The sequence below is a fragment of the Pseudochrobactrum sp. B5 genome, from assembly GCF_001939785.1.
Classification (GTDB): Bacteria; Pseudomonadota; Alphaproteobacteria; order Rhizobiales; family Rhizobiaceae; genus Pseudochrobactrum; species Pseudochrobactrum saccharolyticum.
Genome location: NZ_MOYL01000001.1, coordinates 343,197 through 400,867, shown reverse-complemented (window position 1 = coordinate 400,867; position 57,671 = coordinate 343,197). Strand labels below are relative to the sequence as shown.

Below are 57,671 nucleotides of genomic sequence, written 5' to 3'. Positions count from 1 at the left end.
ATTTCGGCCCGCATGGTATCCGCGTCAATGCGATTGCACCGGGCGAAATTGAAACTTCCATCCTGTCACCGGGCACAGAAAAGCTGGTGGAGCAGATGCCGTTGCGCCGTCTTGGCCAGACATCGGAAGTGGCTGAGACCATCTATTTCCTCTGCACTGAAGCCTCATCCTACGTGACCGGCTCAGAAATCCACATCAATGGCGGTCAACACGTTTAAGGGTGAGAGCATGATCCTCTCCTGCGGAGAAGCGCTGATTGATATGCTGCCGCGCGAAACACAGGGCGGCGAGACCGGCTTTGTGCCGCATGCAGGCGGCTCCGTGTTCAATACAGCCATTGCCATTGGCAGGCTGGGTGCAAAGGCCGGATTTTTCTCCGGCCTATCATCGGATTTTCTCGGGCAAATCCTGCGCGATACGCTGGAGAAATCCCGCGTTGATACGCGGTTTTGTGCGATCTCGGATCAACCGACAACGCTTGCCTTTGTCCGGCTGAATAATGGTCAGGCGAGCTATAATTTCTACGATGAGAATACTGCCGGTCGTTTGCTCAGTGAGACACAACTGCCGGAACTGGATGCTGATATCAGCGCTCTGATGTTTGGCGGTATCAGCCTCATTCCCGAACCTTGCGGCAGCACCTATGAAGCGCTGATGCGGCGGGAAGCGCCGAACCGCGTGACAATGCTCGACCCGAATATCCGCCCGAATTTCATTCCTGACAAAGCCGCCCATCTGGCGCGGATCAAGCGGATGATTGCACTGGCTGATATTGTCAAAGTGTCAGATGAAGACCTGCTCTGGTTTGATGAAGGCACGGATCATGATGCGATTATCCGCAACTGGCTGGCTACAGAAGGACAGAACGGACCTAAAATCATCATCGTCACCAAAGGCGCGGATGGTGCAGTGGCCTATGCATCCTGCGGTAAAATCAGTGTCGGTGGCGAAAAAGTCACCGTGGCCGATACAGTCGGTGCCGGAGATACGGTCAATGCCGGTGTGCTGGTGAGCCTTGAAAAACAAGGCCTGCTGAATAAGCAATCCCTTGCGGCCATCTCGCAAGAACAGTTGACCAAAGCCATCGCCTTTGGCATCAAAGCCGCAGCGATTACCGTGTCGCGTGCCGGTGCCAATCCGCCATGGGATTATGAAATCACTTGATAAGGAAAAGGCGGCTTTCTTAAAAAGCCGCCTTTTGTATTTTAAACCCGCACTTCTTGAGTGACCCGATCTTCACCGCCGAAAAACTCGATATAGCGTTTGACCGCCTCCGGATCGCCGGTGGCTTTTGACGGATTGTCCGAGAGTTTCACCGCCGGGCGGCCATTGGCGTCAATCACCTTACAGACCAGCGAAATGGCTCCTAGTCCTGAAACGTGTTTCGGTGCGCAGCCGATAAAATCATTGGTGAGATTGGTGCCCCAACCAAAGCTCATCCGCACACGGCCTTCAAAGTGGCGGTAGGTCTCTTCAATCGTATCTACATCCAGTGCATCGGAGAAGATCAGCAATTTCTCACGCGGGTCTTTGCCCTTGGATTTCCACCATTCGATAATCCGCTCTCCGCCCTCAATAGGTGGAGAACTGTCGGGGCGGAAACCTGTCCAGTCGGCAACCCAGTCCGGCGCATCGCGCAGGAATGCTGTGGTGCCGAATGCATCAGGCAGTACGATCAAAAGATTGCCGCCATAATAACGGTTCCAGTCCTGCAACACGCGGTAAGGTGCCGAGCGCAGTTCTTCATCCGTATCGGCCATAGCTGCCAGCACCATCGGCAATTCATGGGCATTGGTACCGAGCGCTTCCAGATCAGTGTCCATCGCCAGAAGCACATTGCTGGTGCCGGTAAAGGCATCGCCGATGCCTTCTTTCAGCGCTTCCACACACCAGCGCTGCCAAAGAAATGAATGGCGGCGGCGGGTGCCGAAATCAGAGATTTTCAGATCCGGCAACTGGCGCAGACGATCAACCTTGCCCCACATTTTGGCTTTGGCACGGGCATAAAGCACATCCAGCGCGAAAGGCCCGAGGGACTTCATCGCTGCGCGGGAGCGCAATTCATTGATAATCGCCAGCGCCGGAATTTCCCACATTGTCGTATGCGTCCACGGTCCGTGGAAATGCAGCTCATATTGCCCGTCGCGGCGTGTCAGCTCATATTCCGGTAGCTGGAACGTGCTGAGCCATTGCAGGAATTCCGGTGCAAAAATCTGCTTGCGACCATAGAATGTATTACCGGCCAGCCAGATCATTTCCTTTTTGGTCATGCGCAATGAGCGGGCATGGTCAAGCTGCGCACGCAACTCACCTTCATCAATCTCATCGGCAAGCCGCACAGTTTTCGAGCGGTTAATCAGCGAGAAAGTCGCATCCACCTGCGGATACAGCCCCCAGATCATTTGCAGCATCAAAAGCTTATAAAAATCCGTATCCAGCAGACTGCGAACAATCGGATCCAGCTTCCACGTATGGTTATAAACGCGCTGCGCAATATCTGTTCTGGTCATGCCAGATGTCCTTATCTGATCCGATGAGATTTATTCTCATCCTGAGCATCATTCTTGTTGGACAGACCATAAGCAGAATTCAGCAAAAATAAAGGGCGATGATTGCTCACCGCCCTTTATTTAAAGTTTCTGTTTAGTCTGACTTATTTCAGTTCAAGCACAATCTCGTGCTGTCCCTGCGTTGTCAGTGCAATACCGGCATCGCGTTTTTTGACTGCTTTGCCGTCCACTTTCAGACTGTCCCGACCGGCTTTATTGCGCACTGTGATTTTATACAGTGCTTCACCATGACGGTAATCCAGTTCAAAACCATCCCAGTCAGACGGTAATACCGGATTGAGGAACAGCTCATTGCCGCGCTTGCTCAAGCCGAGAATACCCTCTGTTGCCACGCGGTAGAACCAGCCTGCAGAACCGGTATACCATGTCCAGCCGCCCTGACCGCGACGCGGCTCAACGGAGTAAATATCCGCTGCAATCACATAAGGCTCAACACGATAGGTCTCAGGATTTTCACCGTGATGCACCGGATTAATCAACGAGAACAGCTTATAAGCCTCATCACCACGACCGAGTTTGGTCAGCGCCATGATCGCCCATGTGGCACCATGGGTATATTGCCCGCCATTCTCACGCACACCGCGCGGATAGCCTTTAATATAACCCGGCTCATGTTCAGTCTTGTCAAATGGCGGAGTGAACAGGCGCAGCAAGCCGCCCTCTTCATCCAGCAAATGCTTTTCAAGTGAAGCCATCGCCTGATCTGCGCGTTCAGGATCAGCAACACCGGACAGCACAGCCCAGCTCTGTGCAATCGCATCAATCTGACATTCGTCACTCCGGTGAGAACCAAGCGGTGCGCCATCGTCAAAATAACCCCGACGATACCATTCACCATCCCAGCCATGGTCTTCCAGCGCCTTGTTCAGAGCATCCAGATGGTTCTGCATGGCTTCCGCACGCTTCTTATCGCCGCGTGCTGTCGCCAAAGGAATGAACTGCTGCAATGTATAGCTGAGGAACCAGCCAAGCCAGACGCTCTCGCCTTTGCCTTCAACACCGACAAGATTCATACCGTCATTCCAGTCGCCGCCAAGGATCAGCGGCAGACCGTGCTGGCCGGTGCGTTGCATGGCCAGTTCCAGCCCTTTCACGCAATGCTCATAGACCGTATCGGTTTTGTCGGAGACTTCCGGCTGGTAGAAAGCATCATGTTCGCCCTCTTCCAGCACGCGGCCCTGTAGATAAGCAACTTCCTCATCAAGCACCGCCAGATCGCCGGTCACCTGCGTATAGAGCGTTGCCGCATAGGACAGCCACACCACATCATCGGAGATCAGTGTGCGTACGCCTGCCCCCGTCACCGGCAGCCACCAATGCTGCACATCACCTTCAGCAAACTGACGACCAGCGACATTGAGCAATTGCTTGCGCGCCAAGAGCGGATCAAGCATCAGCAGTGACAGCGTGTCCTGCAACTGATCGCGGAAGCCATAGGCACCGCTGGCCTGATAGAACGCCGCACGTGCCAGAATACGCGAAGCCATGCTCTGATAAGGCAGCCAGCGATTGACCATCAGATCGAAAGAGCGATCCGGCGTTTTCACCTGCAATGGCGCAATGAAATCCTGCCATTGCTCAGAAGTACGCGCCAGCAGACCATCCATATCCAGACCACGGCTATAGGTAATCAGTCCCTGTGCCGTTTCTTCATCTTTAGCATTACCCAGAATGAAGAGAATATCTTTGGTCTGTCCTGCACTCAATTCCAGATCATAGCTCAGAGCCGCGCAAGGATCGCGTCCGGCCTCAACTGTGCCTGACAGGGATTTGCCCTGCATCACACAATCAGGTTCTGTCACGGAACCGGTGGCACCGATAAATTCCTGCCGGTCAGAAGTGACTGATGCCGGCAGAATATTGGCTGTCAGGAAAGCGACCTGCCCTGCCTTGTCCGTATGATAAGGATTGCGGGCAAAGAGTGCGCCCAGTTCCTCGTCAAAACGCGGGACAATATAAGCGGCGTTTTTAGCACGGACATTGCCCAGCACCCACTCCGCATAATTATACAACCGCAGACGTTTCATTGACTGGCCGCGATTAACAAGACGCAGACGCGTCAGGCGCACCGGCTTGTCCGGATCAACCGCCATTGTCAGCTCACAGAGCACATCACCATGTTTAGAGGTGAATGTGCTAAAGCCCTGACCATGACGCGCTTCATAGGTTACTTCCGCATCGCGAATGACATTGGCCGCAGGTGCGAAAACCTTACCGCTGTCACGATCCGCAATATAGAGCGCCTCGCCCGGCAGATTGGAAACCGGATCATTTGACCATGGGGTCAGCTGATAATCACGGCTGTTACCGCTCCATGTGAAAGCAGAGCCTTCCGCTGAAACATGGAAGCCGAATTCCGCATTGGCAATCACATTGATCCACGGATGCGGCGTTGTGCGGTCACCATTGAGACGCACAACATAATTGCCGTCTGTATCAAAACCGCCATAGCTGTTCCAGAATTCCAGCCCGTCACCGGAAACCGGTTTACTTGTTATAGACTGGCGCGGAGCCACACCCGGCAATTTGGCGATGGCTTTTACACCATCACCGCTTTGCTGTGCGGCATCAGCTTCTGCAGCCAGACGGCTGTCGCGGCGGTTCAGACGCGGATCAGCACTTTCCGGTTTGGTTTCTTTGCGATGTGCCAGATCAACCGAGAGCTCCTGAATACGCTTGAGCTGTTCAGCCAGAGAACCGTTCTGCGCATGCATCACAATGCGTGCAGCAGCAAGCAGCGTATTATAGGACGCCTCGCTCATCTGATCGCGGCGCACCGTGAAAATATGCTGTTTCTGACCCTGATGCTGTGAGCGGACACGGAAGCTTTCCGTCAGCCATTCAACTGCACGCTGGGTATCCTGCGCATAGGAGAAGGCCCGCTCATTGACCACCACCACATCGACGGTGAGGCCTTTTTCGCGCCAGTATTCCTGTGCTTTCAGCACACCGCGCAGCACTTCAAGATCGGCCTCATTATCAATCCGCAGCACGAAAATCGGATCATCGCCGGAAATCGACAATGGCCAGAGATCAGATTGTGCACCAAGACCGGCTGCAATCACTTCCGATGGCTGGCGCAAAGCGCGATCCGGATAGATTAGATAAGCAGCGGTTTTCTGGTAATCTGTCGCCTCAGCCGGTTTGATACCGACATGATGCAGACGCACTTGGCTACGTGTCCATGACAAAGTATATTCACGGGCAAAGGCCTCAGGATAACGCAGAACTGCCGCTTTTTCTTCCAGATAAGAGCGCGAACCGCCTGCCAGTGTCCAGAACACCAGCGACACTTTTTTATGCGCCGGAACACGGACACGGGTACGCAATGAGGCAACCGGATCAAGCACAGTGCCCTGACTGCCGGTAAACTTCATCTCCGGATCGAAAGCCGCCGGATTACGCAGCGTGCGGCCACGGCCGATAAAGACACGGCGGTCGGTTTCGGCTTCCGTTTCACGCACAGCGCCCGACAGATCGGTCACGAAATGCGCCACATGCACTTCTGTGTCTGATGGTGCGCGTTTGCGCCGTTTGGCATAGATTGTTGTGCCATCCGGTGCGATTTCCGTTTCCACAAACATCTTGGCAAAAGCCGGATGTGCATCATCCGTATCCGGATTATTCAGCACCAGTTCCGCATAGGATGTGACCTCGATCACACGGTCGCGCGAACTGGTATTGATAATATCAATCCGGCGTCCCTCACCATCGACATCGGTGGTGACAATGGTTTCCACCACAGTCTTGATATCGCCGGAGGTCTTGTAGAACTCGGCCTTATCTTCCGTGAACACCGTTTTGGTTTCGGTTTCCAGATGGCGCGACGGCTCACCGGTCGCCGACCACCAGCGTCCGCTTTCAATATCACGCAGGAACAGGAAGCTGCCCTGCATGCCTTCAGACGCGTCTGGCTGGAAGCGTGTGATCGCCAGATCATGCCAGCGGCTGTAACCATTGCCGGCAGCCGTCAGCATCAGCGAATACTGACCATTGGACATCAGATGCACACTGCGTGGTACCTTCAGCGGCTCTTCGATAATACGCATCGGCGCTTCATCAAAGGCACCGCTGTCCACACGCATCGGATTTTCCGTCTTGGCATAAACCATCGGAATTTCACGCGGCGCTTTTTCCTGCAACAGCAGTTCAGCCGCTTCGATCACCGGATCAGAATGGAAACGGCTGCGCATACGGCCGTCAAAAATCACGTTATTAACCGCAATAATCGACATGCCATGGTGATGCGCATAATAGTTTTTCACCACAGCGCATTTCTCACCTTCACGCACACGCGACGGCGTGAAATCCACGGAATCGTGGAAGCCGTAACGTCCCAAAGCGCCAAGCTTCTGCAAGGTCTTCAAATTAGAAACCGCATCAGCCGGGCGATATTGCGAGGCCAAAAGGCTTGCATAAGGCGCGATCACCGCATTACGCGACAGGCCGCGCTGAAGACCCAGTTTCGGCACACCGAAATTGGAATATTGGTAATTCATCTGCGGATCGCGGGCATTATAGGCTGCTTCCGAGATCCCCCAAGGCAGACCGCGGGAGGTCGCATATTCGATCTGTCGCTGCACGACCAGCTTGTTGGTCTGATCGAGAAGCGAGCCAAGCGGCTCATTCATCACCAATGGCGGCATCAGATATTCAAACATTGAGCCTGACCAGGACAGCAGAGCGCCCTTCCAGCCAACCGGTACCAGCAGACGGCCAAGTTTGAACCAATGTTCTACCGGCACGTCACCCTTGGCAATCGCAAACAAGCTGGCAAGGCGGGCTTCCGAAGCCAGAAGATCGTAGCAGCTCTCATCCAGTTCGTTTTCCTGCACGCGGAAACCGATCGACAACAAACGACGCTCTTTGCGCTCAAGGAAACCGAATTCCATATCGAAGGCCAGCTGACGGGCGCGGCTGGCAAGGCTCTGCAACTGCAGACGCAGCTCTTCAGCATTATGCTCACCGATCGCATCATCCGTATGGGCTTTACAGGTTTCAACCAGTGTACGCGCCCATTCCAGCGCTTCCTGCGACTGAGTGGTTTCCAGCTCGCCATCCAGTTCCAGCGCTAGTTTCTCAATATCCTTGGCGAAGAGCGAAATATTGATGGTGCGGAAGGATGCTGTTTCCGGCTCTCCGCGGAAAGACCGCACGGCACGGCGGAAATTGGCAATCCGTTCTTCCAAACGGCGACGCAACGGCCGCAGAATACGGCGATCATCCGGAATAGCGGCAATTGCCTCTTCCAGAATGTCATTAACATCGAGAATACCCTCAAAATCGCCCTGCAAATAGACGGACGGTGCCTGCGCCCATTCTTCCAGTGCTGAAGACAGCGTAACCAGATGACCGGCCAGATTGCCGCTATCCACCGCCGACACATAAAGCGGCTGCAATGGTTTCAGCGTATCAGTCTCATACCAGTTATAAAGATGGCCGCGGAATTTCTCCATCTTCTCCATCGTATCCAGCGTCAGGCCGATACGGGTCAACGTATCGTTGAAGCTGATCCAGCCGAAATCACGGGCAGAAATGATGGAAAGAAAATAGACACCGATATTGGTCGGGGACGTGCGCATTGCCACAATACCCACCGGATCTTCCTGATAATTATCCGGCGGCAGATGGTTGCCTTCCTCATTGGTGAAGGCTTCGAAATAGCGCCATGTACGGCGGGCATAGCGGCGCAGATCGCCTTTATCGCTGGAGCGGACTTCCAGCGTATCCTGCGGTTTGGCCGAGCGGCTTACCGCCCATGCAATCCATGGCGAAGCAATCCAGATCACGGCAAAAGGCACAGCAATCAGCACCGCTTTGCTGCCGAACAATACTGGAAGCAGGAATGCCAGTGCACCTATCAGCAGCGACGGCCACATCAGGCGCACATAGAAATCCAGCGTATCGGAAGACTTCATCTGCGCGGCCGCACGCCACGCCAAAAGATAACGGCGGGAGACAAACAGACGGTAGAAGGTGCGGACAATCGCATCGCCCATCAGCGTCGCGCTATGGGCAATGAAGCTCAGACGCAGCGCCATATCCGCAAAAGCCAGCGTCACATCGGTGAGAACCGACTGAGCATGGCCTTTCAGCGAATAATCCATATTCACTGGAATAAGATTGGTGACGATGCCGAAAATCATCGGCACGAACATCGCCAAAATCAGGAACAGCTGCCAGATGGTGGCAACGCCGAGCGGCAGCAAACACCAGCCCGCAAAAGACGCAATCACCCACATGATCGGGTTGAGAGAACGACGCAGGTTATCGGCCATTTTCCAGCGGGTGACATTGCTGACACCTTTGCCGGTTGAGAACAAGAATGGCAGCAACTGCCAGTCACCACGCGCCCAGCGGTGATGACGGGAAATATCAACATTATAGCCGGTCGGGTAATCTTCCACGACCTCGACATCACTGGCGAGCGCACAGCGGGCATAGCCGCCTTCGAGAAGATCGTGACTGAGGACTGTATTTTCCTCAATCTTGCCCTGCATCACCCGTTCAAAGGCATCAACATCATAAAGGCCTTTACCGGTAAAAGTGCCTTCGCCAAGCAGATCCTGATAAACGTCAGAAACTGCAAAAACATAAGGGTCGATACCACGATTGGCGGAGAAGACGCGCTGCAGGAAAGACGCATCATCGCCGGTGGTCAGCGACGGGGTCACGCGCGGCTGCAAAATACCGTAACCGCTGGTAATACGGCCGGTTTTCTCGTCAAAGACCGGATGATTGAGCGGATGTGACAGCTTACCGACCAGATTGGTCACCGATTGCGGTGTCAGGCGGGTGTCAGAATCCAGTGTCATCACATAGCGGATATCGCGCGGCAACGGCACATCCGACGGGAAGAAGCTGGTATCATGGTCGCCACGCAGCAGCAGGTTCAGCTCATGCAGCTTACCGCGCTTACGCTCCCAGCCCATCCAGCACCCCTGTGACGGATTGTAAAGACGGCGGCGATGCAGGAAGAAGAACCGCGCCTGACCATTGGTGGCATAATCCTCCCCGGCATAATGCGCATTAAGCCTTGCGACTTCCTCGCGGGCATAATCCAGCACTTCCATATCGGCAGGCGTGACTTCGACATTGCTGTCAGTCCAGTCACTGACAATCGCAAAATAGACCTCACCACGCGGATTGGTCAGATAATGCACTTCAAGATTGCGGATATGCTCATCCACACTGTCGCGCGAATTGATCAGCGTCGGTACGGCCACCAGCGTGCGGGCATCGGCAGGCAGACCGTCACGATATTCATAACCGACAAGACGGTTCGGCTGTACAAACCACGGCACCAGCGAATTAAACAGGCCAAGTGAGGCTTCATAGGCAGGGAACAGCGCGAGGATAGTGAAAAGCAGCTGTTCGCTCTCGCCAAAACCGATGCGACCCATGCCGGTATAAACCAGCACCAGCAGGCCGATAGTCATTGCCCAGACCGGTGCAGCAATCCCCCACAGGCCAAGCCCGCGATAGAGACGCAGCAGGCGCGATGACAAAGGCGGCGTATAACCGCAAATCTGTTCCAGCTCGGTGCGGGCATTGCCGCTCAGATAATAGGCAATCGCACCGCTTTGTTCACGCTCGGTGATTTTATGCTCACGCAGCGATTTTTCGCGCGCCAGCCGCAGAGCCGTATTGGTCACCTCAATTTCCGTCATACGGGAATTGCGGGCGATCTTTTCAATGGTCACGCGATAGCTGTTGCGTGAAGCGAAATCGAGATTTTCGAAATCGCTGTTCTCGCGCAGGATCGCATCCATAATGCTGACAGTCTCAACCCATGAGGTCCAGTCCACGTCATCAATGGTTTTGAGCGAGCGGATAATATTGCCCATGGTCATACCGCCGGTGGACTGGCGGGAATGTTCTTCGACAATAATCTCCTCAACATCGCGGCCGGTGGCTTCAAGCTGGGCTTCCAACCATTCAATCGCCGGTCCGGTAGCCGTGGATGCACTGCGCAAACGATAAAGCAGATGCGTGGCGAAAGTGCCGTCGCGTGCCGGTTCGCTATATTCTGTCAGGATGGATTGCAGCTCTTCCGGTGAAGAGGCGACCACAATCTTGTCCGCCACGCGATTGGCGAAATTGCGCATCGCACGGGCGCGCTCAACACGCAGCGCCAAGCGACGGGCATTTTCCACCAGCATGAAACGGATAACCGATGGCAGCGCCCATAATTCACCGATGCGCAGCGGCTCTACACTCTGGAAACCGTCAATCAGTGCTTTCAGGCTTTTGAGCGAGAAACCACTGTCGCTATGGGCAACATAGAGCCATGCCAGTGCGAAAACCCGCGGCAGGCCTTCGGTGCCCAGATTGGCCGATGCATCGGTGTTTTTTGATACCGCACCATCCGGATGGATATTGGCTGCCAGCGGCAGCTGGCGCAAAAACTTGTCCGGCAAATCGCGGCGTGCCTGCTGCATGCTTTTATCGACAACGTAATAATTGTCGAGCAGCCACTGGGCAGCCGGTGTAATCGTCTCGCCGTTGCGCGATGCCGCATCGGATGAGCGATAGGCATGCAGGATCAGACCGGCATTTTCCGCAAGCCGTTTGTTAAAATCGAATTTCTCATAATCGGGCAGGCGCACCGCTTCATTGCGGGCCAGCGCCGCAGCGAGCAGTTGTAATTCTTCTGGTGTTTTATAATGCCCCCTGATTGGCAAAGGCAGAACCGGCAAAAGGCGGTCAGCAACAGGGCGGGAAAACAACGATGAAAGAGAGAAAGACAAAGCCGGCATATGCCTTTTACAGCCTTTTATAAGATTTAAGTTCCGCTACGGATGGTCAGATTTGCCATATCCGCAAACACATGCTTCAGATCCCGTGAATTTCATGAAGATTCACGCATGATCGGTGGTGTTAAACAGTTATGACCAAATTACGTCCGCAAAGAATGCCATGGTCGAATTTGGTAAAATCGCAAAGCACAAATCATAGCTGATTTTAACTTTACGTTATAAAAATCAACAGGCTACCCTCTGCAATTTGCGTTCCGACAATGCGCAAGCCCTGACAAAGCTGGGGCAGCACGCTTTGATATAATGCCAGAGGGTGAGAAAAGTTGCCTGAGTGCACTTTAAACGGATTAAATTATTTTGAAAGTCCCCCTTTCTGATAAGAAAAACGCCGGATATCAGAGCCGAAATTCAGCCCTGTATCCGGCGTTTCAGAGAATCATTTTTCGAGCTGTATCTCTTCAATTTTGAGAGGCAAAGACCCGCCAGTATTTCGGGCGGAACGCCAGACGGCTGCCGGTAACCGCTTCATTCTCGGCCGGAATTTCAATCTCGACAATTTCGCGGTTACCGCCGACTTCCAGCTCAACACGGCGCTTGGCGCCCACCCGCCGTGTAGCAGTGACCACACCGGCAATGCAGCCGCCGCATCCCTCCACCAGTTCCACATCATGGGGGCGGAAATATAGCACGGCTTCTCCGTCTGCCTGATCGGTTTTCAGCCCCAGTGAGCGATCCGCCAACCAGAGTGCCCCCTGCTCCACACGCACATTCAGACGGCTGGATTCACCGATAAAACCATAGACGAAAGCAGAATTCGGGCTGTCATAAATCTCGTCCGGTGTACCCACCTGCTCGATACGCCCCTGACTCATCACCACAACACGGTCGGCGAGTTCCAGTGCCTCATCCTGATCGTGGGTTACAAAGACAGTCGTATGACCGGTGCTGTCATGAATCTCACGCAACCACTTGCGCAGTTCTTTTCGCACCTGCGCATCCAGTGCACCGAAAGGCTCGTCCAGCAACAATACATTCGGTTCAATCGCCATGGCACGTGCCAGAGCCACGCGCTGACGCTGACCACCGGAGAGCTGTGCCGGATAACGGTTTTCCAAGCCCTGCAATTGCACCAGATTGAGCAGATCGACCGCGCGCTTATGGATTTCTGCCTTGGACGGACGCGTAGAGCGCGGGCGTACTTTCAGGCCAAAACCGACATTCTGCGCCAATGTCATATGACGAAACAAAGCATAATGCTGGAATACAAACCCTACATTACGCTCTTGCACAGTCTTATTCGAGGCATCATCCTCACCAAAATAGACCGTGCCTTCTGTCGGGCTTTCCAGCCCTGCAATCAGACGCAATAAAGTGGTCTTACCCGAGCCGGAAGGGCCGAGCAAAGCAATCAGCTCGCCTGATCGAATATCAAGCGAAACGTTGTGCAGCGCCGGAAACTGCTCAAACTCCTTGCGCACCTCAACAACGCGTACTTCCATTCTCAATCCTTTCAGGCACCCTCATGCCAGTGCAATGCAATTCATATTGGAGCATTCAAAATGCTCTGTCTCTTTATTGTACGCGCATCCCGAAAACCGTTCACACTTTTCGGGATGCGCTATTCATGCGCAAAACGCATTACAAACTAAACCCCGTCATGCGAAAAACGCATTTCCAGTATGGTTTTCAAAACGAGTGTTATCAGCGCCAGTCCCGCCAGCAGTGATGCCACTGCAAATGCCGCCACGATATTCTCGCTATACATCATCTCCACATGCAACGGCATGGTCGTCGTCAGCCCGCGAATACGCCCCGACACCACGGCCACCGCACCGAACTCTCCCATTGCACGCGCATTACACAGCAACACGCCGTAAAGCAGCCCCCAGCGGATATTCGGCAAAGTCACATAGAGAAAGGTTTTCCAGCCGCTTGCCCCCAGCGATAAAGCGGCCTCTTCATCACCTGTTCCCTGCTCCTGCATCAGCGGGATCAGCTCACGGGCAACAAATGGAAAAGTGACAAAGATCGTTGCCAGAACAATACCGGGAACAGCAAACAATATCTGGATATTATGCGATTGAAACCATGATCCGAGCATACTGTTTCCGCCGAACAGCAGCACGAAAACCAGCCCTGAAATCACCGGCGACACCGAAAATGGCAGATCAATCAGCGTAATGAGAAAGGTCTTGCCGCGAAACTCGAATTTGGCAATCGCCCATGAAGCGGCAATTCCGAAGACCATATTCAAGGGTACTGCAATAGCCGCAATCAGCAAAGTCAGGCGGATAGCCGAGACTGCATCCGGATCGGTCAGTGCTTCCAGATAAGCACCGGTGCCTTTGCTGAAAGCCTGCGCGAAGATCACAATCAGCGGCAGCACAATGAACAAGGCCATAAACAGCAGCCCTGTCATTGTCAGAAACCAGCGCATAGCCGGTGTTTCTGTGACCGCTGAGCGGTTATGGGTCGTGTGATTATGTTTCAGACGACGCGAAAACAGTTTTCCGGCACTAGCTGCCATAGCCATATCTCCTGCGTGTCCGTGTCTGGATCAGATTGACGATGAGCAGCATCACAAAAGAAATCAGCATCATCACCGTGGCCAGCACTGTAGCTGCGGAATAATCGAATTCCTCAAGCTTGATGAAGATCAGCAAAGGCGCAATTTCAGTCGAATAAGGCCGGTTACCGGCGATAAAAATCACCGAGCCATATTCCCCGACCGCACGGGCAAAGGCCAGCGAAAAGCCGGTCAGAATAGCCGGTTGCAAACCGGGCAACAGCACACGGAACACAGTCTGAAAGCGACTGGCACCCAGCGTTGCCGCCGCCTCCTCCTGTTCACGGCTGATCTCTTCAATCACCGGCTGGATCGTGCGCACCACAAATGGCAGACCGATAAAAACCAGCGCCACCACAATACCGGCCTGTGTAAAAGCAATACGGATATCCAGCGGCATCAGCCATGCACCGATCCAGCCTTTCGGCGCATAAAGCGCTGTCAGCGCAATACCGGCAACCGCAGTGGGCAGAGCGAAAGGCAGATCGACCATCGCATCGACCAGCCTTCTGCCCGGAAAGCGGTAACGCACAAGCACCCATGCAACAATGCCGCCAAAAACCACATTAATCAGCGCGGCCAAGATCGCGCTGAAAAAACTGACCTGCAAGGCATGAACCAGTCGGGGATCAGTCGCCAGCTGCCAGAAACGTGCCGGCCCCACCCCGACGGCATGGAGCATCAGCACCATCAGCGGGATCAGGATCAGCAGGGACAGATAGGCCACGCTGAAGCCCAGTGTCAGGCCAAAGCCCGGCAGGATGGACGGCTTGCGCCATGCCTGCCAGAAGGGCGGTTTTTTCCCGCTTTTATGTGGCTGATCCGGTTTCCCGCCGCCCGTTTTTGTTGTGAGTTCTGCCATAGGTAACACCATGAAAGACGGAACTTATTTGACCGGTTTATAAATCTGATCGAATGTGCCGCCATCCCCGAAATGTGCAGGCTGCGCCTTAACCCAGCCACCGAATAACGGGTCATCAATCGTGATGAGCTTGACATCCGTCAGCCATTTACGGTCGGCCTCCGGCACTAATTCAGGCTTTGACGGCCGGTAGAAATGTTTGGCTGCAATCTTCTGCCCCTCTTCGGAATAGAGATAGGTCAGGAAGGCTTCCGCCTGTTTGCGTGTACCTTTGGCATCGACATTCTTGTCCACCACGGCAACCGGCGGCTCGGCGAGAATGGATTGCGGCGGCACGACAATATCAAAAGAATCCGCTCCGAATTCCGCAACTGACAGATAGGCTTCGTTTTCCCATGCCAGCAGCACATCGCCCAACTGGCGTTGCACAAAACTGGTGGTCGAGCCACGCGCACCGGTATCCAGCACCGGCACATGACGGAACAGCTCCGTCATATAGGCTTTGACCTTGGCTTCATCGCCGCCATATTCGCTATGCGCCCAGGCCCATGCGGCCAGATAATTCCAGCGGGCACCGCCAGAGGTTTTCGGGTTGGGTGTAATCACCTCCACCCCGTCCTTAATCAGATCACCCCAGTCTTTAATGCCCTTGGGATTGCCCTTGCGGGTCAGGAAGACGATGGTTGAGGTGTAAGGCGCGGAATTATTCGGAAATTTCTGCCGCCAGTCCGCATTGATCTTGCCGCTTTTCTCGACAATGGCATCAATATCGCTTTGCAAAGCAAGCGTCACAACATCTGCGGGGATACCGTCAATAACAGAACGTGCCTGCGCACCGGAGCCGCCATGCGATGTGCGCAGGGTTATCGTCTCACCGGTTTCGGCCTGCCAGTATTTGGCAAAGGCATCGTTAAATTCTTTATATAATTCCCGCGTCGGATCGTAAGAAACATTCAGCAGGGTCTGGGCAGCGGGTGCCTGCACAGGGATGGACACCGCAGATACAGCGATCAGCGCAGCAAAGGCGGAAAAAGTATTTCGCATCAGTATCATCAAGGCCTCCGTTTCATGTTCAAAAACAAACTAACAGAGCCGGAACGGAGAAGGATGCTACAGGAACCTCAATACTCCGCTCCCACGGAAATAATCTTCCTCAGATGAGCGCATTGTAAAATAAAAATTCGCCTTTGCCAAAGACAGTTCAGTATCCCGCATCAAAAAACCATACCCGAACCCATACGGGGACTGCGCAGGCTGCACTTATAGCGCACCTCATAATAAGGATCGACAACCAGTGTCACATCACGGGTTTCGCAGCGTTTTCCGGTGGATTTCAGATATTCTTCCGCCACATCGCGGAATACAACCGGCGGCGTGACACCAAGCCCTGTTCCGGTTGAGAAACCTTTGACAAAATTCTGCGTGGCTGTGCCCGCCAGCCCCGGCCCGATCAGCAGACGACTTTCGGTCTGGTTATCGACAATACGATAATTAACACCGCTTTTTCCGACGAATTCAACCGAAGGCAGCCCCTGATATTTGGCTTGTACATAATTCACACCGGCACAACCGGTGAGCACTGCGAGGGCAGCAAGCGCACTGATGCGCATACCCGCAGGGGTGAATATTTTGCGAAATGTCAAACCAGCCTGTATCACGCGCTATAATGCCTTTTCTGCTGAACTATGCTGTCTCTGCTTTTAAATATCTGACAAATAATCATATTAATGCCAGATACGGTTTTTATTGGACGATCAAAATAAGAATCTTATTTTAAATTCCGCAAACAGACCTGTTTTTCTGTCCGCAGGTTCCCTGCCTTCTCTGTAAGTGCTGTAAACGAAAAGGATAAACTGATGCTGAAAGCAATCATCCCATCACTCTCTGCCGGTCTTTTACTTTGCGGTTTTGCAGGCAGTGTTGCCGCGCAGGAAGCTGACGAGATGCAGGCGCTTACCAAAGTGACCTATATATGCGAGCGGAATGTTGAGCTGGATGTTGTCTATATCAACGGTCTGAAAAACGATGAATCAGCAGCTGTTCTTTACACGGAAGGCAAGCTGGTGCCGATGCGTATCTGGCCAGCGGCTTCAGGTGCACGTTATATCGCTCTTGATGAACAGGACAGCTATCGCTGGCATACAAAAGGCGATGAAGGCATTCTGTCTTTTCTTGAAGCCGATGACAGCGCCAAAGAGCAGACATTGTTCAGCAATTGTGTAAACAAGGATAAAGCTGCACAGTAAAATTGAGGCAGGATTTTTCGCTACCCTTAAAGCACACAGACTGCTATTTGTGCCGTCAGACAGCAGTCTTCCTGACCTGCTTTGAATTTTATATGATCCGTTCTCTTACAGGAAAGATGTGAGATGAAACCAGTATTCCTGCAAATCCAGTGCAAACCCGGCACAACCTATGATGTTGCCAAGACGCTCTATGAGCGTGAAATCGCCTCGGAACTTTATTCCACCAGCGGCGAATATGATCTTCTCGCAAAGATCTACATTCAGGAAGGTGATGATATCGGCAAATTCATCAATGATAATGTTCATGATATCCCGCATATCATCCGCTCACTGACAACGCTGACTTTCAAAGCATTCTGAGTTCAGTCACAGAAACGCCGGTAATATCGACGATGAAGCATTGCCCGTCTCAAACGGGCGATGCTTTTTTATTTTGCGCTGCTGCACGCGAAGAATTTTGCATGTGAGGCAATTTGTACTTTGCACCGTACGCTCGGGTACTGTAAGACATATCTGAAAAGATAACACTGCATTTCTGCAACTTCTGCAAACAGGAGTTTCGCAGCGCTGTTAATGCATAAGGGAATAAGATCATGCCAGCCTATCGCTCAAGAACTTCCACCCACGGCCGCAATATGGCGGGTGCGCGCGGCCTCTGGCGCGCCACAGGCATGAAAGACGGTGATTTCGGCAAGCCGATTATCGCTGTGGTCAATTCCTTTACCCAGTTTGTGCCGGGTCACGTGCATCTGAAAGATCTCGGCCAGATGGTCGCCCGCGAAATCGAAAAAGCAGGCGGCGTTGCCAAGGAATTCAACACCATTGCCGTTGATGACGGTATCGCCATGGGTCATGACGGCATGCTCTATTCGCTGCCATCACGCGAAATCATCGCCGACTCAGTTGAATATATGGTCAATGCCCATTGCGCCGATGCGATGGTGTGCATTTCCAACTGTGACAAGATCACACCGGGTATGCTGATGGCCGCATTGCGCCTCAATATTCCGGTTGTATTTGTTTCCGGCGGCCCGATGGAAGCCGGTAAAGTTGTCTGGAATGACAAGGTCAAGAAGCTCGATCTGGTTGATGCCATGGTTGCAGCCGCTGACGACAAATATACTGACGAAGAAGTTGACGCGATTGAGCGTTCCGCCTGCCCGACCTGCGGCTCCTGCTCCGGTATGTTCACTGCCAACTCCATGAACTGCCTGACCGAAGCGCTTGGCCTTTCCCTGCCGGGCAACGGCTCGACCCTTGCCACCCATGCGGCACGTAAGGAACTGTTTCTTGAGGCCGGTCGTCTGGTTGTTGACCTCTGCAAGCGCTATTATGAAGGTAATGATGAGAGCGTGTTGCCACGCGCAGTTGCCAGCTTTGCAGCTTTTGAAAATGCCATGACACTGGATATCGCCATGGGCGGCTCCACCAATACCGTGCTGCATTTGCTGGCGGCAGCGCATGAAGCGGAAATGGATTTCACCATGTCCGATATTGACCGCCTGTCCCGCAAAGTGCCGGTGCTGTGTAAAGTTGCTCCTGCCGTGCCGGATGTGCATATGGAAGATGTGCATCGCGCCGGTGGTATTATGGGTATTCTCGGTGAGCTTGACCGCGCAGGCCTGCTCAACACCGATGTCGGCTCGGTACATTCCGGCACGTTGAAAAATGCTCTGGAAAAATGGGATATCAAACGTTCTTCCGATGAAAGCGTGCACGAGTTCTTCCGTGCTGCACCGGGTGGTGTTCCGACACAGGTTGCATTCAGCCAGAACCGTTATTTCGACAACACCGACAGCGACCGTGAAAACGGCGTTATCCGCACCAAAGAACATGCCTTCTCACAGGATGGTGGTCTGGCTGTGCTTTACGGCAATCTGGCGGAAGATGGTTGTATCGTTAAAACCGCCGGTGTGGATGACAGTATCCTGACCTTCTCCGGCCCTGCGCGTATTTTTGAAAGTCAGGACAGTGCGGTTCTCGGCATTCTCAACGGCAAGATCAAAGAAGGCGATATTGTTCTGATCCGCTATGAAGGCCCGCGCGGCGGTCCGGGCATGCAGGAAATGCTCTATCCGACCAGCTATCTGAAGTCGAAAGGTCTGGGCAAAGCCTGTGCACTAATCACCGACGGTCGCTTCTCCGGCGGCTCCTCCGGTCTCTCCATCGGTCATGTTTCACCGGAAGCAGCTGAAGGCGGCCTGATCGGTCTGGTTGAAGAAGGTGATCTGATCGAGATCGACATTCCGAACCGCAAAATCCATCTGGCTGTTGATGATGCTGTTCTGGCAAAACGCAGTGCAGAGATGGAAGCCAAAGGCATTGCCGCATGGAAGCCGACAGAAATGCGCAAGCGCAAAGTCACCACAGCTCTTCGCGCCTATGCAGCCATGGCTACCAGCGCCGCAAAAGGTGCAGTGAGACACGTACCTGAGTAAAAACACTACAATATAAATAATGAAGGACTCACCAGAGTCCTTCATTACATTAAACATTTATTAAAAAATTTCACAGAACAAAAAAAATTAAAGAATCTACAGAACTTTATACCAAAGTAATCGGCAAAATGTTTCCAATGTTGGCTTTAACAACAAGGAAAAACCAATTATATAAAAAAATGAAATAACCATTCTTATTATAAAATATGAATGATTTAGATTTTTAAACATAACATAAGATATATCTTTTGCAAATTTAGGAGCCAAATCTTTAAATGGCACAGTAAAAACCCATATTACTTTAGGACTAGACCAAACCATACGAGCAATTTCACGCAGATTTGGATAACCTGTCGCAAGATAAATAGAGCTACCCAGTGAACTAGCATCATCAGAATTCTCGGAAATATCCCAATCATGGCCAGTCTCATTGAACATCTCATGAATTAAATTATAAAAATCTACTTCAATTAGATAAGGATATTCAGGTTTTTCCTTAATCCTATCATCTTCATCATTATAATAATTTTCAAAATAGCGATCCAAAATAAACTGTAGGTTTGATTTAGCAACAACTGTATTCTCAGAAAATTCAACCTTTGAAACATAGTCCATAATATAAGATGTTGATTTTATTTCATCAGGACAAAATATATTAAATAAAAACGACCCCACTCCTACAAAACAAAGCCCAAAATAAACAAAATAAATATTACTAAATGTAAACCCATTAACATCAGAATCAACATTCAATCCTAAATTTTTCATAAATGTGGAATCAAATTTTAAAAAATCAATTACACGATCATTAAACAATAAATACATACCAATAATCGGCACAAATATTGTTAATTTAATAATTTTTGATTTACCTATATTTGACAATACAGACCAAACAAAACACCTTGAAATAAAAACTAATGATTTGTTAAACATTATCAATCCAATTAATTTTAAAAAACCACATTAACTGAACAACAATAAACTACCCACCTAAAGCCCTCTCAACCTCCGGCATGAATTGTTTTGCCATGCTCTCGTCACTCAAAGGCCCGACGAATTTATAAACAATCTTGCCTTCGCGGTTGACGATGAAGGTTTCCGGCACGCCGTAAACACCCCATTCAATACCGGCGCGGCCGGAGCGGTCTGTGCCGACGACATTGTAAGGATTGCCGAGGCTGTTCAGAAAGGTCAGTGCATTTTCCGGCGCGTCTTTATAGTTCAGACCTACCACTTTAATGCGCTTATCCTGCCCCAGCTTCATAATCTGCGGATGCTCATCACGACACGGCACACACCACGATGCCCAGATATTGACCAGCGTCACCTGCCCCTTCAGATCAGCGCCTTTCAAGCCCGGCACCAGCGTTCCGTCAGCCAGCCGTAATCCTTCCAGCGGCGGCAGATCGGTCAGCGGCGCATCGCGCCCGATCAAAGCTGAGGGAATTTCCTGCATATTTTTTCCGCTCAGCAACTGCCATGTAAAAATACCGGCAAGTGCTGCAAAAATAAGCAGCGGCAGAAGCGCCACCACAACGCGTTTTTTATTCTGCGGAACATCCGCTCCGCCAGATGTCTTCACCGGATCAGTCATTATCAATCAGCCTTTTGCGAGCGGCGGCGAATGCCCTGTTTCTCAAGTCGTGCAAGCTCTGCTCGCAAGCGTGTCTGGGTCAGCAATATCCATGCAACAATCGCCACAATCACCGTGGCAGAAACACCATAGGAAATAAGAACATAGCTCAGATGCGTCATGCCGCTTCTCCTGCCGGTTTGCGGTTTTCGCGCTCGGCATTGCGGGCTGCGATCTTGCGCATTGCCGCAATACGGCGACTGAAAATCTCGTTACGCATTGCCATCAGATGCAGCGTGAAAAACAGCATGGTCATCGCCAGTGCCATTACCAGCAACGGATAAAGCATACTCGGCGGCATGGCAGGCCCCTCCATACGCAACACGGATGCAGGCTGATGCAATGTGTTCCACCAGTCGACTGAGAATTTGATGATCGGAATATTGATAAAGCCAACCAGTGTCAGGACAGCGGCAGCTCGCGCAGCTTTTGCCTGATCGTCCATGGCGCGGGTCAGCGCGATGATACCGAGATACATCAGAAACAGAATGAAAACCGAGGTCAGGCGTGCATCCCACACCCACCATGTGCCCCACATCGGCTTGCCCCACAGCGATCCGGTCACCAGCGCCAATGCGGTAAACATTGCGCCGAGCGGTGCGGCAGCTTTGGCCGAGACATCAGCCAGCGGATGCCGCCAGACCAGTGTGCCGAGTGCTGCAATGGTCATCACCGTGTAGCACATCATCGACAGCCATGCGAAAGGCACATGGATGAACATGATCTTCACGGTCAGCCCCTGCTGATAGTCTTCCGGTGCGAACCACACCATATAAAGACCCGCAAGCAATAACAGCACAGTCAGCGCCGACAGCCATGGCAGGATTGCACTGCTCAGGCTCAGAAAGCGTGTCGGATTAGCCAGATCGAGCAGCGCCTGAAAGCGGCGCGGCGCATCTTTGGATAAGGCTTTATCAGTTGATCGTTCAGTCATAGATACCCGGATATATTTGTAAGCTTAAGCTATCCTTAGAGAAACCTCGCAAGAGGCAGCACTCTTATTCAGAATATGGGTTTAATCTGTCGAAATTTTCAATGCGAAAGCTGCGGCTAATGGCCCGATAATAGCAGCAATCAGCGTATTCGCCGACAGCATCAGCAAAGGTGAGAGAAAAGCTGCATTTTCGGTCACTGCACCATAGGATGCCGAGACACCGAAAATCAGCACCGGAATGGTCAAAGGCAGGATCATCACCGAGACCAGCAACCCGCCGCGCGGCATGGAAACGGCAAGCGCCGCGCCCAATGCGCCGATAAAGATTACCGCCGGTGTGCCAATCAGCAAGGTGAGCGCTGTTGCACCGATTGCCAGCGGCTCCATATTCATAATCAGCCCGAGAAACGGTGCGGCAATCACCAGCGGCAAGACCGTTGCTACCCAATGCGCAAGACATTTCACAATCACTGTCAGGGTCAGAAAGTGGCGTTCCCGCGCCATGATCATCACATCGAGTGAACCATCTTCGCGATCTGCCTGAAACAACCGGTCAAGGCCGAGCAGCACCGCCAGAAGTGCACCGAGCCACAACATTGCAGGGCCAATGCGCGCCAGCAATTTAAGGTCAGGCCCGACAGCAAAAGGCACGACGGCGGCAACAGCCAGATAAAACAGGATGCCGGTTAAAGCACCACCGCCTGCGCGGATGGCAATACGCAAATCTCGCCAGAACAAAGCCTTCATGACAGCCAGCCCTGCGCTTCAGCACTGTGATCGCCAAGTTGGTAATCCTCCAGCCGCAAATGCTGCAGCACATCAGAACCGGCCTGTTCCAGCCCGAGCGCAATATGCGTGACCGCAACAATCATACCGCCCTTTTTTAAATGCTCGCGCATCACACCGGCAAACATCGCTTGCGCATGGGTGTCCAGCCCCGAGGTCGGCTCATCCAGCAGCCATAAAGGGCGATGCGAGCAGAGCAGCGTGGCAATGGCCACACGGCGTTTCTGCCCCGTGGAGAGATAGCCGTAAGGCAGATGATCAATATTATAGAGGCCGACAATTTCCAGCGCCTCATCAATGTCGTGCAGCGGGCTTCCGTGAAAATCCTGCCAGAATTTCAGATTTTCATAAACACTCAGCGCCGGCTTCATCGCATTGAGGGTACTGAGATAATGGCTGTGCGCCATCACCGGCTCTAAGCCGTCATCTGTTTCCAGCCAGACCGTACCGTCAGAAGCGGGCAACAGACCGGCAATGATTCGCAGCAAGGTTGATTTCCCTGCGCCATTCGGCCCTGTAATAATCAAAGCCTGACCATCACTCAGGCTTGCGCACAGAGAGTTGAACAGGAGGTTATCGCCCCGTTCTCCGCTCAGATTTTCCGCAACAAGCCGCATAAGGCCTCCGATACCACGAATATTCATCAAATTGTCCGGTTTTCCCTATCAGGAACCTCGACAAAACAAGCCGCAACATTTCGCCGCAACAGCATAATTTTACGCTTTAAGAGTCTGGAACAGTTTTAAAAAACTGACTATATAGCAGCTACCATGCCAGCGGTCGGCGTGGAAACCATTTTTGGCCGATCTCTAAAGCCTGATGTTTGTTAAACAAGTTCCTTGTTAAGCACAGGCCTCGGGACGGACAGCGGAAATGACTGCACCCGCACCTAAGCGCGTCCTTGAAACGCAGCAGAGGCGTTCGTCCTGGTTTTCCGGCCAGTAAGCATGAAGGACGAACATCGTGTCTCACATCGATAGTTTCAAATGCCGTAAGACGCTTACCGTCGACGGCAAAGACTATGTTTATTACAGCCTGACCGAAGCTGAAAAAAACGGTCTTGAAGGCGTATCCAAACTCCCATTCTCCATGAAGGTTCTGCTTGAAAACCTTCTGCGCTTCGAAGATGACCGCAGCGTCAAGAAAGCGGATATCGAGAATATCGCCAAATGGCTGGTTGACCGTGGCTCTGCCGGTGCAGAAATCGCCTATCGCCCTGCCCGCGTGCTGATGCAGGACTTTACCGGCGTTCCTGCCGTTGTTGACCTCGCAGCTATGCGCGATGCCATGGTGGCACTCGGCGGCGATGCAGAAAAAATCAACCCGCTGGTACCGGTTGACCTCGTGATCGACCACTCCGTGATCGTTGACGAATTCGGCAACCCGCAGGCTTTCAAAAACAACGTTGATCTCGAATATCAGCGCAATGCCGAGCGTTACCGCTTCCTGAAATGGGGCCAGCAGGCATTCCAGAACTTCCGCGTTGTTCCTCCGGGCACAGGTATCTGCCATCAGGTTAACCTTGAATATCTGGCACAGGCCGTATGGACCAAAGAAGAAAACGGCGAAACCGTTGCTTATCCTGACACCTGCGTTGGTACAGACAGCCACACAACCATGGTCAACGGCCTTGGCGTTCTTGGCTGGGGTGTTGGTGGTATTGAAGCGGAAGCTTCGATGCTCGGCCAGCCGGTTTCCATGCTGCTGCCGGAAGTTATCGGCTTCAAACTGACCGGTAAAGTCAAAGAAGGCGTCACCGCGACTGACCTCGTGCTCACCGTTACCCAGATGCTGCGTAAAAAAGGCGTTGTCGGTAAATTCGTTGAGTTCTTCGGTCCGGGTCTCGACAATATGACCCTTGCAGACCGCGCAACCATTGCCAATATGGGCCCTGAATACGGCGCGACCTGTGGTTTCTTCCCTGTAGACAAAGAAACCCTCAACTACATGAACACAACCGGCCGCGACGAACATCGTCTCAAACTGGTTGAAGCTTACTCCCGTGCACAGGGCATGTGGCGTGAAGCTGACAGCACAGATCCTGTCTTCACAGACATTCTTGAGCTGGATATGGCTGACGTTGTGCCGTCCATGGCTGGTCCGAAGCGTCCTGAAGGCCGTATTGCTCTGGAAGGCATTGCTTCCGGTTTCGCGACTTCTCTGGAAACAGAATACAAGAAAACAACCGGTCAGACCGCACGTTACGCTGTTGAAGGCGAAGATTTCGATCTCGGCCACGGCGATGTTGTGATCGCTGCGATCACTTCCTGCACCAACACCTCGAACCCGAGCGTGCTGATTGCTGCCGGTCTGCTTGCCCGTAATGCTGTTGCCAAAGGCCTGAAAACCAAGCCTTGGGTTAAAACATCGCTGGCTCCTGGTAGCCAGGTTGTTGCTGCCTATCTGGAAAATGCAGGTCTGCAGAAAGATCTCGACGCACTGGGCTTCAATCTGGTCGGCTTCGGCTGCACCACCTGTATCGGTAATTCCGGTCCGCTGCCTGCTCCGATCTCCAAGACCATCAATGAAAAAGGCCTGATCGGCGCTGCTGTTCTCTCCGGTAACCGTAACTTTGAAGGCCGTGTATCTCCTGACGTTCAGGCCAACTATCTGGCATCCCCGCCACTGGTTGTTGCTCACGCTCTGGCCGGTACAGTCACCAAGGATCTGACCAAAGAACCGATCGGTGAAGACAAAGACGGCAACCCTGTATTCCTGCGTGATATCTGGCCTTCATCGACTGAAATTCAGGAATTCATTGCCAAGAACGTAACGCGTAAGATCTTCTCGGAAAAATATGCCGACGTGTTCAAGGGCGACGAAAACTGGCAGGCCGTTCAGGTACCAGCCGGTCAGACCTATGCATGGGATGACAACTCGACCTATGTGCAGAACCCGCCATATTTCGTAGGCATGGGCAAATCAGCCGGTGAAATCTCCGACATCAAGGGCGCTCGCGTGCTCGGCCTGTTCGGTGACAAGATCACCACTGACCACATCTCCCCTGCCGGTTCGATCAAAGCACAGTCCCCTGCCGGTAAATATCTGCTCGATAACGGCGTCGCCGTTGCAGACTTCAACCAGTACGGTACACGTCGTGGTAACCACGAAGTCATGATGCGCGGTACTTTTGCGAATATCCGTATCCGCAACCACATGCTCGGTGAAAATGGTCGCGAAGGCGGTTACACCATTCACTACCCAAGCAAGGAAGAAACCTCGATCTATGATGCAGCAATGCAGTATAAGGCTGAGGGCGTTCCGCTGGTTGTGTTTGCCGGTGTTGAATATGGTAACGGTTCGTCCCGTGACTGGGCTGCTAAGGGTACCAACCTGCTCGGCGTTAAAGCTGTGATCTCGCAGTCTTTCGAGCGTATTCACCGCTCCAACCTCGTCGGCATGGGCATTGTACCATTTGTGTTTGAAGAAGGCACAAGCTGGCAGTCCCTCGGCCTGAAGGGCGACGAAGTGGTAACCATTGAAGGTCTGGCAGACATTCGTCCGCGCCAGAAGACCAATGCAACCATCACTTTCGCCGACGGTTCAGTGAAGCAGGTCCCTCTGATCTGCCGTATCGATACGCTGGATGAGCTGGACTACATGAAGAATGGCGGCATTCTGCAGACCGTTCTGCGTGATCTGGCCAAAGCCTGATAGCTAAGCGCTTAATATGAATAAAAACGCCGCTGAAGAAATTCAGCGGCGTTTTGCTATAAAAGTCACAGCGTAGATTTATAAACGTTAAATTATCATATAAATTAAAATCTTGTTAAATATAACAGCTGATATGAGTAAACATTAAACATATCAATTAAGAACCAAGGAGATAATCATGGTTCTTAAATCAAATAAATATTACGCATTAATTTTATCTACAACGATATTATATTCCCAACCAAGTATTTTACATGCAGCAGAATACACTTGGAGCGGAACAGTTAACACAAACTGGTTTGAGACAAGTAACTGGGCGAAAGGCAACGGGGCCGAGGTCAATGGCATACCAGGAGAGGCCGACAGGGTAATATTTAGTAAATCTGCTATTTTCGCCCCATCAATTACATCTGGTAATAACACCACAATAAATCAATTAAGTTTTGGTGCAACAACCAGCACAGACTCTCCAAAGTTAAATATTGATGGAGGAACACTCAATGTAATAGAATTCGTTCTGCTTGAAAAAGCAGAAACTGGAAATACAATAAGCATTTCCAGCAACGGAAAACTTTCAATCGGCGGAAACTTAAATCATGGATACAATCCAGGCCCAACTAAGATTGTACTGCAATCTGGCGCAAGTTTAATCCAAACCAACACAAATTCCATATTTTCAACAGGTGAAGATTACGCATCCTCATTGCAAATTTTTGCGAAAGATTCAGGAACTCAGGCAACCCTTGGCCAAACAACCTTCGCAAATAAAGGCTTTACGAGTCTACATATCACTGAGGGCGCTCAAATTTTTACTGAAAATTTGACTTTAGCCAAAATTCAAAACTCCGATTTTGAAGCAACAATATCGGATGCAGACAGCAAATTATTATCACGTGACAATATTATCTTAGCTGAAGGTGGTGACGCCACAATCACCCTTCTAAACAATGCAACATTGCAAACGGCCAATAAGATTATTATCGCCCAAAAACCTGGCTCAAAAGGAACAATTAACATTGGTAGCAACACCCAGTCAGGCGGTCAATTTATTGCCAATTCAATAGAAACAGGAGAGGGGATAGCGTTAATAAATTTCTTCAACACAAATGGAGTGTACAATTTAAATAGCAACATTACAGGAAGAGGGGAAATATACGTATTTAACAACTCCTACATACATACCGGATCACAACAAAATATATTAACCATTGAGAATAAAGTATTTCTACGAGACACATCTACACTATCAGGATTTGTAAATATTTCAGATATCTCTAGTGATGCAACTTTATCACCGGGTGACAGCTCAAATTTTTTTGAAATGAAAATCAATGGAAGTTACATTGGTAATGAAAACAGTAAAATTGTTATTGATGTAAATTTAGGTGATGACTACTCCTTCACTGACAAAATAAATATTACCGGAATTACATTAGGATCATCAGCTATAATAGTACAAAATAAATATGGAACCGGTGCCTCCACTGTCAACGGCATTCAGATCATTGAAGTAGACGGACAATCAGACGCTACGATGTTTCTGGGTAATCCTGATTACACCACATCCGATGAAAAAGATGCAATTATCGCTGGCGCTTATGCCTATACGCTCGAAAAAGGCCTCCCTTCAACAGATGACGGTAACTGGTATTTACGCAGCTCTATTGTTTCTCCACCATCCCCCCCGGGGCCTCCTGTTCCACCAGGCCCGCCAGTGCCTCCCGGACCTCCGACACCACCCGCTCCGCCTGTACCGCCAACACCTCCAACACCTCCGGGGCCAAATCCGGATCCGCGCTATCAACCGGGCGTGCCGCTTTACAACAATAATGTAGAAAGCATGAGAAGCATCAATCAGACTTTGATGTCATCGCTCTATACACGCGCAGGAAACCGCTACTGGAGTGGTGCAGGAACCTATCATATTGCCCAAGGCGATGGCGTGGGGTCCGGTTATCAGCCACCTGAAGCCGGTACAGTCGTAACGGATACAGGACTGTTCTGGATACGCACAGAGGCCGGTCAGGAAAACTACAGCTCGCAATCATCAACCATTGCCAGCAAATACCGCCAGAATTACTGGCTGGTACAAGCGGGTCTCGACAGCCAGTTGCGCGAAACCGAGACCGGCCGCCTGATCGGAAGCGGCTGGGTGCATTATATTGACGCCAAAAGCAGAAGCTATTCGCGCTATGGTGATGGCGATATCAACACGCAGGCCTATGGTTTCGGCAGTGCTCTGACATGGTATGGCGATAATGGTTTTTATGTCGATGCCCAGACACAGGTCAGCTGGTACAAGACCGACCTGTATTCTGATCTGACACGGAAGAACCATGTCTCCGATCATAATAATGCCGGTTATGGTTTTGGCATCGAAGTCGGAAAACGTATCCAGTATAATGATTTCTGGTCCTTCACACCGCAGGCACAACTGACCTATTCCGGTCTGAACCTGAAAGATTATACAGATTTCTACGATGCCAGAGTCCATCATTCCAATGAGAATGATGTACTGGGTCGTCTTGGTCTGGCAACAAATTATGAGAATGCATGGCAGGATGCTGCCGGTTTCACCCGAAAACTGGATCTTTACGGCATGATTGGTGTGCAGCAAAACTTCACAGGAAATTCCAATCTCATTCTTGTTTCCGGCACACCTTTCTATACCGGCGGACAAACACGCACACAGCTGCAATTAACGCTGGGATCGACCTATAGCTGGAATGATGGCAAATATGCTGTCTTCGGGACAGTTGAAACCAGCGGCGCCACGAAGAATATCAGTGACAATTACAGTCTCTCCGGCAATCTCGGATTTAAGATACGCTGGTGAAACAACAAAGAAAAAGGGCAGCCCTGCGGCTGCCCTTTCTGATTTCAAAACCTGAAACCTTCAGCACTATTCACGGTTGCCCAGGAAGTTGAGCAGGAACATGAACATGTTGATGAAGTCGAGGTAAAGACGCAGTGCGCCCATTACAATTTTGCGACCCATCGCATCCGATGCATCACCTTCGTAATACATTTCCTTGATCTGCTGGGTGTCATAGGCGGTAAGACCGGCAAAGATCAGAACACCAAGAACCGATACTGCAAACTGCAGAGCAGAAGAGCCGAGGAAGATGTTAACCACGGAGGCAATGATAAGGCCGAACAGACCCATCATCAGGAACGAGCCCATTGCCGACAGGTCGCGTTTGGTGGTGTAGCCGTAAAGCGACAGGGCACCAAAAGAGGCTGCGGTAATGAAGAACGTACGCACGATGCTCTCGCCGGTAAAGACGAGGAAGATCGAGGACAACGACAGACCAACCAAACCGGCATAAACCCAGAATGTCAGCTGCGCGGTTGCAACGCTCATGCGCTCAATGCGGAAGCTCAGGAAAAATACGGCAGCCAATGGAGCAAGCATTACGACCCATTTCAGCGGGCTGCCATACATAAGTTGTGCGAAGGCCGGATTGTTCATGGCGAGATAGGATGTGCCGAGTGCAGCCAGACCGGTTACGGCCAGACCAATCGCCATCATATTATAAACGCCAAGCATGTATGAGCGCAGTCCCTGATCGACGGCTGCGTCTGCGCGCGCCCCGACCGGGCTCTGCGCCTGTACATTACGAAAATCTACCATAATATTCCTCTTGCCTTGTTCCGTCCGGTGTCGGGGGCGCTCCCCAGGCGCCGCTGGCGGAACCCCAGCATGCCTGCCTAATATAATGGTTATTTTGCATGTTCAAAACAAGACCAAACAACCCTTTACCAGTAAAAAAGCTTTGTTTTTAGAATCTTTTACGCTGCGCCCTGTTTCTCTCAGCACGATAAAACAGAGTATCTAAGCCTTTATAATTCCCGTAAAACACTCCCTGCCTTCTGCCCAAGCACCCGCCATGTACCGGCGAGACCAAAGCCGACGGTCAGAACCAGCGCCGTCAGCACTGTGAAAAATGCCACGTCCGGCAGCATCCGCATTTGCAAATTCATCAGCTTTACCACCACGAACCATGCAGCCAGACCACCAGCGCCAAGGGCAAAAACGGCCGTTGCCAAGCCAAGCAGCGCATATTCATAGACAAAAGCGCGGATCAATGTGAGGCGTGTGGCACCCAATGTTTTCAGCACCACCGCATCATGCTGTCTGGCACGATTACCTGCCGCCAGTGCTCCGGCCAGTACCAGAATTGCCGCCAGCAAGCCAACCGATGCAGCCCATCGTATAGCTACCGCCAGCTGGCTGATCAGGTCATTGGCCACTTCAATCGCATCTTTAACCCGCACAGATGTGACCGCAGGGAAAGTCTGCGTTACCGTGCGCAACACATTGGCTTCCTGCTCCGGTGCCGCGTTGGCATCAGTCAGTGTCGCCAGCCATGAATGCGGCGCACCGGCAAAAGTATTCGGCGAGAACACCATGACGAAATTGATCGCCAGTGTTTCCCACTGTACCTGACGGAAATTGGCGATCTTTGCAGTAATATTCCGGCCAAGCACATTCACTGTCACCGTATCACCGATTTTAAGCCCGAGCTCTTCCGCCTCTTTGGCCGCAAAAGACACCAGCGGCTCACCGCTGTAATCCGCTGGCCACCACTCACCTTGTGTCATTGTGGAGTTTTCCGGCAGATTTTTCGCATAAGTAATACCGCGATCTCCGCGCAGCACCCACGCGCCCTGCGGCGGCACAGTCACCTTATCAACATCGGTGCCGTTCAAAGCCACTATGCGTCCACGCAACATCGCTGCACTGACGACTTTGCCTTCCGGTGCTGTTTTCGCCAACAGATCGCGGAAGCCATCAATTTCCGTATTCTGAATATCGACAAAGAAGAAATTCGGCGCATGGGCAGGCAGGCTCTGGGTGATCTGACGGCGCAGATTACCATCAACCAGAGCCAGCGCCACCACCAAAGTCAGGCCAAGACCGAGCGAGAGCACAACCGAAGGTGTCAGCGCACCCGGACGGTGAATATTGCCGACTGCCAGCCGCAAGGCCGGTGACTTAAACCGCGGGGCATTACGCGCCAGCATCCGCAAACCAAAAGACACGCCGCGCAGAATGATAAACGCAGCAACCGCTCCCACGATAAACACACCGGCAATGCGCTGATCTTCAACAAAAAACAGCACCAGCCCGATCAATATCAGCAGCAGAAGTCCGGCAGTCAGCATATAGAGCAGCGGCGGCCAGCCGCTTTGGTCAAAACCTTTTTGGCGGAACAAAGCTGTTGCCGGAATTGTCCGTGCCCGCCCCAAAGGCAGAAGGGCAAAGATCAGCGTGGTAATCAGCCCGAAAGCAGTCGCCAGCAACAGCGCTTGCGGATAGAGCTTCAGCCCGCCGCTGACCGGCAGATAGGATGACAGGCCATAGATCGCCGCGGCGCTGAGCCCCAGTGACAGTACCAGACCAATGACAATTCCGATCAGCGCAATAGCCACGATCTGAAACAGATAAATCAGCACCACGAAGTCAGCAGATGCACCGAGTGATTTGAATGTCGCAATAACAGGCCGCTTGCCGTCGAGAAAACTGCGCACTGCATTGGCGACACCAACACCGCCGATAATCAGCGATGTGAGGCCGACAAGGGTGAGAAATTGCGAAAACCGCTCAATATTGGCGGATAAAGCCGGTGCCGCATTATTCCGGTTGCGGATATTCCAACCCGCTTCAGGGAAATTTTTCTCCGCCGCAGCTTCCAGCGCTGCCAGACGTGTATCCTGTGCCCCCGCCTGCGCCGTGTCCGGCAAAGCGATTTTATAAATATAATTGACCAGGCTACCGGGCTGAATAAGACCGGACGCCCGCAAGGCTTCATCGGAAGTCAGAAAACGCGGTGCCAAAGCCATGCCGGAACCCAGCATATCCGGCTCACTCTCAATCATAGCCCGCAACGTAAACTTTGCTGAACCGAGCATGATCTGGTCACCGAGCTTCAGACCCAGACGATCCAGCAAAAGCTGCGGCACAGCCGCGCCATAGGCTCCGTCCTGCAATGCAAAACGCTCTGAAGCCGCCAAATCCGGTGCCAGTTTTAATGTGCCATAGAGTGGATAGGCGCTATCCACGGCCTTCACCTCAACCAGCGCCTGATCGGAACCATCTGTCATGCGCACCATTGAACGCATGGTGATATTCTCAGACACCGTGCCTTGCGCGTTCAGAAACTGCCGTTCCTGCTCCGTCACCTCACGCTGATTGAGCATAAAGCTGACATCGCCGCCGAGAATAGCCTGTCCTTCAACCGCCAGACCATCGGCAATAGAACGGGCAACGGAATTCACTCCGCCGATAGCGGCAACGCCAAGCGCAATACAACCGAGAAAAATATAAAAGCCGGTCAAACCGCCACGCATTTCACGCAATGCAAAGCGCAGCGCCAGTGCGAAAGACGGCTTCGTTGCAACTTTACTTGTCATCCCTGTCGTGCCCGCCGTCATTGCGCGGCTTCCGCCTGAACGACCTCTTCATGTGTGTGGCTCTTGCCAGACACAGGATCAGAATGAATACGACCGGAGCGCACCTGAATCTCCCGTCCGCAACGGGCAGCCAGCGACGGATCATGCGTCACCAGCACCATTGTCAGCCCGTATTCTTGTTGTTTGGAGAAAAGCAGATCAGCAATCTGGTTACCGGTTTCACTGTCAAGATTTCCGGTCGGCTCGTCGGCAATCAGAATAGCCGGTCGCGGTGCCAAGGCACGGGCAATCGCCACACGCTGCTGCTCACCACCGGAAAGTGCCGCCGGATAATGCGACAGACGATGGCCAAGCCCGACGGATTTCAAAGCCTGTTCGGCAACGACAAATGCATCATCGCGCCCTGCAAGCTCCAGCGGTACCGCCACATTTTCCAGTGCTGTCATATTGGGGATCAAGTGAAAGGACTGAAAAACAATGCCTATATTGCGCCCGCGAAAGGCGGCGGCCTGATCTTCACTCATCCGGTCGATCCGTTCGCCGCTGATAAGCACCTGACCGCTATCGACCTTTTCGAGCCCTGCCAGCACCATCAGCAATGTAGACTTACCGGAGCCGGACGGTCCGACAATACCAACAGATTCACCGCTTTGTATTTTCAGGGAAATATCATTGAGAACATGGACGCGGGCGGCATTGCTGCCCAGTGTGAGATCAATATTCTCAAGCGTAATACCGGATTGGTGAAGCTGCATGGTCACGTCATTTCCCTGATAAATGGCGGAGGCTCTGAAGACAGATTGTTTTCTATCTGGGGTCGCAGAAAGCTAATGTACAGGGCAAAGGGTGAAATACTGTTGCCCTGACCATAAATTTGGCTCTTGCAAGCTACAGATTATTCGCCATATGCAAATAAGAAAACTCGGACAGGATCAACAATCAATGGCATTGCGGTTCATACATCTTACAGGCATGGCTTTGCTGCTGGGTCTTTTTTTGGCTGTCTCATTACCCGCAAAGGCACAGGAAAATGCTGCAGATACAGTGCAGATTGTAGGTTTCGGCGACAGTTTGATGGCCGGATATCAGCTGGCGCAGACCGACGGCTTTACCGCCCAATTGCAGACAGCACTCAGTGAAGCCGGTTATAAAACCGCAGTTGCCAATGCCGGTGTTTCCGGCGACACCTCCAGCGGCGGTCTGGCTCGCCTCGACTGGTCTGTGCCGGATGAAGCGCAACTGGTTATTCTGGAACTTGGTGCGAATGATGCCTTGCGCGGCATTTCCCCTGAACTGACCGAGAAAAATCTCGACCAGATGTTGGCGCGTCTAAAGGAACGCGGCATTCCGGTGTTACTGGCCGGAATGATTGCACCACCGAATATGGGCGCAGATTATGCTGCCAAATTTAATCCGCTTTATCAAAAGCTCGCAGACAAATATCAGGTCAGACTTTACCCGTTCTTTCTTGACGGTGTGGCAGCTGACAAAAAACTGCTGCTGGAAGACGGAATGCATCCGAACCCGCAAGGTGTGAAGGTCATGGTTGCCAATATTCTGCCGGATGTGAAGGCCATGCTGGATCAGGAATCAATTGATCTCAACTGATCCAGCCGGGAAGATTATCAACAAGTGCGATTCATCTTCCTGACACTATCTGTATGATAGTTATTCAATCAGCAACACATGATCTGGTAAAAAGCCGCAAAACTTAACACGAGCAGACAAAGTTTTGGGGCTTATCTCACAAAGCACTTGTGCAATGAGCAGATCGGTGGTTCGCTGTCAGTTAAGGCTTTGCAATCTGCTTCACTTGCAGGTTGAGGAGCCGCTCCAGATCAGACCGCAAGTCAATGGTGCTGGTTTGGAAAGAACCATATTTGAGACCATATCCCATTGAGGAGGATGCTATGCCGCGCCTTTTCACTGCCCTCGAAATCTCCCGGGATGCTGCCCTGTCACTCTCACTTTTGCGTGGCGGGCTTATCGGACCCAAAGGTTCTGTCCGCTGGATTGATTCGGAAAATTACCACATCACATTACGGTTTATCGGCGATGTCGAAGGTCATGTGGCCGATGAGATCGTTCACGCGCTTGACCGGATTGACCGGCCCGGCTTTACGCTGCAACTGACCGGCGTCGATGTGTTCGGCACCAAAAAACCGCATAGTATTTATGCCGGTGTTGCGCCGTCTCCCGAACTGCTGGCCTTGCAGGCAGAGATGGAACGGATATGCCAGAGATTGCGGCTGCCGCCTGACCCGCGCAAATTTACCCCGCATGTCACACTGGCACGGCTTAAAGGCCTGCCGGATATGCAGATTGCCCGCTATCTCTCGGAGCGGGGCAATTTCACCACGCTGCCGTTCAACGTCACCCGTTTTGTGCTGATGTCGTCGAAGGAATCCACCGGCGGCGGGCCTTATGTCACGGAAGAAGTGTGGCCGCTACGCAAGCCTTCATTTAATGCGGGCTTTGAAGACGGGGCATCACCTCTGCATTATCAGTTTCGTGCCGGTGCCGCAGAGTAGGATGCAACAGCCAGCTAAACAAAGTGCCGCAGAGTAAGTTGCGGCACCATAATAGACAAAGTGCTGCATTAGCCTATTAAACAAAAAAGCGGCAGATTACTCTGCCGCTTCTTTAGTAAGCTGTCTTTCGGCCAGTGCCACATTATAACCTGTCGGCCAGTGCCTCCGCTGCTTCCCGAACCATCCGGTAAACCCGTTCGAAATCGGCGTTTCCGCCATAATACGGATCAGGGATTTCTTCTCCGCGATCAGCGCTATTGCCCGCAAAACCATCCCGTGCCACTGCGGTGAACAAGCCTGTCACCGCAGAACTGCCTGCTGGTGCAAGGCGGTTGATTGTCATCAGATTATTCTGATCCATGCCCAAAATCAGATCAAAGCGATTGAAATCCGCAGCCCCAAGCTGACGACAGCGTTGTGCGGAAATATCAATTCCGTTTCTTGCCGCAACGGCAACAGAGCGCTCATCCGGAGCCTCTCCGGTGTGATACCCATTGGTACCGGCGGAATCGATCAAAAATTCCCGCTGCGGGAAGCGTTCCTGCAAAACGCTGCGCATAACACCTTCAGCCAGAGGAGAACGGCAAATATTACCAAGACAGATGAAAAGTATCGAAAATGGCTGCGACATACATTCCCCCCCGACATTCACACTATAAGACTTATAAGCAACAGATGCGGGCGTGTTTCAGCCTGTGCAATCATTGGATCAAGATTGGCCCCGATCAGAATTTGCTCTGATACGGCATCAATATAAAATGTGAAATGAACCGAAACTGTACAAAAAACAAGTTACGATAATTTAATCCGGTTTTATGCTAATATCCCCGTTCTCATATCCCTGTTTTTGACCGTCTCAGGAGCTTGCCATGTCCCGCCCCCCCCTCACCCGCGAAGAAATTTCAACAGCCATGTCCGGCCTCTCCGGCTGGGAATTATCGGCAGATCACGGCTCAATCCGTAAAAACTTCAAATTCCTCGACTTCAATGCAGCCTTTGCCTTTATGACCCGTATTGCCATGGCGGCAGAAAAACTCGACCACCATCCGGAGTGGTCAAATACCTATAATAAGGTCGAAATTACCCTCACCACCCATTCGGCCAAAGGTCTGACAGCGCTGGATATGCGCATGGCGCAACTCATCAATGATTATGCCGGGTGATCCGTTTTCGGTACCGGCAACACTCCTGATATCTTGTAAAGATGCTCAGGTCACACCATCTCTTTCCTGATGAGGATTTGCTATGGATGATGTCAAAATAGGTGAAATTTTGCAGCCGGGCTCAGAGCGCGAACAGGAAAGCCGTGCACAACGTGTGCGTAAAAATTTCTGGAAGACCCTGAAAAAGACCGCAGGCAAAGTGCCTTTTACAGAAGATCTGGTCGCATCCTATTATTGCGCGCTGGATACGAAAACACCTGCCCGTGTGCGTGCAACTTTGCTTGCCGCACTTGCTTATTTCGTGCTGCCTTTTGATTTTGTACCGGATCTTCTGGTCGGCATCGGCTTCACCGACGATATGGCCGTGCTCATGGCAGCGCTGGCCTCTGTACGCCGGCATATTACACCGGCGCATTATGCCGCCGCGCGACAATCCTTAAGTCAGAACCCTGACGCGGAACCGCAGGAGCACTGAGCTCTGTCCGTCTGCACAAATCGCTGATTTCAAAGAATACAGAATCAAAAAACCTGAGAACAAACTATCGCCGTTTTCCTGATGCTGAAGTCACGCATAAGGGCATGTGAGTGAGAATTTCTGCATATTCTTCAGAAAAACCTCTCTTTTGCCTCAAAACTTCACGGTTTGGTAACCCAGATTAAGTCAAATTAAGACAAACAAACGGGACGTGCCTTAAACAGCATGTTTCCCGGATTTTGAGTTTGAAGCAAAACGAAAGAGAACCGGTAGGACCTATGCTTGGAAAATCGATCGTCGCGGCTTCTGTGTTCACAATGGCTATGGCAGGCAGTGCGCTTGCCCAGTCGCCGAGCCAGATCAGCCAGTTCAACGCCTGGGGCGCATACAGCTATCAGTCGGGCAACGGTAAAGTATGTTATGTCCTGTCCGTCCCGACCCAGAAGCAGCCTGCATCTGTAGACCACGGAGATAATTTCTTCCTCGTCAGCCAGAAGCCAGGCCAGAACGTATCTTTTGAGCCGCAATTTATGGCCGGTTATGAATTGCAGGCCAATTCTAAAGTGACCGTCACCATCGGCAATGCGCGCTTTAATATGTTCACCAATGGTAAATCCGGCTGGATGGAAAATGCCGCAGAAGAACCAAAGCTGATTGCTGCCATGCGCGGCGGTGCGGATATGGTTGTAAATGCTGCATCAAAGCGTGGTACAAAAACCACCTATACCTATTCCCTGAAGGGCATTTCCGCAGCGCTCGCTGCAATTCAGAAGTGCCGCTAAAGCGGGCTGGTCAGAAATGCCGCAAAAGCAGGCAAAATCTGAAAAGTTTAAAAGCCGGATTTATGTCCGGCTTTTTTGCATTCCGGCGATGAATACAAAAAGTCGCAAATCATAACCCTTGATAAAAGCGTGACGCAGCGCCATTTCCGTGCTATGAGGCCGCACTTCAGGGTATTCTTGCGGATCTCATCGCGAAAAACGCCCCCATTAAATCATGCAACAATGCCGCTTTATCAGTTTCCAATCAGGGCTTTTGTCCTTCTGATGCGGCTATGCAATTGTGAGCCTTAAGTAAAACCGATGTCTATTTCTTATGACCTTACCACGCCTCAGACCCGTGATGCACTGGCCGCCAATGCCCGTGCAATGCTGGCACCAAAGCCGTCTTTGATCGGTCTTTCCCGTGAGGAACTGGGTGAGGCCTTGCTGGAAATCGGCATTCCGGCCAAACAGATCAAGATGCGCGTCGCGCAGCTCTGGCACTGGCTCTATGTGCGCGGTGTTTCAGACTTTGCCGATATGGCGAATATCTCCAAAGACCTGCGCAGCGCTTTGACCGAGCATTTCACCATTGCCCGTCCGGAGGTTGTGGAAGAACAAATTTCCACCGACGGTACACGCAAATGGCTGTTCCGCTTTCCGCCACGCGGCGCAGGACGTCCGGTCGAAATCGAATGTGTTTACATTCCTGAAGAAGGCCGCGGCACGCTGTGTATTTCCTCTCAGGTCGGCTGCACCCTCACCTGCTCTTTCTGCCATACCGGCACACAGAAGCTGGTACGCAATCTGACTTCAGAAGAAATCCTCTCGCAGCTGCTCACCGCCCGTGACCGTCTCGGCGACTTCCCTGAAACCAACACACCGTATGGTGCGATTGTGCCTGCGGAAGGCCGCAAGATCACCAATATCGTGATGATGGGTATGGGCGAACCGCTCTACAATTTTGATAATGTCAAAAAAGCACTGCTGATTGCCTCGGATGGTGATGGTCTGTCGCTGTCCAAGCGTCGTATCACACTCTCCACCTCCGGCGTTGTGCCGGAAATCTACCGCACCGGCGAAGAAATCGGCGTGATGCTGGCGATCTCGCTCCATGCCGTGCGCGATGATCTGCGTGACATGCTGGTGCCGATCAATAAGAAATACCCGCTCGAAGAACTGATCAAAGCCTGCCGCGCTTATCCGGGTCTGTCCAATGCCAAGCGCATCACCTTTGAATATGTGATGCTCAAAGACGTCAATGACAGTCTGGAAGATGCCAAGAAACTGGTGCAGCTGCTCAAAGGTATTCCGGCTAAAATCAATCTTATTCCGTTCAATCCGTGGCCGGGCACCAACTATCAGTGCTCCGACTGGGAGCAGATTGAACGCTTTGCCGATTATGTGAATGCAGCGGGCTATGCCTCGCCGATCCGTACACCGCGCGGCCGCGATATTCTCGCCGCCTGCGGTCAGCTGAAATCGGAATCCGAGCGCATGCGTAAAACTGATCGTCTGGCGCTGGAAGCCATGATGATCGCCAATCACGGCGAAGATTAAACGGCACCCTCACCTATTCAATACATCCCGAAAAACAATTCCAGAGTGAACTTGATAGAACAAACTATTAATCACTCTGGAAGTATATAGTTACATGCATAATTTTACGCTGCGATGCAATGTAAATCTAATATTAGTTAATTAAAGTAACCTTGCACTAAAAAATTCCGCTTATTTCCATGTAAAACGGATGCAAAATGATCACCATAACGAATTTAACTGCACGTATTTTCGTAATACTTACAGGATATTTTCTTGCCGTATCTGCTGCAGTTAGCTCATTAGGATTTATAAATGCTCTCTTTATAAATCCTTCTATGGGAGGGAATAATATTTTAGGACTTTTAGGAATTTTATTAATTTCAGTATTTTACAGCTACGTTACTTGGCCATATACAATTCTTCCAGCATTGCTTATTGTCGCGCTTGGAGAATTATTCTCAAGAAGAGATAAATTATTTTACATTTTAGCTGCAATTACCATGAACCTGTTTCTTTATGCAGCTTACTCAGATGCTGGAAATCAAGGCGGTAGTATAATCGCCATTTTAGCAAAAATTTTATTCAGTGGTTTTATTGGTGGCCTAACATACTGGATGATTGCAGGTCGATGGACAAATATTCCATCACAACGAGAGTAAAATAATACACTATAATTTAAAGAAACAACCTTCAATTCAATCAAAGATACATTCAACATGGATAAAAGCCTGCAACTGATCGGCCGGTTCACAGTCATCATCTTTGGCTATGGCTGTGCTGTTCTGGCTGCAGGTCTTTTTCTGAATATTATGCTGATCTCCACCATCGGCATGCTGCCGGATATCATCAATGATGGTTTTGAATATGGCTTCGGCGCGGGACTGTTCGTTGCCACACCATTCATGGCCATGATCATCGGTTATCTCGCCTTCTGGCCTGCACTTGCAGCTATTGCCATCGGTGAATATTTCAACAAACGCGACAGCCTGTTTTACAGTCTCTGTGGTTTGGCAGCCGGCATTATTCTCTTCGTGGCAGGTTTTCAGCCCGATGTGAAAAATGCTGACGAAGCCATGATGATGATGATGAGCTGCGCAGCCGCAGGAATTATCGGCGGTTTTACCTATTGGCTGATAGCCGGACGCTGGAGCAATCTGGTTTCCGGCAAAGACACACCGGAAACCAAATAATTTTTCTTTTCACGCATGTCTTTACCCCAAAACCGGCATCCGCTTTTGGGAGACATGCTATAAATTATTTGCCTTCTGCCAGCAGAATTTTCAGCGCAAAAACTGAGAAAACACCCGCAAAAACATAATCCACCCAGCGTGTGACCGTCGGATTTTTCTTCAAAAGACCAGCGAATTTATCGGCTGCCAAAATCATCGGCACCACCACCGGCAGGCTGAGCGGAATGAAAGACAGGCCGAGGAAAAACAGTTTCCCCGGTGCATGCGGATCATGCGCCGAGACGAATTGCGGCAGGAATGTCATATTGAACAGGATGATTTTCGGGTTAAGCAAATTAATCCCTAAACCCGTTGCCCAGTTCTGAAATATCGTATGTTTTTTACCGCTGCTTTTTTCCGGCGAGAAAGCTGAACCTTTGCGCAGCGCCTGTATTGCCAGCCATACCAGATATCCGGCACCAACAACTTTCAGCACCCAGAAAGCACCCGGTGATGCAATAATCAGTGCCGACAAACCAATCGCCACCATGGTGGTATGGATGACGATGCCGCTGGAAGCGCCCGCAAGGCAGGCGAAACCAGCCGCCTTCCCCTCAGATAAAGCTCGTCCGACAAACAGTGTCATATCAGGGCCCGGTGTGATCGACAGGATAAATGTCGCAATAGCGAACTGGACCAGAACCGGCCAGTCCGGAATAAAAGTCAGAGAATTTAAGAATGACATGCATGCGCCCCGAAGCGGTTAAGTTTTGCCAAACTAACGCAGAATTTGTTTCTGCGGAACCGGATTTACATAGGCATATCTAAAATTTAACAATCTCACGACTGTGCCATTAAGACGGCTTGCTTCACACTATTGAGATGATAAAAGAAATATCAGAATTTCATCGCTGCAAAGCGAAAAACACTCAGATGCCGTACCGGCTCGTACTGGATGCATAAAATGAACAACTGGAAAGACGTTAAAAAAGTCGTGCTCGCTTATTCCGGCGGTCTCGATACTTCTATCATTCTGAAATGGCTGCAGACCGAGCTCGGTGCTGAGGTTGTGACTTTCACTGCTGATCTCGGTCAGGGTGAAGAACTGGAACCGGCACGCAAAAAAGCTGAAATGCTCGGTATCAAAGAAATCTTCGTTGAAGATGTCCGTGAAGAATTCGTCCGCGATTTCGTTTTCCCGATGTTCCGTGCCAATGCAGTTTATGAAGGCGTTTACCTGCTCGGTACTTCGATTGCCCGTCCGCTGATCTCCAAGCACCTCATCGAAATCGCCAAGAAAACCGGCGCGGATGCGATTGCTCATGGTGCAACCGGCAAGGGTAACGATCAGGTTCGTTTCGAACTGTCGGCCTATGCACTGAATCCGGATATCAAGATTATCGCTCCTTGGCGCGACTGGTCGTTCAAGAGCCGTACAGACCTGCTCGATTTTGCTGAAAAGCACCAGATTCCTGTGGCAAAAGACAAGATGGGCGAAGCACCGTTCTCCGTCGACGCCAACCTGCTGCACTCTTCCTCGGAAGGTAAAGTACTGGAAGATCCGGCTGTTGAAGCGCCTGAATATGTGCATATGCGCACAATTTCACCGGAAGCTGCACCGGACAAGCCAACCATCATCAAAATCGGCTTTGAGCGCGGGGATGCGGTTTCGATCAACGGCGTGCGCATGTCGCCTGCAACCCTGCTGGCTGCACTCAATGACTATGGCCGCGACAATGGTATCGGTCGTCTTGACCTCGTTGAAAACCGTTTCGTTGGCATGAAGTCCCGCGGCGTTTATGAAACACCGGGCGGCACTATCCTGCTGGCAGCACACCGCGCGATTGAAAGCATTACGCTGGATCGCGGCGCAGCGCATCTGAAGGATGAACTGATGCCACGCTATGCGGAACTGATCTATTACGGCTTCTGGTTCTCGCCGGAACGCGAAATGCTGCAGGCGGCAATCGACCATAGCCAGCGTCATGTAGAAGGTGAAGTGACACTGAAGCTCTATAAGGGCAATGTGATTGTGACCGGCCGCGAGAGTGACAAGTCGCTTTATTCCGACAAGCTGGTGACATTTGAAGATGATCACGGCGCTTATGACCAGAAAGATGCAGCGGGCTTTATCAAGCTTAATGCACTGCGTCTGCGTACACTGGCAGCCCGCAACCGCGGCTAATCAAGCCAACTGAAGACTGAAACAACAAAACAGCCGGAGCAATCCGGCTGTTTTTTATTTATCTTTTGGCATCACAAACGCGGCGTTGGATTTTGGTTATGGCGTGGCGAAAATGGTGATTTTCGAGAACCGGAGCGGAATGTACCCTTGCATAATCCCTTCATCATTCGATGAAGGATAAGATTATGCAATCCCCAGAATCACGGCATCCTTTACGCGCCAATAGGCGCGTGGTGCCGTGTGTACATGAGCACCGGAGCGGAGAAAATTGCCATTTGCAGACCGCCAGAGCCGGAATCCCTAGTGGACGGCGAGAAAGACAGCACTGTAATGGAGCGCCGCTCCCGCCACGACAAAGCCGTGCCAGATGGCGTTTTGGAAGCGCAGGCGTTCCCAGACGTGGAAAATAACGCCGAGTGAATAAATAATCCCGCCGGCAGCAATCAGCACCACCACTTGCAGGGGCAAGAACTGTAACAGCTGGTCGTAAATCAGCACACCGCTCCAGCCGAGCGCCAGATAGAGCAGAATTGCCAAGCGGTCAAAACGACCGGGCATTGTCAGTTTCAGTGCAATACCACAAAACGCAATCAACCAGACCAGCCCCAGATGCCAGCCAGCCCCCTCACCCATTTTCATGATGAAGGGCGTATAAGTTCCGGCAATCAGCACATAAATCATAGAGTGGTCGAAGCGGCGCAGAAACTGCTTCACCGGTGAGACCGGCCAGATATTATAAATTGCAGAAATCGTCAGGGCAGCTACGAGGCTCAGCACATAGATCAGCGCGGAAATATAAATGACCGGTGAAATCTGCCCTGCAAAATACCACAGCATCACGGCTGCGCCGCCAACGGCCAGAGCCACGCCCACAACATGGACGATGCCATCCGCCCATAATTCCGCTTTGTCATAGAGACGCGCAACGGAGGCTTCAGCCTTTTGTAAAATCTGGTTCATGGTGCCGCCTGCACAATTTCGGGGTGATGATAAAAAGCGAGGTCAAAATGAGTATGCGTCAGAATGATTATAGATTCATGACGACAAAATGACCTGCCTGTAAAATTACCCGATCAGAGCTGCAGACAATAAAAAACCGCCTGCTTCATTAGAAAACAGGCGGTTTTAAAACTTGCAAATTTCAGATCAGCGGGTGCTGAAATCCCGTCTGTTCGGCTGCACACGCGATGTTTTTGCAGATTTAGCAACAGACTGCGTGACCATAGGGTCGGTTTGTGCCACATCAACAGCATTGCCGGTTGCTGCGGCTGTCACAGCCTTTGCGGCTTCTGTAGCTTTGCCCGGCTCAATAAAAGCGGTGCGGATGGAGTTCGGGCCTTTACGCAGACCGGTTTCTTCCAGCAGACCTTTGCGCTTGGCATCATAATAATAGCCGCGGGCATAGAATTTCACGGCCTGCGTTTCATTGCCACCGGCAACTTTATAGGCACCGGCCAGATATTTTACCGCATAACGCAGATTGGTATTGGCATTGAGCAGTCCCTGCGGACTGCCATCATAGCCCATACCGCGCGCTGTGGCATGGCTGATCTGCATCAGGCCGAAATACGGACCATTACGGGCAACAGGATTATAACGGCTTTCACGCTGCACCACGCGGTGCACCAGACGCTCCGGCACCTGATAGGCTGCCGCATATTGGCCGATAAGATTATGCAGTTCCGGCTTGCTATCTGCCGCGATCTCGGCGCGCTGCTCGACCAGATGGTTCGCAGTGCCGGATTTGGTAACGCCGGTATATTTCACTTCGCCCGGTGTATTATGCGCACCGGTTGCCAGAGATGGTGTTGCTGTTGCAATCAAAGCCTCTGTTGCGGTCTGACGGAATGCCGGTGTCGGCACGGTAGCCGGTAAAACTGGATCGCCTGCTTCTGTCACGGCCAGAGCGGCGACCTGTGCAGCATTGCCCTTTTCTGCCGCATAGGCAGAAGCTGCAATTGTAGCACCTTTTGCGCTGCCATCAGGATTAGCGTCGATAGAAGCAGCCTCTGCGGGCGCACTAACCGCAGTAGCCATATCTGCCACGGCAACATCAACAGCCTGAGTTGTTGCCGAATTGGCGGCAGTTTTTGAATTATTTGTGGTGGTACAGGCCGACAAAGCCACAACACCGGAGAGCAGAACAGCAGAACGGAGAGCCAGAGCTGAAAATCGCATCAGGCACCCGTTTCGTTGTTGAGACGTTTTTCGAGTTCAACCAGATCTTCCGGCAATGGCAGACCACTGGCTCTCATCGCATTGAGCTTCTCACGAATGGACTCAGCCAGTTCATGCATGTCTTCCGGCTGGTTGACCATCTGCTCAAACAGTAAAGCGATTTCCGCCTTGATCTCTTCGAATGCCATCGGGCGATCCTTTTCGTTGTCTTCGTTTGCGGGCAGCACAAGCCATCGCCCGACAAACGTAAGAAGCGACACAGCAGAATGCATTGATTAAACGCAACCGGAAACTGTATCGCTCATGCAGTAGAAATCGTCATAGAATCCCGAAGATTGAGGATTCCATCTCATGGTTGATGAAATATTTACAGAGATTCCGCCCGTGAGACCAGCCGTAAAATGCAATCCGCGCCAAAAGGGTCAGACAACTTTTGTTGTCAGATGTCCGATAGCGTCAACGCCGCCCTCCAGAATATCGCCCCGCGCAACAGCACCAACACCCGCAGGCGTACCGGTAAAGATCAGATCTCCGGCCTGCAGTTCATAGAGTGTGGAAAGAATTGCAATGGTTTCCGGCACAGACCAGATCAGCTGATTGATATCACCTTTTTGGACAGTTTTACCATTAATTTTCAGCCAGATAGCCCCATCCTGCGGGTGACCGATACGGCTTGCAGGCACCAATGCAGAACAAGGAGCGGAATGTTCAAACGCTTTGGCAGTCTCCCACGGGCGCCCCTGCTTTTTAGCCTGACCCTGCATGTCGCGCCGTGTCATATCCAGCCCGACAGCATAACCGTAAATATGCTCATTGGCCTGTGCTGCCGGAATGTTTTTTCCGCCTTTATGAAGGGCAACAACCAGCTCAATTTCATGATGCACGTCATTGGACAGCGGCGGATAAGGAAAATTGCCGCCATCTGTCACCAGATTATCCGGATTTTTCTGGAAGAAAAATGGTGGCTCACGATCCGGATCATGTCCCATTTCCCGCGCATGGTCTGCATAATTGCGACCCACACAATAAATACGGCGAACAGGAAAGCGCTGATCGCTCCCCTCAATCGGCAAGGTTACCGGCGGGCGGGCAGGAAAGATCAGCGTATCAGACATGGGCATTCTCTTACTGGTAAATTCTGGCTGTTAAATTCTGAATTTGCCCGAGCCTACAGGAAAGTTTCAATCCTGCAAGATAAAGTCTGCCTCACGGGACTGCTCTGTCACGGTTTGCGCATTCGGAATATCATTAGCAAGCGCACGCGCTCTGGCTGCTTCATAATCCGCACCATGATCCAGCCAGCGCTGAATAAGCCGCTGTTCCAGAACCGGAAGCGGCACTTGCAAGAAAATGCTCAGATCAAAATATTGGCGCAAATCGCACCAGACAGGCTGATCCAGCAGCAGATAATTACCCTCGACCAGTAAAATCTGATGCTGCGCTGTGACCATGGCAGCCCCCGCACGCGCCAGATCCATTGAGCGGTCAAAAACCGGAATCGCAATATCACCGGTTTCCGATTTCAAACGGGACAACAGCGCCCGAAAGCCATCCGCATCAAAACTATGCGGTGCGCCTTTACGCGCCCTGTAACCACGCGCATCCAGAATGGCATTATCATAATGAAACCCGTCCATCGGCACGACAACAGATGGCTGAGCAGCGGATAAAGCATTGATCTCCTGACACAATGCCTCCGCCAGCGTGGATTTTCCCGCGGCAGGCGCTCCGGCAATTGCAACAATCAGACGATTTCGTCCCTCTGCCCGCGCCAGAATTTCCGCAGCCAGCGCTTCACGCTTTATCACAGGTGTTTCAGGCATCATGCAGCCAGCATCTCATCAGTCGGAGTCAAAGCGCCGGTCATCAGCGCTACGGCATCAGACATAGAACATTGACGGGGATTGATCACCGCCAGTCTTTTGCCCAGCCGGTGCACATGCACACGATCCGCCACTTCAAATACATGGGGCATATTATGGGAGATCAGAACAATCGGCAGACCACGTGATTTCACTTCCTGAATAAGATCAAGCACGCGACGGGATTCTTTAACCCCTAACGCGGCTGTCGGCTCATCCATAATCACCACTTTGGAGCCAAAAGCCGCCGCACGCGCCACTGCCACACCCTGACGCTGACCGCCGGAAAGTGTTTCCACCGCTTGCGAAATATTCTGGATGGTCATCAGTCCGAGTTCTGAAAGCTTATCGCGGGCGATCTGCTCCATTTTCTTGTGGTCGAGCTGACGAAACACACTGCCCATCAGTCCGGGTTTGCGCAACTCGCGCCCCAAAAACATATTATTCGCAATCGACAAAGCAGGCGACAAAGCCAGATTTTGATAAACAGTTTCAATGCCTGCTGCCCGCGCGGCAATTGGCGAACGGAAGCTCACCGGTTGGCCGTCGAGGAAAATTTCGCCTTCATCCGGCTGGATCGCACCGGACAGCGCCTTAATCAGCGAAGACTTTCCTGCACCGTTATCGCCGATAACCGCCAAAACTTCACCCGGATAGAGATCGAAATCTGCATGATCCAGTGCCGTAACACGGCCATAGCGTTTGACGAGGCCTTTTGCCGATAAAACCGGCTGAACTGACTGTTTCATGCCGCAGCCTTTCTGATCCACTGGTCAATTGCAACCGCAACGATAATCAGGACACCAATCAGCAGATAGGTCCATTGCGGATCGGTTCCCCACAGGCGCAATCCCAGCGAAAACACGCCGACAATCAATGCACCGAACAATGTGCCGAGAATGGAACCGCGACCACCGAACAGGGAAATTCCGCCGATCACCACAGCCGTAATGGATTCAATATTCGCAAATTGTCCCGCTGTCGGTGAGACCGAACCAAGGCGCCCGATCATCGCCCATCCGGCCAGTGCGCAGATCAGTCCGGCCAGAATATAAACCGACATCAGAACCGGTTTGACACGTACACCGGAAAGCTGTGCCGCTTCGGGATCATCGCCGATCGCATAAACATGCCGCCCCCATGCCGTATGATTGAGCACATACCAGAGAACCAGAACCAGCAGCACCATGGCAATCACACCATAGGTAAAGACCGCACCGCCGAAGCGGATATTATTTCCGAAAAACTGCAATATCGGCGCTTTTTCGGTGATTTCCTGAGCACGGATGGTTTCATTGGCGGAATAGAGAAAATTGGTCGCCAGCACGATTTGCCACATACCAAGCGTGACGATGAAAGGCGGCAATTTCCAATAGGCCACGAACCAGCCATTGAAGAAACCGCATAAAGCGCCGACAGCAAAACCGCACAGGATGGAAAGTTCCGGCGGCAGACCATAACGGAAAGTGAACTGTCCCATCACCACCGAAGACAGCACCATGATTGCACCGACAGACAGATCAATACCGGCCGTCAGAATGACAAGTGTCTGCGCGGAAGCAATGATGCCGGTAATGGCAACCTGCTGCAAAATGAGTGTCAGCGCAAAGGCAGAGAAAAACTTGGATCCGACCAGAACAGCAAAAATCGCCAGTGACATCACCAGCACGATCAGCGGTACGGCCGCCGGATTGTGATGCAGGATCACACGCATTCTGTAGAGCAGACTGCGATCCTCATTCTCAAAACTCGCAACACCGGATGCGCTGTTCACCAGAACCTTTTCAAAATCCTGCTGGGTGCGCTTGACTTCCGTTTCATGATTTTGCGTGGTTTCTGTCATAGGAGCTTCCGGTTGCTGCAGCCTGAAAAGGAACCGGCATGAAGATCACGCCGGTTGATTTTTTAGAGCGCCGTGCGCCCGACCGGGCGCTACACAAGGTCGCTCTGACACTTTAAAATTAGAGCATAATTTTACCTTCAACTGATTCAAGTTTAAGAAATTATGCTCTATTAGAAAGGCACGGGGATCAGCCCCAGCACTTCGCCAGACCTTCTTTGGTATCGATGGATTCAACACCTTCAACCGGCTGGTCGGTTACCAGCATCACACCGGTATCAACAAAGGTCTTGCCATCTGTCGGCTTCGGCTTTTCACCGGTATCAGCAAATTTTTTAATTGCCTCAATACCAAGTGTTGCCATCTGCATCGGATATTGCTGCGCTGTTGCGCCTATCACGCCGTCAGCCACATTTTTTACACCCGGACAGCCGCCATCAATGGAAACAATCATCACATCTTTTTCACGGCCAACAGCTTTCAGCGCCTCATAAGCACCGGCTGCAGCAGGTTCGTTAATGGTGTGCACCACATTGATATTCGGCTCTTTTTGCAGAAGATTTTCCATGGCGCGGCGGCCGCCCTCTTCATTGCCGTCAGTCAGATCGCGACCGGCAATACGCGGATCATCCTCATCGCCGAGCACATCCTTGTTTTTCGGATCAATACCGAAACCTGTGGCAAAGCCCTGATCGCGCAGCACGTCAACACTCGGCTGCATGGCGGTAAGGTTCAGGAAAGCAACTTTGGCATCTTTGGCTTTATCACCCAGACGCCCTGCAGCCCATTTGCCGACCAGTTCACCGGCCAGAAAATTGTCTGTTGCAAAAGTTGCGTCCGCAGCATCAGCCGGTTCCAGCGGCGTATCCAGTGCGATCACCAGCATACCGGCATCACGCGCCTGTTTCAGTACAGGAACAATGCCTTTAGTGTCGGAAGCGGTGATGAGAATACCTTTTGCACCATCGGCAATACAGGTTTCCACCGCTGCAATCTGGCTTTCTGTATCGCCGTCAATCTTACCCGCATAGGATTTCAGATTGATGCCAAGTTCCTTGGATTTGGCAGTCGCGCCTTCTTTGATCTTTACAAAAAACGGATTGGTATCTGTTTTGGTAATCACACAAGCCGTCACTTCAGCCGCCTGCGCCCCCGCACCCGCAACGCCCAATGCCATAAGGGCAAAAGCAGAGGTAAGAATAGTTTTTCTCATGAACTCCTCCCAGAGTCATTTTTCTACGATCAGTTCAAGCACCGAACTGCGTAGCTGAACCAGCCAAATCAATTGTCTCAGGCGCCCTCTTCCGCCGCCTCTGCGCTGCGATTTCATGAAAGAGCAAATTTATTGCCCCCAGAAATATGTGCAAGCGCGATCATGGAAACACGGGTTTTCAGTCCTGTCAATTAATAAATCCACTTGATTTATTAATTCGCTATGTCAGTCTAAGATCAGCGTGATGACAAAACTGTCCGCGCAGGCTTTACTTCAAAAATAATTCTCTTATTCCAGCTCTTTATCCCGAATGCTCCTTACAGGACACCCGATGCACTATCCGCAAGGCGCCCCTATTGATCCTGCCACAACCAGCCGCGGCTCTGACCAGACCGGCATGCGCGCCTATAATGAAAGGCTGATCCTTTCCGTTGTGCGCCGTCACGGTGCCATGCCGCGGGCAGATATTGCCAGACTAACCGGCCTGTCAGCGCAAACCGTGTCCGTCATCATCCGCAATCTCGAGCAGGACGGATTATTGTTAAGCGGTGAGAAACAGCGCGGACGTGTCGGCCAGCCAAGCCAGCCGATGATGCTCAATCCTGACGGGGTGTTTTCTTTTGGCCTGAAGATCGGGCGTCGCAGTGCAGAACTGGTTCTCGTCGATTTTACCGGCACGATCCGCGCACGTATGCACCAGACCTATCTGTGGCCGGTGCCGGATAATATTCTGCATTTCACGCTTTCGGCTATTGAGCAATTCACGGCGCAGCTCACGCCTTTCCAGCAAAGCCGCATCGCCGGTCTCGGCATTGCCATGCCGTTTGAACTCTGGAACTGGGTGGAGGAAGTCGGCGCACCACCTGCGGATTTGCAGGCCTGGCAAAGCACCGATATTTGCGAAGCACTGAGCCGGAAACTGCCTTTTCCCGTTCTGATCCAGAATGATGCCACCGCCGCCTGCGGCGCGGAGCTGACCTTCGGTTCAGGGCCGGATTATGCGGATTATGTTTATTTTTTCATCGGCTCATTTATCGGCGGCGGCGTTGTCCTCAACAATACGCTTTATGCCGGACGCAGCGGCAATGCCGGTGCACTGGGCTCCATGCCGATGGGCAACGGTTTCGTCACCACGGCAGGCCAGATCAGCCGCCCTGCCCAGCTGATTGATACCGCATCTCTGTTCATATTGGAGCGCAGTCTCAAACAGCAGAATATAGACACGGCTCCGCTTTGGGCGGCGCCGGATAATTGGGAAATTTTCAACCCTGTGCTTGATGAATGGGTATTGCTGACCGCGCGCAGCCTTGCCCATGCCATTTCATCGGCCGCCAGTGTAATTGATTTTCCTGCTGCCATTATTGACGGCTGGATGCCGGAAAATTTACGCGGCAAGATTGTTGAAACTACACGCAATGAAATCGGCAGGCTTAATTTACAGGGAATCATCCCGCCGGTGATTGAAGAAGGCACAGTTGGTGTTCATGCCAAAGCACTGGGGGCAGCGCGGCTGCCAATCTTCAGCCGCTATCTCTTTGATCAAAATGTTCTTTTTAAACACATACAATAAACCCGTCTTACCAAAGTTGAACAATAAACCGCTATTTATGTGAAATCATTTACTTCGGCTTCACAGGACTGCCTATAATATCCGTCATGAATGCAACTTGTTCATTCCACATGCATTTATCTTTTGCGAGAGCCGTTATTGTCAGGACAAAGCCAGATCATGACTTTTAAAACTATCAGCACCACAGCTTTTACAGATCAGAAGCCGGGCACTTCGGGCTTGCGCAAAAAAGTGACTGTCTTTGCTCAGGAGCATTATGCGGAGAACTTCATCCAGTCGATCTTTGACAGTCTGGAAGATTTTCAGGGCAAAACACTCGTGCTCGGCGGTGACGGACGCTATCTCAATCGCAAGGTCATCCAGAGCACGATCAAAATTGCTGCTGCAAATGGTTTTGGCCGCATTCTGGTCGGCCTTGGCGGCATTACCTCGACACCTGCAGCTTCCAATCTCATCCGCAAGAATAAAGCCTTTGGCGGTATTATTCTCTCTGCCAGCCATAATGCCGGCGGACCGCAGGGTGATTTCGGCATCAAATTCAATATCAGCAATGGCGGTCCCGCTCCGGAAAAACTGACCGAAGCGATGTTCGCCAATTCCAAAACCATCACATCCTATAAGATTGCCGATTGCGCCGATATCGACATTGATACACTTGGCTCGCATCAGATCGGCGATACGGTGGTGGAAATCATTGATCCGGTGAAAGATTACGCCGCCTTGATGGAAAGCCTGTTTGACTTTCAGGCGATCCGCACCCTGCTGCAATCCGGTTTCACCATGCGTTTTGACGCCATGCATGCCGTGACCGGCCCTTATGCCAAAGAGATTTTTGAAAACCGGCTCGGCGCAAAAGCAGGCAGTGTTTTCAATGCTGTGCCTTTGGAAGATTTTGGCGGTCACCATCCTGATCCCAATATTGTTTATGCCCATGAGCTTTATGAAGAGCTGATGTCGGCCAATGCGCCGGATTTCGGTGCAGCATCGGATGGTGACGGCGACCGCAATCTGATTATCGGCAAGGGCATGTATATTGCCCCGTCGGATTCTCTGGCAGTTCTCGCCGCTAACGCGCATCTGGCTCCGGCCTATAGCAAAGGCATTGCCGGTATTGCCCGCTCCATGCCGACCAGTTGTGCCGCAGACCGCGTGGCGGAAAAACTGAAGATCGGCATGCATGAAACACCGACCGGCTGGAAGTTCTTCGGCAATCTGCTGGATACCGGTCTTGTCACCATTTGCGGTGAGGAAAGTGCGGGAACCGGCTCTGACCATGTGCGTGAAAAAGACGGATTGTGGGCTGTGCTGCTATGGCTGAATATTTTGGCGGTACGCAAACAATCTGTCGCCGAGATTATGCATGAGCACTGGCAAACCTATGGCCGCAATTATTACTCACGTCACGATTATGAAGAAGTCGCCTCGGATGGTGCCAATGCGCTAATGGATGCATTGCGCGCCAAATTGCCTGATCTTAAAGGCAAGACCGTGCAGGGTATGGTTGTGGAAGCAGCCGATGATTTTGCCTATCATGATCCGGTCGATCATTCAGTGAGCAAGCATCAGGGCATCCGCATTCTCTTTGCCGGTGGTTCCCGTCTTGTGGTGCGCCTGTCCGGCACCGGTACAGCCGGTGCAACCATCCGCATCTATCTGGAACGCTATGAGGCTGACAGCAGCAAGCATGATCTGGAAACCCAGTCTGCCCTGACCCCGCTGATCGCAGCCGCTGCGGAATTCACAGAGATCACGCATTATACCGGCCGCGAAAAACCAAGCGTCATTACCTGACCCAACAAAAAAGGCCTGCATTGCAGGCCTTTTTCAATTTCATCATCTGTTATTCAAATACAATCTTCGGTGCTGTGCGGGATGAACCGCCGCTCACCTGCGCCCAGGCTTTTTCGGCAATTTCACGATAAATTTGCGCATGCGGGCTGTCCGGCTCTTTCACCGTGATCGGCATACCCGCATCGGACAATTCGCGGATTTGCATATCCAGCGGCACTGCGCCGAGGAAAGGTACATTGAGCCGCTCAGCTTCGCGCTGCGCTCCGCCATGACCGAAAATATCATAACGCTTGCCGGTATCCGGCGCGATGAAATAGCTCATATTCTCAACAATACCGAGCAGCGGCACATTAACTTTGGCAAACATATTCAGCCCCTTACGGGCATCGATCAGCGCCAGATCCTGCGGCGTGGAAACGATCACCGCACCGGCCAGCGGCACCTGCTGCGCCATGGTCAGCTGGGCATCGCCGGTGCCCGGAGGCATATCGACAACCATCACATCGAGATTGCCCCACTCCACTTCACGCATCATCTGATTGAGCGCCGACATCACCATCGGGCCGCGCCAGATCATCGGGGTTTCTTCTTCCACCAGAAAGCCCATCGACATGACTTTGAGGCCGTAATTGCTCATCGGCTTCATGATGCGGCCATTGACCGTTTCCGGACGACCGGAAATACCGAGAAGGCGCGGCATTGACGGCCCGTAAATATCGGCATCAAGAATACCGACTTTCAGCCCCAGTGCCTGAAGCCCGAGCGCAATATTCACCGAAGTCGTGGATTTACCGACACCACCTTTGCCGGAAGCCACGGCGATAATCTTGCCAACACCCGGAATACCCGGCTTTGCCTGCGGCTGCGGTGCTGCATGAGTATGCGCAGCCGGACGCACCTGAGCAGCGGGCTGAGGGCGGCTTGGCGGAGGCGCATCATCGCTGGTACGGCCGCCTTTGCGTTCGGCGGTCAGAGTGACCAGCGCACCGGCAACCCCCGGAATCTCTTTCACCAGTTTTTCCGCCCGCAGACGCAGCGGTTCCATCGCCTGCGCACGGTCAGACGGCACGGTAATGGAGAAAAACACTTTATTATCAGCGATAAAAATATCGGACACCAGTCCGAGGCTGACAATATCACCTTCGAAATCCGGTCCCGTGACCTGTTTCAGCTGAGCCAGCACCACATCTTTGGTGACCTGTGACATGCCTCATACCCCGTCGAATAATCTGTTCACCATTGCCGGCACAGTATTTTATCCTGCGACCGGCATTTCATTCATCATCGTTAAATGATTTTGTGTCTGAGAGAAAGTTATCTTCACCCCTTTCCGCGCAAACCTCTGTGACATCGTGAGGCAGAGGGAGATCCGGCATCATTATTACAGAGGAAAGCTCTTTCCTTCCGCAAAGCACCGCGCTAAAAAGCGGAAAGCGCAGTTATATATAGTTCAGGGTGATGGTTCAGACACACAAAAACAAGCTGGTTTTAATACGCATCCTGTGCGTATTGGCGCTTGTTTTGCTGTCTTTTGCCCATAGACCAGTGGATGTCAGCGCCCCCCTGCTGCAAATGACCACCAAAAGCGGCACCTCCGCTGAACCGGTTTTCATCCGTTATGAAACAATGCCCGATGGCAGTATTGTTTCGATCTGCGTTTCCGAAAACAGCGCCGCCTCTGACCGGCATCATAAAAATCATAATATGATGGTTGATTGCGAGGCCTGCCGTATCTCGGCGGCCTTTGCACTGGTTACACCACCTGCAGCCGGTGGTCCGGTTGTTGCCAAAGATACAGGCAACAGCGTCAGACGCACGGCCAAAGTTCTGCCCCGCTCCCGACCTTATCCGCCCGCCGCCCCGCCGCAGGCTCCACCTTTCCTTGCCTGATAACAGGTCTGCGCATTCTCACAATGCCGCAGGAAATATCAGTCATGCGCTTTAAGCGCCTTCATGCTTTCTGCCTGCAATTTGCAGCCGGAAAGCAGGATATTCGCAAGGAATAAATTTATGAAAACCATTTTCACACCACTCTGTGTTGCCAGCCTTCTTCTCGGCACTGCCGGTCTGGCACAGGCACATGTGTCACTTGAAACAGCTCAGGCTAATGCAGGAAGCGGCTATAAAGCCGTCCTCAAAATCCCGCATGGCTGTGAAGGTGCCGCGACCACACAGATCAATGTCAAAATTCCGGAAGGTTTCATTGCTGCTCAGCCGCAGATGAAAGCCGGATGGGATATTGAAACTGTTAAATCCGACTACCAGCACAGCTATAAAGTGCACGGTAAAGACGTGAAAAACGGCGTGACCGAAGTGATCTGGAAAGGCGGCAAACTGCCGGGCGATTTCTATGATGAATTCTCGGTTGTCGGCAAACTCGCAGCCTTCGACAAGGATACAACATTGTCCTTCCCGACCGTACAGACCTGCGAAAACGGCAAAACCGAAAACTGGACGGATATCGCAGCAGAAGGCCAGAACCCGCATGATCTGAAAAACCCTGCGCCGCAATTGCTCGTGGCGGCTGCCACAAAACAGGCAAGCCATGACGGCCACGGTGCGCATGGTGGCGATAGCGCTGAGGTGGTAACAGCCGGTGATCTGGAGCTTTCCGAAGCCCATAGCATCGCGACAATCCCGAATGCCCGCGTTGCAGGCGGCTATATTGTCATTACCAATAAGGGCAAAGAAGATGACCGCCTGATTGGCGGCACCACAGATGCAGCCGGAAAAGTCGAAATTCATGAAATGTCGATGAAAGACAATGTCATGAAAATGCGCAAGCTGAGCGAGCCTTTGGCAATTCCTGCCGGTCAGACTGTGAAATTGGCGCCAACCGGCTTCCACATCATGTTTATGGATCTGGCCAAGCCGTTCAAAGAAGGTGAAACAGTCAATGTTGTGCTGGAATTTGAAAAAGCCGGAAAGGTTAATTTACCGTTTCACGTGAATCCATCCAAGGGTTCTTCCGGTAATGCTGGCGGCAAGGCCAATGACCATAGCCATCACTAATTTCTGTTTCTCCGAAACCGTATCGGTTCGGAGATAAAAGACTAAGGCGGAACGCCGGTAATATCGGCGCTTCGCATTGTGATTCTGGAACCGCTCCCTTTTGCCTGTCCTGTTTACAGGCTTCTGCATGAGGCGGGACGTCGCAGAGTTTAAAAATCCGGCCGGAATGTCGTTCAATCCGGCCAGCTGCGACAATCACGCAAAACATATACGGATTCATATAGATAGCATTGCATTTTAGAATAAAACATGAGTAAAATACTCTGGAATTATTCTAAGCTATTGAAATAAGAACACTTTTCTAAATAAATGCTGAAAATTAGATTTGACAACCGACCGTTTTCACCGGCATATTCCCGCTGTCAGAGCTTTCGGGAGGGATACTTCCGGCTCGTGGCAATAAATTCAACCTTTGATGTTTGGGCCTTGAACCCGCTCTATTGGAGGACCTCATGTTTGGTCAGGCACTTTACCGCCCAAGGGCGGTACTATCGTCGCGCCCTCAGCCGCGACGCATATTCATCGCTCCCTCGCGTCCGTTACAGATCGGATGCCGCCCATGAATATGCAGGTCAGAAATCTCTTTGAAACATCCAGTCATTATTTCGAGCGGCAGGCTGAAAAGCTGGTGCTTGAAGGCTATCGCCACTGGACATCCGGCTTCGAAACCGGATCGGTTATTCCGTGGGAAATGGCCTGGACGATTTACACTCAGGAACTCGGCCTCGATAAAGCCAAGCTCGCGCTGGCCGAACTCTCCCATTTCATCCGCACCCTGCATTTTTGTGCAGCTTGTCAGCTCAAGGCCTTTCCTTAAGGTTCGATGCATATCTGCCGTGAAGAATGCCTGCTGATGGGACTGATCTCCGCCTTGCAAAACGGTGACGATACAACCCGTGATGCCTGTCTGGATGCTCTGGTGACCGGCAGCCGTGTCGCGGAAGTTAAAAAAGCCGCGCAGGACTATGCACAGGTCATGGCAGAGCTCGATCAGGTGCTGCTGCCTATCCCTCATTACGCCGTTGCCTGTGTTTTATCACCGGCAGGGCACAAAACCTTTCACTGATATGAAGAGCTGAAACCTCTTTCATAACTTTACCATGATTTTAGCCCAGTGACTGCGAGCGAAGCGCTCCGGATCCGCGGGCAAAACCGACAGGACGAATATTATGAATGCAAAAACTGAAAAGCGCTTGGGTATTATGGCTGCGCTCCTGCTGACCGCAGCAATGTTCGTGGCGCCTAATCCGATCCAGCAACAGCAGAATTTTCATTTTCTCAGCATGACTGAAGAAGCCGTCAAAGATGTACCGGCTCTGATTGTTGTTGCGCAAAACCATCAGACCGGCTCAGCTATCCGCTAACAGCACCCATTTGAACTATCATATTTGATCCTTTTTTTATCACTGTCCTCCCAAGACAGAAAAAAAGCCGCGCTAAAGCATTTTCAGCAAAAGTGGGAACCGGTTTTGCATATGAAAATGCGTAAAATAAATAGCCGGAGCATTTTA

48 protein-coding genes and 1 pseudogene (1 of these 49 only partly in view) are annotated in these 57,671 nt (G+C 51.7%); 22 read left to right on the top strand and 27 right to left on the bottom strand.

The annotated features are described in order from the left end of the window. A protein-coding gene (locus BKD14_RS01870) for an SDR family oxidoreductase (RefSeq protein WP_022711309.1) crosses the window boundary here: on the top strand, positions 1–218 show its 3' portion. Its footprint begins 529 nt before the window's first position; the window shows 218 of its 747 coding nt (coding positions 530–747); its start codon lies beyond the left edge, outside the window; the stop codon is at positions 216–218. A gap of 10 nt (positions 219–228) precedes the next feature. Continuing rightward, on the top strand, positions 229–1,164 hold the full coding sequence (locus BKD14_RS01865) for a carbohydrate kinase (RefSeq protein WP_075654054.1): 936 nt from the start codon (positions 229–231) through the stop codon (positions 1,162–1,164). Positions 1,165–1,205: 41 nt separating this feature from the next. Here BKD14_RS01865 and pncB read toward each other — a convergent pair whose 3' ends face one another. The 7 genes from pncB to BKD14_RS01830 form a co-directional block, all read right to left on the bottom strand. Next, positions 1,206–2,510, bottom strand: coding sequence for a nicotinate phosphoribosyltransferase (gene pncB, locus BKD14_RS01860; protein ID WP_075654053.1), 1,305 nt, complete (start codon positions 2,508–2,510; stop codon positions 1,206–1,208). A 143-nt stretch (positions 2,511–2,653) separates the two neighbouring features. Then, positions 2,654–11,329, bottom strand: coding sequence for a glucoamylase family protein (locus BKD14_RS01855; protein ID WP_075654052.1), 8,676 nt, complete (start codon positions 11,327–11,329; stop codon positions 2,654–2,656). A 458-nt stretch (positions 11,330–11,787) separates the two neighbouring features. Next, positions 11,788–12,828 (bottom strand): sulfate/molybdate ABC transporter ATP-binding protein, encoded by a 1,041-nt coding sequence (locus BKD14_RS01850; protein ID WP_075654051.1) that lies wholly within the window; start codon positions 12,826–12,828, stop codon positions 11,788–11,790. A gap of 146 nt (positions 12,829–12,974) precedes the next feature. Further along, positions 12,975–13,856: a sulfate ABC transporter permease subunit CysW gene (cysW, locus tag BKD14_RS01845; protein WP_075654050.1), complete on the bottom strand. Its 882-nt coding sequence runs from the start codon at positions 13,854–13,856 to the stop codon at positions 12,975–12,977. Next, positions 13,846–14,757 (bottom strand): sulfate ABC transporter permease subunit CysT, encoded by a 912-nt coding sequence (cysT, locus tag BKD14_RS01840; RefSeq protein ID WP_075654049.1) that lies wholly within the window; start codon positions 14,755–14,757, stop codon positions 13,846–13,848. Before cysT ends, cysW begins: the two co-directional genes overlap by 11 nt. Before the next feature lie 24 nt (positions 14,758–14,781). Beyond that, positions 14,782–15,810, bottom strand: coding sequence for a sulfate ABC transporter substrate-binding protein (locus BKD14_RS01835; RefSeq protein WP_022711316.1), 1,029 nt, complete (start codon positions 15,808–15,810; stop codon positions 14,782–14,784). A 161-nt stretch (positions 15,811–15,971) separates the two neighbouring features. Continuing rightward, positions 15,972–16,400, bottom strand: a complete 429-nt coding sequence (locus tag BKD14_RS01830; RefSeq protein WP_139316308.1) for a hypothetical protein — start codon at positions 16,398–16,400, stop codon at positions 15,972–15,974. A gap of 213 nt (positions 16,401–16,613) precedes the next feature. Here BKD14_RS01830 and BKD14_RS01825 point away from each other — a divergent pair, with 213 nt between their 5' ends. The 3 genes from BKD14_RS01825 to ilvD all read left to right on the top strand — a co-directional run bounded on the left by BKD14_RS01825 (position 16,614) and on the right by ilvD (position 19,441). Next, positions 16,614–17,003 carry an MliC family protein gene (locus BKD14_RS01825; protein WP_022711318.1) on the top strand — a complete coding sequence of 130 codons (390 nt, stop codon included), beginning with the start codon at positions 16,614–16,616 and terminating at the stop codon, positions 17,001–17,003. A gap of 123 nt (positions 17,004–17,126) precedes the next feature. Then, on the top strand, positions 17,127–17,363 hold the full coding sequence (locus tag BKD14_RS01820; protein ID WP_022711319.1) for an Lrp/AsnC ligand binding domain-containing protein: 237 nt from the start codon (positions 17,127–17,129) through the stop codon (positions 17,361–17,363). Between the two features lie 233 nt (positions 17,364–17,596). Continuing rightward, positions 17,597–19,441 (top strand): dihydroxy-acid dehydratase, encoded by a 1,845-nt coding sequence (ilvD, locus tag BKD14_RS01815; protein WP_075654047.1) that lies wholly within the window; start codon positions 17,597–17,599, stop codon positions 19,439–19,441. Positions 19,442–19,537: 96 nt separating this feature from the next. Here ilvD and BKD14_RS01810 read toward each other — a convergent pair whose 3' ends face one another. The 6 genes from BKD14_RS01810 to ccmA all read right to left on the bottom strand — a co-directional run bounded on the left by BKD14_RS01810 (position 19,538) and on the right by ccmA (position 23,414). After that, a complete protein-coding gene (locus BKD14_RS01810) occupies positions 19,538–20,377 on the bottom strand; it encodes a hypothetical protein (protein ID WP_139316307.1) in 840 nt (279 codons plus the stop codon). A 49-nt stretch (positions 20,378–20,426) separates the two neighbouring features. Further along, positions 20,427–21,038, bottom strand: a complete 612-nt coding sequence (locus BKD14_RS01805; protein WP_075654045.1) for a DsbE family thiol:disulfide interchange protein — start codon at positions 21,036–21,038, stop codon at positions 20,427–20,429. Positions 21,039–21,040: 2 nt separating this feature from the next. After that, positions 21,041–21,199: a heme exporter protein CcmD gene (ccmD, locus tag BKD14_RS01800; protein ID WP_075654044.1), complete on the bottom strand. Its 159-nt coding sequence runs from the start codon at positions 21,197–21,199 to the stop codon at positions 21,041–21,043. Continuing rightward, positions 21,196–22,011 (bottom strand): heme ABC transporter permease, encoded by an 816-nt coding sequence (locus BKD14_RS01795; RefSeq protein WP_022711325.1) that lies wholly within the window; start codon positions 22,009–22,011, stop codon positions 21,196–21,198. Before BKD14_RS01795 ends, ccmD begins: the two co-directional genes overlap by 4 nt. A gap of 81 nt (positions 22,012–22,092) precedes the next feature. Beyond that, entirely contained in the window at positions 22,093–22,758 is a 666-nt protein-coding gene (gene ccmB / locus BKD14_RS01790) for a heme exporter protein CcmB (RefSeq protein ID WP_022711326.1), read from the bottom strand. Then, positions 22,755–23,414 carry a heme ABC exporter ATP-binding protein CcmA gene (ccmA, locus tag BKD14_RS01785; RefSeq protein ID WP_075654730.1) on the bottom strand — a complete coding sequence of 220 codons (660 nt, stop codon included), beginning with the start codon at positions 23,412–23,414 and terminating at the stop codon, positions 22,755–22,757. The genes ccmB and ccmA overlap by 4 nt, the downstream gene beginning before the upstream one ends. Before the next feature lie 343 nt (positions 23,415–23,757). Here ccmA and acnA point away from each other — a divergent pair, with 343 nt between their 5' ends. Both acnA and BKD14_RS01775 read left to right on the top strand, forming a co-directional pair. Beyond that, positions 23,758–26,451 carry an aconitate hydratase AcnA gene (gene acnA, locus BKD14_RS01780; RefSeq protein WP_139316306.1) on the top strand — a complete coding sequence of 898 codons (2,694 nt, stop codon included), beginning with the start codon at positions 23,758–23,760 and terminating at the stop codon, positions 26,449–26,451. 178 nt (positions 26,452–26,629) lie between these two features. Further along, on the top strand, positions 26,630–29,287 hold the full coding sequence (locus BKD14_RS01775; protein WP_083646746.1) for an autotransporter outer membrane beta-barrel domain-containing protein: 2,658 nt from the start codon (positions 26,630–26,632) through the stop codon (positions 29,285–29,287). Between the two features lie 66 nt (positions 29,288–29,353). Here BKD14_RS01775 and BKD14_RS01770 read toward each other — a convergent pair whose 3' ends face one another. The 3 genes from BKD14_RS01770 to BKD14_RS01760 form a co-directional block, all read right to left on the bottom strand. Then, on the bottom strand, positions 29,354–30,085 hold the full coding sequence (locus BKD14_RS01770; RefSeq protein WP_075654041.1) for a Bax inhibitor-1/YccA family protein: 732 nt from the start codon (positions 30,083–30,085) through the stop codon (positions 29,354–29,356). A 209-nt stretch (positions 30,086–30,294) separates the two neighbouring features. Then, complete coding sequence (locus BKD14_RS01765) at positions 30,295–32,889, bottom strand: ABC transporter permease (RefSeq protein WP_245293541.1); 2,595 nt, start codon at positions 32,887–32,889, stop codon at positions 30,295–30,297. Continuing rightward, entirely contained in the window at positions 32,886–33,623 is a 738-nt protein-coding gene (locus tag BKD14_RS01760) for an ABC transporter ATP-binding protein (RefSeq protein ID WP_075654040.1), read from the bottom strand. The genes BKD14_RS01765 and BKD14_RS01760 overlap by 4 nt, the downstream gene beginning before the upstream one ends. Before the next feature lie 217 nt (positions 33,624–33,840). Here BKD14_RS01760 and BKD14_RS01755 point away from each other — a divergent pair, with 217 nt between their 5' ends. Beyond that, on the top strand, positions 33,841–34,476 hold the full coding sequence (locus tag BKD14_RS01755; RefSeq protein ID WP_075654728.1) for an arylesterase: 636 nt from the start codon (positions 33,841–33,843) through the stop codon (positions 34,474–34,476). 302 nt (positions 34,477–34,778) lie between these two features. After that, on the top strand, positions 34,779–35,399 hold the full coding sequence (gene thpR, locus BKD14_RS01750; RefSeq protein WP_075654039.1) for an RNA 2',3'-cyclic phosphodiesterase: 621 nt from the start codon (positions 34,779–34,781) through the stop codon (positions 35,397–35,399). A 142-nt stretch (positions 35,400–35,541) separates the two neighbouring features. On the opposite strand, the gene BKD14_RS01745 is transcribed toward thpR, so the two are convergent. Beyond that, a complete protein-coding gene (locus BKD14_RS01745; RefSeq protein WP_075654038.1) occupies positions 35,542–36,030 on the bottom strand; it encodes a low molecular weight protein-tyrosine-phosphatase in 489 nt (162 codons plus the stop codon). A 238-nt stretch (positions 36,031–36,268) separates the two neighbouring features. On the opposite strand from BKD14_RS01745, the gene BKD14_RS01740 reads away from it, so the two are divergent. From BKD14_RS01740 to BKD14_RS01715, 6 genes are all read left to right on the top strand, one after another. Then, entirely contained in the window at positions 36,269–36,562 is a 294-nt protein-coding gene (locus BKD14_RS01740) for a 4a-hydroxytetrahydrobiopterin dehydratase (protein ID WP_075654037.1), read from the top strand. A gap of 82 nt (positions 36,563–36,644) precedes the next feature. Further along, positions 36,645–37,037, top strand: coding sequence for a YkvA family protein (locus tag BKD14_RS01735; RefSeq protein WP_022710203.1), 393 nt, complete (start codon positions 36,645–36,647; stop codon positions 37,035–37,037). A 278-nt stretch (positions 37,038–37,315) separates the two neighbouring features. Beyond that, positions 37,316–37,819, top strand: coding sequence for an invasion associated locus B family protein (locus BKD14_RS01730; protein WP_022710204.1), 504 nt, complete (start codon positions 37,316–37,318; stop codon positions 37,817–37,819). A 300-nt stretch (positions 37,820–38,119) separates the two neighbouring features. Next, a complete protein-coding gene (rlmN, locus tag BKD14_RS01725) occupies positions 38,120–39,358 on the top strand; it encodes a 23S rRNA (adenine(2503)-C(2))-methyltransferase RlmN (RefSeq protein ID WP_075654036.1) in 1,239 nt (412 codons plus the stop codon). Between the two features lie 197 nt (positions 39,359–39,555). After that, on the top strand, positions 39,556–39,999 hold the full coding sequence (locus BKD14_RS01720) for a hypothetical protein (RefSeq protein WP_075654035.1): 444 nt from the start codon (positions 39,556–39,558) through the stop codon (positions 39,997–39,999). Between the two features lie 57 nt (positions 40,000–40,056). Continuing rightward, positions 40,057–40,530 (top strand): hypothetical protein, encoded by a 474-nt coding sequence (locus tag BKD14_RS01715; protein WP_075654034.1) that lies wholly within the window; start codon positions 40,057–40,059, stop codon positions 40,528–40,530. Positions 40,531–40,594: 64 nt separating this feature from the next. On the opposite strand, the gene BKD14_RS01710 is transcribed toward BKD14_RS01715, so the two are convergent. After that, the gene (locus tag BKD14_RS01710; protein WP_075654033.1) at positions 40,595–41,254 is read right to left on the bottom strand and encodes a LysE family translocator; all 660 of its coding nucleotides are present in this window, start codon (positions 41,252–41,254) and stop codon (positions 40,595–40,597) included. Between the two features lie 219 nt (positions 41,255–41,473). On the opposite strand from BKD14_RS01710, the gene BKD14_RS01705 reads away from it, so the two are divergent. After that, on the top strand, positions 41,474–42,694 hold the full coding sequence (locus BKD14_RS01705; protein ID WP_075654727.1) for an argininosuccinate synthase: 1,221 nt from the start codon (positions 41,474–41,476) through the stop codon (positions 42,692–42,694). 300 nt (positions 42,695–42,994) lie between these two features. Here the strand turns inward: BKD14_RS01705 and BKD14_RS01700 are convergent, their stop codons facing one another. From BKD14_RS01700 to BKD14_RS01665, 8 genes are all read right to left on the bottom strand, one after another. Beyond that, entirely contained in the window at positions 42,995–43,654 is a 660-nt protein-coding gene (locus tag BKD14_RS01700) for a hemolysin III family protein (RefSeq protein ID WP_075654032.1), read from the bottom strand. Between the two features lie 186 nt (positions 43,655–43,840). Continuing rightward, positions 43,841–44,872, bottom strand: coding sequence for a lytic transglycosylase domain-containing protein (locus BKD14_RS18985; RefSeq protein ID WP_210215494.1), 1,032 nt, complete (start codon positions 44,870–44,872; stop codon positions 43,841–43,843). Next, on the bottom strand, positions 44,872–45,060 hold the full coding sequence (locus tag BKD14_RS01690; RefSeq protein ID WP_028233459.1) for a hypothetical protein: 189 nt from the start codon (positions 45,058–45,060) through the stop codon (positions 44,872–44,874). The genes BKD14_RS18985 and BKD14_RS01690 overlap by 1 nt, the downstream gene beginning before the upstream one ends. A gap of 234 nt (positions 45,061–45,294) precedes the next feature. Then, positions 45,295–45,987 (bottom strand): fumarylacetoacetate hydrolase family protein, encoded by a 693-nt coding sequence (locus BKD14_RS01685; protein WP_139316305.1) that lies wholly within the window; start codon positions 45,985–45,987, stop codon positions 45,295–45,297. A gap of 66 nt (positions 45,988–46,053) precedes the next feature. Then, positions 46,054–46,698 carry a nucleoside/nucleotide kinase family protein gene (locus tag BKD14_RS01680; RefSeq protein ID WP_075654030.1) on the bottom strand — a complete coding sequence of 215 codons (645 nt, stop codon included), beginning with the start codon at positions 46,696–46,698 and terminating at the stop codon, positions 46,054–46,056. Then, positions 46,695–47,483, bottom strand: a complete 789-nt coding sequence (locus BKD14_RS01675) for an ATP-binding cassette domain-containing protein (RefSeq protein WP_022710214.1) — start codon at positions 47,481–47,483, stop codon at positions 46,695–46,697. Before BKD14_RS01675 ends, BKD14_RS01680 begins: the two co-directional genes overlap by 4 nt. Further along, the gene (locus tag BKD14_RS01670; protein WP_075654029.1) at positions 47,480–48,577 is read right to left on the bottom strand and encodes an ABC transporter permease; all 1,098 of its coding nucleotides are present in this window, start codon (positions 48,575–48,577) and stop codon (positions 47,480–47,482) included. Before BKD14_RS01670 ends, BKD14_RS01675 begins: the two co-directional genes overlap by 4 nt. Before the next feature lie 187 nt (positions 48,578–48,764). Next, positions 48,765–49,787, bottom strand: coding sequence for a substrate-binding domain-containing protein (locus BKD14_RS01665; RefSeq protein ID WP_075654028.1), 1,023 nt, complete (start codon positions 49,785–49,787; stop codon positions 48,765–48,767). A gap of 331 nt (positions 49,788–50,118) precedes the next feature. Here BKD14_RS01665 and BKD14_RS01660 point away from each other — a divergent pair, with 331 nt between their 5' ends. Together BKD14_RS01660 and BKD14_RS01655 are read left to right on the top strand one after the other, a co-directional pair. Next, the gene (locus BKD14_RS01660) at positions 50,119–51,357 is read left to right on the top strand and encodes an ROK family transcriptional regulator (RefSeq protein WP_175576048.1); all 1,239 of its coding nucleotides are present in this window, start codon (positions 50,119–50,121) and stop codon (positions 51,355–51,357) included. A gap of 159 nt (positions 51,358–51,516) precedes the next feature. Then, a complete protein-coding gene (locus BKD14_RS01655) occupies positions 51,517–53,148 on the top strand; it encodes an alpha-D-glucose phosphate-specific phosphoglucomutase (RefSeq protein ID WP_075654026.1) in 1,632 nt (543 codons plus the stop codon). A 49-nt stretch (positions 53,149–53,197) separates the two neighbouring features. Here the strand turns inward: BKD14_RS01655 and BKD14_RS01650 are convergent, their stop codons facing one another. Beyond that, positions 53,198–54,355 (bottom strand): Mrp/NBP35 family ATP-binding protein, encoded by a 1,158-nt coding sequence (locus tag BKD14_RS01650; RefSeq protein ID WP_075654025.1) that lies wholly within the window; start codon positions 54,353–54,355, stop codon positions 53,198–53,200. Between the two features lie 251 nt (positions 54,356–54,606). On the opposite strand from BKD14_RS01650, the gene BKD14_RS01645 reads away from it, so the two are divergent. The 4 genes and pseudogenes from BKD14_RS01645 (at position 54,607) to BKD14_RS01630 (ending at position 57,524) form a co-directional block, all read left to right on the top strand. Next, positions 54,607–55,038: a hypothetical protein gene (locus BKD14_RS01645; protein WP_075654024.1), complete on the top strand. Its 432-nt coding sequence runs from the start codon at positions 54,607–54,609 to the stop codon at positions 55,036–55,038. Positions 55,039–55,158: 120 nt separating this feature from the next. Then, positions 55,159–56,160, top strand: a complete 1,002-nt coding sequence (locus BKD14_RS01640; RefSeq protein WP_075654023.1) for a DUF1775 domain-containing protein — start codon at positions 55,159–55,161, stop codon at positions 56,158–56,160. A 559-nt stretch (positions 56,161–56,719) separates the two neighbouring features. After that, positions 56,720–57,226, top strand: a pseudogene (locus BKD14_RS01635) (hypothetical protein). A 103-nt stretch (positions 57,227–57,329) separates the two neighbouring features. Next, positions 57,330–57,524, top strand: coding sequence for a hypothetical protein (locus BKD14_RS01630; protein ID WP_022710224.1), 195 nt, complete (start codon positions 57,330–57,332; stop codon positions 57,522–57,524). The last annotated feature ends 147 nt before the right edge of the window (positions 57,525–57,671 follow it).

What these genes read in the sequence shown, in the direction of transcription:
- BKD14_RS01665 (WP_075654028.1), bottom strand. Translation starts at nt 49,787, where the DNA reads ATGAGAAAAACTATTCTTACCTCTGCTTTTGCCCTTATGGCATTGGGC.
- thpR (WP_075654039.1), top strand. Translation starts at nt 34,779, where the DNA reads ATGCCGCGCCTTTTCACTGCCCTCGAAATCTCCCGGGATGCTGCCCTG.
- BKD14_RS01700 (WP_075654032.1), bottom strand. Translation starts at nt 43,654, where the DNA reads ATGAACCAGATTTTACAAAAGGCTGAAGCCTCCGTTGCGCGTCTCTAT.
- ccmB (WP_022711326.1), bottom strand. Translation starts at nt 22,758, where the DNA reads ATGAAGGCTTTGTTCTGGCGAGATTTGCGTATTGCCATCCGCGCAGGC.
- BKD14_RS01825 (WP_022711318.1), top strand. Translation starts at nt 16,614, where the DNA reads ATGCTGAAAGCAATCATCCCATCACTCTCTGCCGGTCTTTTACTTTGC.
- BKD14_RS01865 (WP_075654054.1), top strand. Translation starts at nt 229, where the DNA reads ATGATCCTCTCCTGCGGAGAAGCGCTGATTGATATGCTGCCGCGCGAA.
- BKD14_RS01795 (WP_022711325.1), bottom strand. Translation starts at nt 22,011, where the DNA reads ATGACTGAACGATCAACTGATAAAGCCTTATCCAAAGATGCGCCGCGC.
- ccmD (WP_075654044.1), bottom strand. Translation starts at nt 21,199, where the DNA reads ATGACGCATCTGAGCTATGTTCTTATTTCCTATGGTGTTTCTGCCACG.
- BKD14_RS01755 (WP_075654728.1), top strand. Translation starts at nt 33,841, where the DNA reads ATGGCTTTGCTGCTGGGTCTTTTTTTGGCTGTCTCATTACCCGCAAAG.
- BKD14_RS01770 (WP_075654041.1), bottom strand. Translation starts at nt 30,085, where the DNA reads ATGGTAGATTTTCGTAATGTACAGGCGCAGAGCCCGGTCGGGGCGCGC.
- BKD14_RS01810 (WP_139316307.1), bottom strand. Translation starts at nt 20,377, where the DNA reads ATGTTTAACAAATCATTAGTTTTTATTTCAAGGTGTTTTGTTTGGTCT.
- BKD14_RS01640 (WP_075654023.1), top strand. Translation starts at nt 55,159, where the DNA reads ATGAAAACCATTTTCACACCACTCTGTGTTGCCAGCCTTCTTCTCGGC.
- BKD14_RS01835 (WP_022711316.1), bottom strand. Translation starts at nt 15,810, where the DNA reads ATGATACTGATGCGAAATACTTTTTCCGCCTTTGCTGCGCTGATCGCT.
- ilvD (WP_075654047.1), top strand. Translation starts at nt 17,597, where the DNA reads ATGCCAGCCTATCGCTCAAGAACTTCCACCCACGGCCGCAATATGGCG.
- BKD14_RS01775 (WP_083646746.1), top strand. Translation starts at nt 26,630, where the DNA reads ATGGTTCTTAAATCAAATAAATATTACGCATTAATTTTATCTACAACG.
- BKD14_RS01685 (WP_139316305.1), bottom strand. Translation starts at nt 45,987, where the DNA reads ATGTCTGATACGCTGATCTTTCCTGCCCGCCCGCCGGTAACCTTGCCG.
- cysW (WP_075654050.1), bottom strand. Translation starts at nt 13,856, where the DNA reads ATGGCAGCTAGTGCCGGAAAACTGTTTTCGCGTCGTCTGAAACATAAT.
- BKD14_RS01760 (WP_075654040.1), bottom strand. Translation starts at nt 33,623, where the DNA reads ATGCAGCTTCACCAATCCGGTATTACGCTTGAGAATATTGATCTCACA.
- pncB (WP_075654053.1), bottom strand. Translation starts at nt 2,510, where the DNA reads ATGACCAGAACAGATATTGCGCAGCGCGTTTATAACCATACGTGGAAG.
- rlmN (WP_075654036.1), top strand. Translation starts at nt 38,120, where the DNA reads ATGTCTATTTCTTATGACCTTACCACGCCTCAGACCCGTGATGCACTG.
- BKD14_RS01745 (WP_075654038.1), bottom strand. Translation starts at nt 36,030, where the DNA reads ATGTCGCAGCCATTTTCGATACTTTTCATCTGTCTTGGTAATATTTGC.
- BKD14_RS01690 (WP_028233459.1), bottom strand. Translation starts at nt 45,060, where the DNA reads ATGGCATTCGAAGAGATCAAGGCGGAAATCGCTTTACTGTTTGAGCAG.
- BKD14_RS18985 (WP_210215494.1), bottom strand. Translation starts at nt 44,872, where the DNA reads ATGCGATTTTCAGCTCTGGCTCTCCGTTCTGCTGTTCTGCTCTCCGGT.
- BKD14_RS01765 (WP_245293541.1), bottom strand. Translation starts at nt 32,889, where the DNA reads ATGACGGCGGGCACGACAGGGATGACAAGTAAAGTTGCAACGAAGCCG.
- BKD14_RS01650 (WP_075654025.1), bottom strand. Translation starts at nt 54,355, where the DNA reads ATGTCACAGGTCACCAAAGATGTGGTGCTGGCTCAGCTGAAACAGGTC.
- BKD14_RS01820 (WP_022711319.1), top strand. Translation starts at nt 17,127, where the DNA reads ATGAAACCAGTATTCCTGCAAATCCAGTGCAAACCCGGCACAACCTAT.
- BKD14_RS01675 (WP_022710214.1), bottom strand. Translation starts at nt 47,483, where the DNA reads ATGAAACAGTCAGTTCAGCCGGTTTTATCGGCAAAAGGCCTCGTCAAA.
- BKD14_RS01720 (WP_075654035.1), top strand. Translation starts at nt 39,556, where the DNA reads ATGATCACCATAACGAATTTAACTGCACGTATTTTCGTAATACTTACA.
- BKD14_RS01740 (WP_075654037.1), top strand. Translation starts at nt 36,269, where the DNA reads ATGTCCCGCCCCCCCCTCACCCGCGAAGAAATTTCAACAGCCATGTCC.
- BKD14_RS01855 (WP_075654052.1), bottom strand. Translation starts at nt 11,329, where the DNA reads ATGCCGGCTTTGTCTTTCTCTCTTTCATCGTTGTTTTCCCGCCCTGTT.
- BKD14_RS01715 (WP_075654034.1), top strand. Translation starts at nt 40,057, where the DNA reads ATGGATAAAAGCCTGCAACTGATCGGCCGGTTCACAGTCATCATCTTT.
- BKD14_RS01850 (WP_075654051.1), bottom strand. Translation starts at nt 12,828, where the DNA reads ATGGAAGTACGCGTTGTTGAGGTGCGCAAGGAGTTTGAGCAGTTTCCG.
- BKD14_RS01730 (WP_022710204.1), top strand. Translation starts at nt 37,316, where the DNA reads ATGCTTGGAAAATCGATCGTCGCGGCTTCTGTGTTCACAATGGCTATG.
- BKD14_RS01670 (WP_075654029.1), bottom strand. Translation starts at nt 48,577, where the DNA reads ATGACAGAAACCACGCAAAATCATGAAACGGAAGTCAAGCGCACCCAG.
- BKD14_RS01680 (WP_075654030.1), bottom strand. Translation starts at nt 46,698, where the DNA reads ATGATGCCTGAAACACCTGTGATAAAGCGTGAAGCGCTGGCTGCGGAA.
- BKD14_RS01630 (WP_022710224.1), top strand. Translation starts at nt 57,330, where the DNA reads ATGAATGCAAAAACTGAAAAGCGCTTGGGTATTATGGCTGCGCTCCTG.
- ccmA (WP_075654730.1), bottom strand. Translation starts at nt 23,414, where the DNA reads ATGCGGCTTGTTGCGGAAAATCTGAGCGGAGAACGGGGCGATAACCTC.
- BKD14_RS01705 (WP_075654727.1), top strand. Translation starts at nt 41,474, where the DNA reads ATGAACAACTGGAAAGACGTTAAAAAAGTCGTGCTCGCTTATTCCGGC.
- BKD14_RS01660 (WP_175576048.1), top strand. Translation starts at nt 50,119, where the DNA reads ATGCACTATCCGCAAGGCGCCCCTATTGATCCTGCCACAACCAGCCGC.
- BKD14_RS01645 (WP_075654024.1), top strand. Translation starts at nt 54,607, where the DNA reads ATGGTTCAGACACACAAAAACAAGCTGGTTTTAATACGCATCCTGTGC.
- BKD14_RS01805 (WP_075654045.1), bottom strand. Translation starts at nt 21,038, where the DNA reads ATGACTGATCCGGTGAAGACATCTGGCGGAGCGGATGTTCCGCAGAAT.
- BKD14_RS01655 (WP_075654026.1), top strand. Translation starts at nt 51,517, where the DNA reads ATGACTTTTAAAACTATCAGCACCACAGCTTTTACAGATCAGAAGCCG.
- cysT (WP_075654049.1), bottom strand. Translation starts at nt 14,757, where the DNA reads ATGGCAGAACTCACAACAAAAACGGGCGGCGGGAAACCGGATCAGCCA.
- BKD14_RS01710 (WP_075654033.1), bottom strand. Translation starts at nt 41,254, where the DNA reads ATGTCATTCTTAAATTCTCTGACTTTTATTCCGGACTGGCCGGTTCTG.
- BKD14_RS01735 (WP_022710203.1), top strand. Translation starts at nt 36,645, where the DNA reads ATGGATGATGTCAAAATAGGTGAAATTTTGCAGCCGGGCTCAGAGCGC.